The 52,145-nt window shown below is 73.5% G+C and carries 42 protein-coding genes; 16 read left to right on the top strand and 26 right to left on the bottom strand.

Going from position 1 to position 52,145, the window contains the following annotated elements; all coding sequences use genetic code 11:
• Positions 1-66 precede the first annotated feature (66 nt).
• Positions 67-1,749 (bottom strand): alkaline phosphatase family protein, encoded by a 1,683-nt coding sequence (locus ACPA54_RS00970; protein ID WP_423525761.1) that lies wholly within the window; start codon positions 1,747-1,749, stop codon positions 67-69.
• 362 nt (positions 1,750-2,111) lie between these two features.
• Here ACPA54_RS00970 and ACPA54_RS00965 point away from each other — a divergent pair, with 362 nt between their 5' ends.
• The gene (locus ACPA54_RS00965) at positions 2,112-2,999 is read left to right on the top strand and encodes a LysR family transcriptional regulator (RefSeq protein ID WP_345676349.1); all 888 of its coding nucleotides are present in this window, start codon (positions 2,112-2,114) and stop codon (positions 2,997-2,999) included.
• On the opposite strand, the gene ACPA54_RS00960 is transcribed toward ACPA54_RS00965, so the two are convergent.
• The 7 genes from ACPA54_RS00960 to ACPA54_RS00930 are packed head-to-tail and all read right to left on the bottom strand — an operon-like array spanning position 2,990 to position 21,330.
• Positions 2,990-4,039 carry a hypothetical protein gene (locus ACPA54_RS00960; protein WP_423525759.1) on the bottom strand — a complete coding sequence of 350 codons (1,050 nt, stop codon included), beginning with the start codon at positions 4,037-4,039 and terminating at the stop codon, positions 2,990-2,992. The two genes, ACPA54_RS00965 and ACPA54_RS00960, sit on opposite strands and share 10 nt — an antisense overlap.
• 49 nt (positions 4,040-4,088) lie before the next feature.
• Positions 4,089-5,963 carry a class I SAM-dependent methyltransferase gene (locus ACPA54_RS00955; protein ID WP_423525757.1) on the bottom strand — a complete coding sequence of 625 codons (1,875 nt, stop codon included), beginning with the start codon at positions 5,961-5,963 and terminating at the stop codon, positions 4,089-4,091.
• Positions 5,960-7,135 (bottom strand): glycosyltransferase, encoded by a 1,176-nt coding sequence (locus ACPA54_RS00950; protein WP_423525755.1) that lies wholly within the window; start codon positions 7,133-7,135, stop codon positions 5,960-5,962. The genes ACPA54_RS00955 and ACPA54_RS00950 overlap by 4 nt, the downstream gene beginning before the upstream one ends.
• Positions 7,132-7,983: an alpha/beta fold hydrolase gene (locus ACPA54_RS00945; RefSeq protein WP_423525754.1), complete on the bottom strand. Its 852-nt coding sequence runs from the start codon at positions 7,981-7,983 to the stop codon at positions 7,132-7,134. The genes ACPA54_RS00950 and ACPA54_RS00945 overlap by 4 nt, the downstream gene beginning before the upstream one ends.
• 5 nt (positions 7,984-7,988) lie before the next feature.
• Positions 7,989-8,390, bottom strand: coding sequence for an acyl carrier protein (locus tag ACPA54_RS00940; RefSeq protein WP_423525752.1), 402 nt, complete (start codon positions 8,388-8,390; stop codon positions 7,989-7,991).
• On the bottom strand, positions 8,387-13,453 hold the full coding sequence (locus tag ACPA54_RS00935) for a type I polyketide synthase (protein WP_423525750.1): 5,067 nt from the start codon (positions 13,451-13,453) through the stop codon (positions 8,387-8,389). The genes ACPA54_RS00940 and ACPA54_RS00935 overlap by 4 nt, the downstream gene beginning before the upstream one ends.
• Entirely contained in the window at positions 13,450-21,330 is a 7,881-nt protein-coding gene (locus ACPA54_RS00930; protein ID WP_423525748.1) for an SDR family NAD(P)-dependent oxidoreductase, read from the bottom strand. Before ACPA54_RS00930 ends, ACPA54_RS00935 begins: the two co-directional genes overlap by 4 nt.
• 654 nt (positions 21,331-21,984) lie before the next feature.
• On the opposite strand from ACPA54_RS00930, the gene ACPA54_RS00925 reads away from it, so the two are divergent.
• Positions 21,985-22,866, top strand: coding sequence for a LysR family transcriptional regulator (locus ACPA54_RS00925; protein WP_423525746.1), 882 nt, complete (start codon positions 21,985-21,987; stop codon positions 22,864-22,866).
• A 99-nt stretch (positions 22,867-22,965) separates the two neighbouring features.
• On the opposite strand, the gene ACPA54_RS00920 is transcribed toward ACPA54_RS00925, so the two are convergent.
• From ACPA54_RS00920 to ACPA54_RS00910, 3 genes are all read right to left on the bottom strand, one after another.
• Positions 22,966-23,805, bottom strand: a complete 840-nt coding sequence (locus ACPA54_RS00920; protein ID WP_423525744.1) for a hypothetical protein — start codon at positions 23,803-23,805, stop codon at positions 22,966-22,968.
• Entirely contained in the window at positions 23,805-25,097 is a 1,293-nt protein-coding gene (locus ACPA54_RS00915) for a VWA domain-containing protein (RefSeq protein ID WP_423525742.1), read from the bottom strand. The genes ACPA54_RS00920 and ACPA54_RS00915 overlap by 1 nt, the downstream gene beginning before the upstream one ends.
• Positions 25,098-25,217: 120 nt before the next feature.
• The gene (locus ACPA54_RS00910) at positions 25,218-25,718 is read right to left on the bottom strand and encodes a methyltransferase family protein (protein ID WP_423525741.1); all 501 of its coding nucleotides are present in this window, start codon (positions 25,716-25,718) and stop codon (positions 25,218-25,220) included.
• A 192-nt stretch (positions 25,719-25,910) separates the two neighbouring features.
• Between ACPA54_RS00910 and ACPA54_RS00905 the strand changes: the two genes are divergently transcribed.
• The 4 genes from ACPA54_RS00905 (at position 25,911) to ACPA54_RS00890 (ending at position 30,251) form a co-directional block, all read left to right on the top strand.
• On the top strand, positions 25,911-26,702 hold the full coding sequence (locus ACPA54_RS00905; protein ID WP_423525739.1) for a polysaccharide deacetylase family protein: 792 nt from the start codon (positions 25,911-25,913) through the stop codon (positions 26,700-26,702).
• Between the two features lie 200 nt (positions 26,703-26,902).
• Positions 26,903-28,276 carry a DUF6421 family protein gene (locus ACPA54_RS00900; RefSeq protein WP_423525737.1) on the top strand — a complete coding sequence of 458 codons (1,374 nt, stop codon included), beginning with the start codon at positions 26,903-26,905 and terminating at the stop codon, positions 28,274-28,276.
• A gap of 53 nt (positions 28,277-28,329) precedes the next feature.
• The gene (locus ACPA54_RS00895) at positions 28,330-29,115 is read left to right on the top strand and encodes an SDR family NAD(P)-dependent oxidoreductase (protein WP_423525735.1); all 786 of its coding nucleotides are present in this window, start codon (positions 28,330-28,332) and stop codon (positions 29,113-29,115) included.
• 74 nt (positions 29,116-29,189) lie between these two features.
• Positions 29,190-30,251: a threonine aldolase family protein gene (locus ACPA54_RS00890; RefSeq protein WP_423526859.1), complete on the top strand. Its 1,062-nt coding sequence runs from the start codon at positions 29,190-29,192 to the stop codon at positions 30,249-30,251.
• 44 nt (positions 30,252-30,295) lie between these two features.
• Here ACPA54_RS00890 and ACPA54_RS00885 read toward each other — a convergent pair whose 3' ends face one another.
• Positions 30,296-30,700 carry a PPOX class F420-dependent oxidoreductase gene (locus ACPA54_RS00885; RefSeq protein WP_345676364.1) on the bottom strand — a complete coding sequence of 135 codons (405 nt, stop codon included), beginning with the start codon at positions 30,698-30,700 and terminating at the stop codon, positions 30,296-30,298.
• 31 nt (positions 30,701-30,731) lie between these two features.
• On the opposite strand from ACPA54_RS00885, the gene ACPA54_RS00880 reads away from it, so the two are divergent.
• The 3 genes from ACPA54_RS00880 (at position 30,732) to ACPA54_RS00870 (ending at position 33,172) form a co-directional block, all read left to right on the top strand.
• Positions 30,732-31,112: a DUF952 domain-containing protein gene (locus ACPA54_RS00880; protein ID WP_423525734.1), complete on the top strand. Its 381-nt coding sequence runs from the start codon at positions 30,732-30,734 to the stop codon at positions 31,110-31,112.
• 230 nt (positions 31,113-31,342) lie between these two features.
• The gene (locus tag ACPA54_RS00875) at positions 31,343-32,308 is read left to right on the top strand and encodes a terpene synthase family protein (protein WP_423525732.1); all 966 of its coding nucleotides are present in this window, start codon (positions 31,343-31,345) and stop codon (positions 32,306-32,308) included.
• Between the two features lie 123 nt (positions 32,309-32,431).
• Positions 32,432-33,172, top strand: a complete 741-nt coding sequence (locus ACPA54_RS00870) for a hypothetical protein (RefSeq protein ID WP_423525730.1) — start codon at positions 32,432-32,434, stop codon at positions 33,170-33,172.
• A 95-nt stretch (positions 33,173-33,267) separates the two neighbouring features.
• Here the strand turns inward: ACPA54_RS00870 and ACPA54_RS00865 are convergent, their stop codons facing one another.
• The 4 genes from ACPA54_RS00865 to ACPA54_RS00850 form a co-directional block, all read right to left on the bottom strand.
• Positions 33,268-34,008 carry a TetR/AcrR family transcriptional regulator gene (locus ACPA54_RS00865; RefSeq protein WP_423525728.1) on the bottom strand — a complete coding sequence of 247 codons (741 nt, stop codon included), beginning with the start codon at positions 34,006-34,008 and terminating at the stop codon, positions 33,268-33,270.
• A gap of 118 nt (positions 34,009-34,126) precedes the next feature.
• A complete protein-coding gene (locus ACPA54_RS00860; protein WP_423525726.1) occupies positions 34,127-34,636 on the bottom strand; it encodes a carboxymuconolactone decarboxylase family protein in 510 nt (169 codons plus the stop codon).
• 139 nt (positions 34,637-34,775) lie between these two features.
• Entirely contained in the window at positions 34,776-35,540 is a 765-nt protein-coding gene (locus tag ACPA54_RS00855; RefSeq protein ID WP_345676370.1) for a bestrophin-like domain, read from the bottom strand.
• A 74-nt stretch (positions 35,541-35,614) separates the two neighbouring features.
• On the bottom strand, positions 35,615-37,030 hold the full coding sequence (locus ACPA54_RS00850) for a family 2B encapsulin nanocompartment shell protein (protein WP_423525724.1): 1,416 nt from the start codon (positions 37,028-37,030) through the stop codon (positions 35,615-35,617).
• Between the two features lie 248 nt (positions 37,031-37,278).
• On the opposite strand from ACPA54_RS00850, the gene ACPA54_RS00845 reads away from it, so the two are divergent.
• The gene (locus tag ACPA54_RS00845) at positions 37,279-37,917 is read left to right on the top strand and encodes a hypothetical protein (RefSeq protein WP_423525722.1); all 639 of its coding nucleotides are present in this window, start codon (positions 37,279-37,281) and stop codon (positions 37,915-37,917) included.
• 82 nt (positions 37,918-37,999) lie between these two features.
• Positions 38,000-38,758: a bestrophin-like domain gene (locus ACPA54_RS00840; protein ID WP_423525720.1), complete on the top strand. Its 759-nt coding sequence runs from the start codon at positions 38,000-38,002 to the stop codon at positions 38,756-38,758.
• A gap of 113 nt (positions 38,759-38,871) precedes the next feature.
• Here ACPA54_RS00840 and ACPA54_RS00835 read toward each other — a convergent pair whose 3' ends face one another.
• From ACPA54_RS00835 to ACPA54_RS00825, 3 genes are all read right to left on the bottom strand, one after another.
• Positions 38,872-39,369, bottom strand: a complete 498-nt coding sequence (locus ACPA54_RS00835) for an Asp23/Gls24 family envelope stress response protein (RefSeq protein ID WP_423525719.1) — start codon at positions 39,367-39,369, stop codon at positions 38,872-38,874.
• A gap of 131 nt (positions 39,370-39,500) precedes the next feature.
• Complete coding sequence (locus ACPA54_RS00830) at positions 39,501-40,067, bottom strand: hypothetical protein (RefSeq protein WP_423525717.1); 567 nt, start codon at positions 40,065-40,067, stop codon at positions 39,501-39,503.
• Positions 40,068-40,207: 140 nt separating this feature from the next.
• Positions 40,208-41,722, bottom strand: coding sequence for an MFS transporter (locus tag ACPA54_RS00825; protein WP_423525715.1), 1,515 nt, complete (start codon positions 41,720-41,722; stop codon positions 40,208-40,210).
• A gap of 153 nt (positions 41,723-41,875) precedes the next feature.
• Here ACPA54_RS00825 and ACPA54_RS00820 point away from each other — a divergent pair, with 153 nt between their 5' ends.
• Complete coding sequence (locus ACPA54_RS00820; RefSeq protein ID WP_423526857.1) at positions 41,876-42,523, top strand: TetR/AcrR family transcriptional regulator; 648 nt, start codon at positions 41,876-41,878, stop codon at positions 42,521-42,523.
• A gap of 84 nt (positions 42,524-42,607) precedes the next feature.
• Here the strand turns inward: ACPA54_RS00820 and ACPA54_RS00815 are convergent, their stop codons facing one another.
• Positions 42,608-43,594, bottom strand: a complete 987-nt coding sequence (locus tag ACPA54_RS00815; protein WP_423525713.1) for a GlxA family transcriptional regulator — start codon at positions 43,592-43,594, stop codon at positions 42,608-42,610.
• Between the two features lie 120 nt (positions 43,595-43,714).
• Here ACPA54_RS00815 and ACPA54_RS00810 point away from each other — a divergent pair, with 120 nt between their 5' ends.
• Positions 43,715-44,536 carry a dienelactone hydrolase family protein gene (locus ACPA54_RS00810; RefSeq protein ID WP_423525711.1) on the top strand — a complete coding sequence of 274 codons (822 nt, stop codon included), beginning with the start codon at positions 43,715-43,717 and terminating at the stop codon, positions 44,534-44,536.
• A 293-nt stretch (positions 44,537-44,829) separates the two neighbouring features.
• Positions 44,830-44,955, top strand: a complete 126-nt coding sequence (locus tag ACPA54_RS00805) for a hypothetical protein (RefSeq protein ID WP_423525710.1) — start codon at positions 44,830-44,832, stop codon at positions 44,953-44,955.
• A 21-nt stretch (positions 44,956-44,976) separates the two neighbouring features.
• Here the strand turns inward: ACPA54_RS00805 and ACPA54_RS00800 are convergent, their stop codons facing one another.
• Positions 44,977-45,693, bottom strand: a complete 717-nt coding sequence (locus ACPA54_RS00800) for a VIT1/CCC1 transporter family protein (RefSeq protein ID WP_423526856.1) — start codon at positions 45,691-45,693, stop codon at positions 44,977-44,979.
• Between the two features lie 237 nt (positions 45,694-45,930).
• Here ACPA54_RS00800 and ACPA54_RS00795 point away from each other — a divergent pair, with 237 nt between their 5' ends.
• Positions 45,931-46,491: an AAA family ATPase gene (locus ACPA54_RS00795; protein WP_423525708.1), complete on the top strand. Its 561-nt coding sequence runs from the start codon at positions 45,931-45,933 to the stop codon at positions 46,489-46,491.
• Positions 46,492-46,536: 45 nt separating this feature from the next.
• Here the strand turns inward: ACPA54_RS00795 and ACPA54_RS00790 are convergent, their stop codons facing one another.
• Complete coding sequence (locus tag ACPA54_RS00790; protein ID WP_423525706.1) at positions 46,537-47,175, bottom strand: TetR/AcrR family transcriptional regulator; 639 nt, start codon at positions 47,173-47,175, stop codon at positions 46,537-46,539.
• A 47-nt stretch (positions 47,176-47,222) separates the two neighbouring features.
• Here ACPA54_RS00790 and ACPA54_RS00785 point away from each other — a divergent pair, with 47 nt between their 5' ends.
• A complete protein-coding gene (locus tag ACPA54_RS00785; protein ID WP_423525704.1) occupies positions 47,223-47,753 on the top strand; it encodes a GNAT family N-acetyltransferase in 531 nt (176 codons plus the stop codon).
• Here ACPA54_RS00785 and ACPA54_RS00780 read toward each other — a convergent pair.
• The 4 genes from ACPA54_RS00780 to ACPA54_RS00765 all read right to left on the bottom strand — a co-directional run bounded on the left by ACPA54_RS00780 (position 47,683) and on the right by ACPA54_RS00765 (position 52,130).
• A complete protein-coding gene (locus ACPA54_RS00780; protein ID WP_479729419.1) occupies positions 47,683-48,318 on the bottom strand; it encodes a DUF4240 domain-containing protein in 636 nt (211 codons plus the stop codon). The genes ACPA54_RS00785 and ACPA54_RS00780 overlap by 71 nt on opposite strands.
• Positions 48,319-48,367: 49 nt before the next feature.
• Entirely contained in the window at positions 48,368-49,831 is a 1,464-nt protein-coding gene (locus ACPA54_RS00775; protein WP_423525702.1) for an SDR family NAD(P)-dependent oxidoreductase, read from the bottom strand.
• Positions 49,832-50,035: 204 nt separating this feature from the next.
• The gene (locus tag ACPA54_RS00770; RefSeq protein WP_423525700.1) at positions 50,036-50,851 is read right to left on the bottom strand and encodes a crotonase/enoyl-CoA hydratase family protein; all 816 of its coding nucleotides are present in this window, start codon (positions 50,849-50,851) and stop codon (positions 50,036-50,038) included.
• 76 nt (positions 50,852-50,927) lie between these two features.
• Positions 50,928-52,130, bottom strand: a complete 1,203-nt coding sequence (locus ACPA54_RS00765) for an acyl-CoA dehydrogenase family protein (protein WP_423525698.1) — start codon at positions 52,128-52,130, stop codon at positions 50,928-50,930.
• Between the last annotated feature and the right edge of the window lie 15 nt (positions 52,131-52,145).

The following is a 52,145-nucleotide window of genomic DNA, read 5'->3' as shown; positions in this document are numbered from 1 at the left end:
GGCCCCGGGGAGTGGGGCCCGCGCACCGACCGGTCATCGGGACGGTTGCCCGTCAGGGGCGGAGGGTCAGAACCACGCGACCGTCCACGTGAACGAGGTGCTTGCGGTGGCGCCGGCCGCGTCCTTCGCGGTGACGGACACGTTGGTGGTGCCGGTGCTCCACGCGCTGCCGCTGATCTGGCAGTTGGTCGGGTTCATCCACAGGCCGGTGGGCAGGCCGGTGGCGGAGCAGGTGTAGGGCGCGGTGCCGCCGGCGACTTGCAGGGTGAGGCTGACGCTCTTGTTGAACGTCGACTTCTGGTTGCCGGGGTTGGTGACGCGCAGGCCGCTCGCGGGCGGGGTGACCGTCCAGGTGAACGACGTGGCGGCGGTCCCGGCCGAGTTGGCGGCGGTGACGGTCACGTTGGACGTGCCCGCGGTGCTCGGGGTGCCGGTGACGAGGCAGCCGGAGTTGATCGACAGTCCGGCGGGCAGTCCGGTGGCCGTGCAGGTGGGCGCGGGCGAACCGGTGGTCTGCACTTGCAGGTTGACGGCGGTGCCGGTCTGGGTGCTCTGGTTTCCGGGGTTGGTGACGGCGGGTGCGGTTCCGCCTCCGCCGCTCGGGCTGACCGTCCAGGTGAAGGAAACGGCCGCGGAGGTCTGGTTGGTGCTGTCCTTGGCCGTTGCGGACACGTTGTAGGTGCCTTGTGCGGTCGGCGTGCCCTGCACCGCGCAGCCGTTCGACGGGTTGGACAGGCCGGCCGGGAGGCCGGTGAACGTGCAGGTGTACGGCGCGGTTCCGCCGCTCACCGACAGCGGCACGTTGACGGCTTGGCCGACGACGGATGCCTGCGGTCCGGGGTTGGCGACGGCGGGCGGCGAGCTGGTGCCGCCGTTCCACACTTCGCTGATCGCGGAGACGTTGGAGGCCTGGCCGGAGGTGCGCAGCCCGTACATGTCCTCGAGGGTGCGCATGGTGTTGTAGTGGTTGTAGTTGGTGCCGTAGGTCCCGGTTTTGACGTTCGCGCCGTAGTAGACCGTGGCGATCTGGTTCTGGGAGCGGAACGCGTCCTCGTCCCAGGTGACGATCAGCAGGCTGTTGTGCGTCTTGGCCCACTGGGCGTAGCCGTCGAGTTTGTTCTTGGTCCAGGTGTCGCCGGTGGCGGTGCACCCGGGGTCGTGCATGTCGTTGCACAGGTTCGGCACGACGAAGGACACGGTGGGCAGTTGGGTGTAGTCGGTGGGGAAGTCGCTCATCTTGTGGGCGGTGCTGGTGGGCACGTTGGAGAACGCGAACCACGGGTTGTGCTTGCGCGCGTACTTGGCGGTGGTGCAGGTGGCCGGGTTGCCGTCCCAGTCCTCGTTGTAGCTGCCGAAGGTCTTGCCGGCGTCGAGGAGTTGCTTGCCGAGGTTGTCGGCGCCGTACGGCTGGCCGGGTTCGGGGCAGGAGTCCGAGGTGGCGCCTTGGGTGGCGCCGGAGAACATCGCGAAGTAGTTGCCCTGGCTGGGGTGCGACTCGCCGTGGAAGTTCGTGAACGAGGCGCCGCCGCTGATGAGCGAGTTGATGTAGGGCATCTGCGCGTTGCCGACCACGTCTTCGTAGTTCGTGTTCTCGTGGACGACGATCACGACGTGGTCGAATTTCGGTAGTGCCGCGGCCGAGGCGGGTGTGGCGCTCAGCGCCATGATGCCTGCGGTCGCCGCGGCCGCGGCGCCGGCGCAGAGCGCGGCGACCGCCGCGGTCCACGGCCGGCGTGCGAGGTGCGGCACGATGGGGCCCTCCTTGGTCGGGAGATCCTGGTCGGGAGATCCGCTTTCGGGAGATCCGGGTCGTTCCGGTGGTGCCGGCCGAGTCGGCCGCGGGGCATCGTGCGGTGCCGCGCCGGAGGTCACAACGCGCGGAATCGGCACACGAGTCGGCGGTGCGCCGGTGGCCTGCGGCTTTTCCGGGGGCGGTGGCGCAATCCGACCGAGCCGACATGGACCGATGCCGAAACGGTCCGTGCCGCTTCCGGTTTGCTGTGGATTTTGCCTGGGGATGGCCAACCGATGACGCCCATTTGGCTGCTGCGGGAAGAGGAAACCACGCGGATAGGGTGACCCGGACCATACGCAGGGGTACGGTGCGGAATGTGACTCTCCAGCAACTGCGTTACCTCATCGCCGTTGTCGAGCACGGGAGCATGACCGCGGCTGCACAGGCCCTCTTCGTCGTCCAGCCGGCGCTGTCGCGATCCCTCCAATCCCTGGAACGCGAGCTGAAAGTCGAGCTGTTCGTCCGCTCCGGACGCGGTATGGCGCTCACGCCGGAAGGCGTCCGGGTCGCCGCGCTGGCCCGCCGGGTGCTGGACGGCGTCCGCGCCATCGAGGACTCCGTCGGCCCGGCCGACGCGGACACCGGCCGCAGCGCGCTGCGCCTGGCCACCACCCAGACCCTGGCGATCGACTTCATGAGCGGCCTGCTGCCCGGCTTCCGCGCCAAGCGCCCGGAGATCGACGTCGCCGTCGACTGCGAACCCACCCGGGACGCCCTGTTCACCGCCCTGCGCAAGGGCGACGCCGACCTGATCCTCGCCGACCTGCCGATGCCCGCCGACTTCCGGGTGCATCCCCTGCGCCGCCACGAAGTGGTGCTGGTGTCCCCGCCGGACACGCCGCTGCCCGACCCGGTGCCGTGGCGTGCCTTGGACGGCCTGCCGATGATCAAGCCGCCCGCGGATTCGCCGCGCGGCCGCGACTTCGCGATGCTGTTCGACTTCCACGGCATCCGCCCCCGGACGGCCATGGAGACCGACGACCGCGGCGCGTGGCTGGCCTGCGTGGCCGCCGGGGTCGGCTCCGCGCTGTGGTACGCGGACCTCGCGCAGCGGTTCACCGGCACGATCGGCGTCCGGTCGTTCTCCCCGCCGCTGACCCGCACCATGGGCCTGGCGTGGCTGCGCAAGCCCATGACGCCGCAGATCCGCGCGCTGTGCGCGTACGCCCGGATGCACGGGGTGCGGGAACTCGACTACGCGTGAGCGGGCCCGGCCACGGCCCCGCCCACCATCGTCAGGAACCGCGGCACCGGACGCCCCTGCCCGCGGAACACCGCGGCCACCGCCGTCCGCACCCGGGCCGCCGCGGCGACCGGCAGGAACGCGGCCACCGCCGTCCCGCCGCCCGCCGCCCGCGCGCCGAACGCGCCGGCCCGGCACGCCGCCGCGACCACCGGGTCGGTGTCCGCCCAACTGCCGCCGTAGCCCGGCACCCGGGCCCGCTGCGTCGCGGTCACCAGGGCGAGTGCCTCCGCCATGCGCCCGTCGCGCAGCAGCGCGGCCATCCGGCCCGCCCGCCGGACCTCGTCGCGAGCACCGCGCAGCGACGCCGCGACCGATGCCGCCGCGCCCCGCGCGGGCGGCTGTTCGCGCGGCACGATCAGCATCATCCGCAGCTCGGCCGCCGCCAGGTCGCACGGCTGCTCGCCGACCGGGCCGGCCGAGCCGACCAGCAGGGCGTGCCCGTCGCCGCCGCACAATGCGGCGCTGCGCAGGGCGTTGCCGTCCGCGGTGTCGTGCGGCGGGTCGACGGTGTTGCGGAGCAGCGCGTCGAGGGTGAGGGCGGTCAGCCGCGGCCCGTGGAGGGCGGTCCAGGCGAGTGCGGTGGCACCGGACAGCGGCACGGACGGGGCGAGGCCGGTGTCGTCGGGCAGGTCGGCGTGCAGGAGCAGGTCGGCGCCGGGCCCGGGGCCGCCGAGGCGGGCGAGGGCGTGTGCGGTCTCGACGATCGGGGCCGCCCAGCCGGGCACGTGGTGTCCGGTGCCGTGGACGGGGACTTCGACGGATTCGAGCGGCCGGTCGAGCGAGCCGATCCGCAGGATGCCGTCGGTGCGCGGTGCGGCCGCCATGACGACGTTCGCGCCCACCGGGACGATGATGCCTTCGCGGCCGGGCACGCCCGCCAGCCGGACGGCGTAGGGCGCGGTCCAGACGCCGGCGGGGGCGTGCCCGAAGGCCTGCGCGAACGAGAACGGCACGACGCGCAGGACGGGTGCCGCGTCCCGGCGGTCGACGAGAGCCATGGACGTCCTTTCGGGAACGGGCAAGAGGCGTGTGCGGCCCGGGCGGGCGTCACCCGGGTTCTTTGCGGGCCAGCACCCGGTAGGCGTCGCTGCCGCCCGCCGGGCCCAGCGTGCGCGCGGCGGCGGACCCGAGCAGGTCGAGCAGGGCGGCCGCGGCGAACACGGGCACGAACACAGCTGCGGCCGCCCCGCGCCACACGCGCCGGGCCGGTGCGAACCGGGGCACGGCCCACGGCTGCCGGGGATCCGGGGCGACGGCGGCCAGCGTCGCGGTGGCCGCGGCCATGAACAGCTGCCCTTGGTGCGCGGGTCCGCGTTCGACCTCGGCGACGGTGAAGCCGCGCGCCGTCAGCGCCTGGGTGAGGTTGCCGAGGGGGACGAAGTGCTGGTGCTGGGGCTGGAACCACGGGTGCCAGCGCCGGTGCAGCAGGCGCGCGTACCAGCACTGCGGGTCGGGCACTTCGATCAGCAGGTGTCCGCCGGGAGTGACGACCTTGGCGGCAGCGTCGAGTTCGGCGCCGGGGTCGCGGGTGTGCTCCAGGTAGTGGTGCATGCTGACCACGTCGTAGCGTCCCGCGAGGGAGTCGGCGTGGTCGGGGAACTGGCCGACGTAGGCGTGGTCGATCCAGCCGCGCCGGGCGGCTTCCTCGACGCCCGCGCCGAGGTCGAGCCCGTCGAAGGCGGTGTCCGGGAGTTCGGACTTCCCGACCAGGCACATGTGGGCGTGGCCGGTGCCGACGTCCAGCCACCGGGCGGGCTCCGCGTGCCGCCGGACGAGCCGGGCCCGGTTCCGGTAGTGGCGGGTCATGCCGGCGAACATCGACTCGGCCCCGTCGGCGCCGACGCCGTCGTAGAAGTCGCGGTAGTAGAAGGAGAGTCCGTCGAGGGAAAGGCGCGGGTTCTGGAAGGTGTGCCCGCAGCCCCGGCACCGGTCGAGGACGAACCGGCCGGGCTTGCCTTGCAGCCGGTCTTTGGTGCGCAGCCGCACCCGGAGGCGGTCCGATCCGCACCACGGGCAGGCAGTGGCGCGAGGTTCGAAGAACCGGTCGGTGCCGTCGGCGAGTTCCGCGGCGTAGGCGGAGCGGCGGGCGGCGTCCTCCGCGGGTGTCCACCGGGCGGGTGCGGCGGGTCCGGCGGCGGCCCGCAGCCAGCGGACGGCGGCCAGGAAGGGACGCCCGAGCGTCGACACGGCCGCGTCGCGCGGGCGTACCGGGGCGCTCCCCGCGACGACGGCGTACGGCTGCACCCACCAGGCGGCGAACGCGAGCAGGCCCCAGAACGGCGTGCCGTACCCGGCGCCGGCGAACGCGGCCGTCTCACCCAGCAGCCCGCCCAGCGAACCGACGGGCGACCCGCCGCGCGCCGCGGTCAGCGCCTTGTACGCGCGGGCGTCCGGCGGGTTACCGCGCAGGCCGGGCGCGATCGCATGTCCGGTGGAACGCGCCGCGTAGCGTTTCAACCGGGCTGTCACGTCGGCGAGTTCGGCCCGCGTGAGGTCGCGGGCGGGTGCGACGTCGGCACGCCGCAGCACGTCGGTGTGGACGAGCAGCGCGTGCTCGGCGCCGCGGCCGCGCGCCACCGGGTCGGTGCGGAACGCGATCGGGTCGAACTCGTGCAGCAGATCCAGCAGCGGCTCGACCGCCATGTCGCCGGGGACGAGGTCCAGAACCAGCAGCCCCTGCGCGGTCGCGAACTCGACGGCTGAGTGTTCGAGTTCCTTGTCGACGGTGACTCCCGCGACGGTCAGCCATGCGAAGTCCCGCGGGCCGGCTTCGCGGTCCGCCTGTTCGCCTGCCTGCGCCGGGCTTCGGGCCGTGAGGACGGGTATGCGCCGCAGCCGTCGCCGGGACCGCAGCGTGCCGAACAGCACGGCGGCGAGCAGCAGCAGGGCCAGCCACGGGAAGGGCGAGAAGCCCGTGTTCATCCGCACACCTCCGCGGGCAGCCGCTCCAGCAGGTCCGCCGCGGCCGGGGCGCCGCCCGCCTTCGCGAACGACGCACGGATCCGCAGCGCGGCCTCCCGGTGGCGCGGATCGTCGAGCACGGCCGCGAGCGCCGCCCGGATCTCCGGGACGTGCGCCCGCCCGAACCGCACCCGCACGCCCGCCCCCGCGTCCACGACCTGCCGGGCGACGAGGGGCTGGTCGTCGCGGATCGGCGCGACCACGAGCGGCAGGCCGAACGCCAGCGCCTCGCACACCGTGTTGTGGCCGCCGTGGGTGAGGACGGCGTCCATGTGCGGGAGGAGTTCGAGCTGCGGCACGTACTGCTGCCGGAGCACGTGCTCGTTCCCGGCGGCGGACAGCATCCCGTCGGGTGCGGCCATGACGATCTGGGCGCGGTCGGCGAGTGCGCGGGACGCTTCGGCGACCGCCGGATAGAACCGGGTGCCGGCGTCCCGGTTGAGGGTGCCGAGCGAGACCAGGACGCGGCGGCGGTCGGACACGAGACGTTCCCAGGGGAAGCCGACCGAGGTCGGGCGGGCGCCGAACGCCGGGCCCACGTAGTGGTGGTGCGGCGGGACGTCCGGTCCGGTGCCGGACAGTTCCGGCGTGGAGAAGACCAGCGCGGCGGGTGCGGCGAAGCGGGCGTCCCAGCCCGGGCCGAGTCCGGCGTCGTCGGCGACCCGGCAGACCTGGTCGCGCACCCACGCGTGGACCTTGGGGAACCCCTCGAAGGGCCGGGCGAATTCGACCGACGTGGTCGCCGACGTCACCCACGGCACGCCGCGCAGTTCGGCGGCGACGGCCCCGGCGAACGCCTGCTGGTCGGCGACCACGACGTCCGGCTTGACCGTGTCGATCGCGGCGAGCGCGGCCGGGAGCATCGCACGGGCGAGCGGGACCAGCACGTCGGCGACCAGGAAGCGCAAGGCGCCGACACCGCGTAGGCCTTGCCAGGCGCCGTGCAGGACGGCGTAGCCGTCCGGCGGGCCGCCGTCGGACGGGTGGAGTTCGGCGTCCGGCGGCAGCAGGTCGGCGGTCTCCGGCGGGCCGCACCAGGCGGTGCGGTGGCCGCGTGCGGCGAGTTCGGCGGCGACGGCGGCCGCCGGATTGACGTGTCCGGTGAACGGCGGCACGACGAAGAGGAATCTCATGCCGCGCTCCCGGCCGCCGCGGACAGCGCGTCGAGGCGGCGCAGGATCGTCGCGACCAAGGCGTCGGGTGCGTCGCGCAGCAGGGCGTGGGCGGCGTCCGGGAACACCTCCAGGTCGCAGTCGGGCAGCAGGGCGGCGAGCAGCGGGCCGGACGCGGCGAGGTCCGATTCGGCGCCGAAGAGGGCGAGCACGGGGCCGCGGACGGCGGCGAGTTGGCCGGGGGTGAGGAGGCGGGCGGTGCTGACGTCCTCGATGAGCGTCGTGTCGTTGAGCAGGGCGTCGGTGGCGGCGCGCACCCGGGCGGCTTTGCGGGCCTGCCGGTCGGCGGCGGCCGCGGAGGCGTCCCAGCGGTTGCGTTCGAGGCCGAGGGCGACGAGGTTGAGCGTGTTCGCCATCGACTCGACCCAGCCGCCCTTGTAGCCGTCCGGGCCGGGCAGGTCGCCGGTGTGCTGCGGATCGAGGGACTGGCCTTCGACGAGGACGACGCTCGCCACCGATTCGGGGTGCAGGTAGGCGGTGTGGAGGGCGACGAGGCCGCCGTAGCTGTTGCCGACCAGGTGCACGGGGCGGGTGATGCCGCAGGCTTTGACGACGGCGGCGAGGTCGTCGACGGCGGTGTCCAGGTCGTAGCCGGTCGGCGGACGGTCGGTGCGGCCGTGGCCGCGCTGGTCGTACAGCAGCACGTCGTAGCCGGCCCGGGCGATCGGCGGTGCGAGCGTGTAGTAGAGGCTGGACAGGTTGTCCAGGACGAGGCCGTGCAGCAGGACGACGGTCGGCCGCGCGGCGGCGGGCCGGTCGCCGCGCAGGTGCTGGACGTGGAAGCGGAGCCCGTTGGCGTCGACGTGCATCGCCGCTACACCCCCCGTCCGGCAGCCGCGCTCCGGTGCGCGTCGGGAGTGGACGGGGCGGACGGGCTGTCGGTTTGGGCGGCGATGTGGTCGACGAGGGTGCCGACGGTCATCCCGAGGATCTCGTCCATCTCCAGCTCGGCGAGGAAGGCCATGAAGTCGACGCGGTCGCCGTAGCGTTCCTCGAGCCGCTCGGCGAGGGCGACGAACTCGATGCTCTCGATGGCGAGATCGTCGTGGAACGAACTGCCGCGCTCGACTTCGCCCGCGATGAGGAGTTCGTCGCCGACGACCGCGACGAGCATCGCGGTGACCTCGGCGAGGATCACGTCGGCCCGGGACGGATCCGCGGCACGCGGGCGGGACGGGGGCGCGGTACGGGTGCCGGTGGCGGTTTCGCTGGTCACGGGGACTCCTGGGGGGTGGTCGGGGCGGGGGCGGCGGGCGGCACGGTCCACGCGACGACGTAGCGGTCCGCGCCGTCCGCGACGACCCGGGTGCGCACGGTGTGCCCGCCGGACGGGCCCGCCAGTACGAGCGTGTCGCCGCCCGCGCGCACGACCCGCCATGCGCGGGGACGGCCGGCCAGGCCGGTGCCGTCGGCCTTTCCGGCGGCTTCCTTCGCGCACCAGAACCGCACCAGCCACGCGGTGCGCGCGGCCGGGTCGCCGTCGGCGAGCTCGGCGAGCAGGGTCTGCTCGTCGTCGGTGAGCGCGGTGCGGACGACCGCGTCGGGCAGGTCGGCGAGTGTCTCGACGTCGATGCCGACGGGTCCGCGGCCGGCCAGCGCCACGGCGATGCGGTCCTTGTGCGCGAGGGAGATGTGCGGCAGTGCCGGGCTGTCGGCGGGCGGCAGGTCGGGAGCGTCGGGGACCGGGATGCGGCTCACCGCGGGCTGCCCGCCGTCGAGGTTCCGTACGTGGATCTCCGCCGGGTACATCGGCCCTTCGCCGCGTGCCCACAGATATCCGCGCGCGGCGTCCTTCGCGGCGATCCGGCCGAGCAGCCACCCGGCCCGGGCCCGCGGCGGCACGGCGGCGAACTCGGCACGTTCCGCGGCGTCGAGGTAGCGGCGCATCACCAGCTCCTGCGAGGCCGCGTCGGGCCACCGGGTGCGCACCAAGTACCAGCCCTCGGGCTGCGGTTCGCCGACACCGGTGGTGTGCGGCGTGAACTTCATCGGCCACACGCGTTCGTCGGCGGCGAACCGGCGGTACGTCCAGCCGGCCAACCGGGCGCGCAGCAACCCGTCGACGGGATCGCGGAGTTCGACGTCGCCGCGGACCGTGGTGGCGGTGACGTCGCGGATCCGCGCGGTGGCGGCGAGCCGGTCGCCGGGCGCGGGCGGCGGCCCGTACAGGTGGACGTGGTCGACGGAGATCGGGAAGACGAGCCGGTCGGTCGGCAGCTTCACCTGCATCCAGTGGCCGAGCAACTGCCCGGCGGCGTCGAGCAGTGCCCCGGGCGCGGGAAGGCAGCGCAGCACGCCGCGGATGCCGTCGTCGGCGATCGCGGTGATCTCGTCGACGCCCGCGAATTCGGGCCCGTGGAACATCCACCGGTCCGCGTACAAGTCGGCCGCCCGCACGGGCGCGGGGCCTTCGCCGGTCAGCGGGGTGTCGTCGGCCGGCTCGGGCGGGCGCGGCCGCGTGCCGAGGACGACGACGGTCGTGGTGTATCCGGAGATGGACACCTGCACGCGGTCGGCGTCCAGGCGCGCGGCGGTGACCTCGGCGTCGGTCGGCGGCGCCACGGGCAGCCAGCGCAGCGCCCGGACGTCCTGGTAGCCGGTGACGAGCCGCCCCGGCACGAGTGCCCGGGCGGCTTCCCCCGCGAGGTGCAGGAGCGTCGTCATCGGGACGACCGGGAAGCGGTCCGACGCGTCGGGCCAGCGGTCGTGCTGCTCGTAGATGCAGTGGTCGGCGACGTACGGGAGGGTGCGCAGGGAGAACTCCTGGCGTCGGGTGAGACGGGCGGGGGCGGGGGTGGGGCGGGGTGTGGGATGGGTGGGGGCAGAGCGGTGGGCCGGGGCGGCGGCGCTGGGCGTTGGCGTGGTCGGGCCCGTGGGAGGGGAGAGGGCTGGAGGCGCGGGGGTGTTCGGGCCGTGCGGGGCTGCGGCGGCCGGGCCCGAGGCGGGCGGGTGCATGGCCGGGGCTGTGGGGCGGGAGGCGCCTTGCCCGGATTGCGCGGCGAGCACGGGCGGCGGCCGGACGGCCTCGGTGGGCGGGACCGTCGCCGGGTGCGAGGGCTGAGCCGACGGGTGCGGCGGGGCAGGGGTCCGGTTTGCCCAGGCCTGGCGGGCGCGGGTGGCCGCGTCACCGGCCTCGTTGAGGATCGCGGCGAATGCGGCGAGGACCGGATTGCCGAGGTCGGTGGCGCCGGACGGAACGGCCGCGGAGAGGCCGGTGCGGGTCTGCGGGCTGGTCGGTGCCGACGCCGCGTCGACGAGGGGGCCCGGGGGAGTGCGCGTGCTGCCGGTGCCGGGATGCTCGGTGCCGCGGCGCGGCGAGGCGGGGTGCGGCCCTGCGGGGCCGGGAGCCGCCAGGGTCGGGACCGTCCCGGGCCGGGCCGCCGCGGACGGTCCGGGGGCCGCCGCGAGTGCGGTCGGATCGAGGCGGATCAAGGGCGATCCGAGGTTCAGCCGGACCTCCGGCACCGGACGGCGTCGGGAGGCGGCCGACCCGGGTTGTGCCGCCACCGCGGCGGCGATGCTCGAGACCGGGCCCGAGCCCGTGCCCGCGTCGACGCGCGACTTCCCCGCGGCGGTTGTCGCCGCCGAAGTCGGCGTCGCCACGTACCCCTCCGTCCACAGCGCCGCCTCCACGGCCGCTACTCCCGCGAGTCCCGGCCGTCGGGTTCCGTGCGCCGAAACGGTGAGGATGTCCGCGCCCGGCAGCGCGTCGTCGACGAAGCCGCCGAGGCTGCCCGCGCCGACCTGCACGAAGGCGCGGACTCCGGTGTCGTGTAGCCGTTCCGCGAGTGCCCCGAACCGGACCGGTTCCAGCAGGTGGCGGATCGTCAGCTCGCGTACCGCGCCCGGCTTTTCCGGGAACGGGGCGACGGTGGTCGCGGACCAGACCGGGACCCGGCCGGTGCGCAGCGGCAACTTGTCGAAGGCGGCCCGGACTTGTGCCACGTACGGTTCCCACATCGGGGTGTGGAAGCCGGACCGGAACGGCATCTCCTGACCGAGGACGCCTTCGCCGCGCAGCCGCTCCAGGACTCGGGCCACGGCGTCTTCGGGTCCGCAGACCACGCACTGGTGCGGGCAGTTCTCGTGGGACACGACGACCCCGCCGACCGCTGCGCAGGCCGCGGAGGCGCGGGGCGCGCCGCAGGCGACGGCCGCGTACACCAGGTCGGGGACAGCGACCGAGCCCGGGCCCAGCGAGCCGAGGAACACGTCGAGCGCGCTGTCCGGATACATGCCGGCGACGACCATCGCGGTCCATTCGCCGACGCTGTGTCCGGCGAGCACGTCGGGCCGGATGCCGAGCCGGCCGAGGGCGGCGGTCAGCAGCCGTCCGGCGCCGAGCGCGTCGAGTGCGCGTCCGACGATGTCGTCCGTTCCGAGGCCGGACGGCAGCGGCAGGCCGAACGCGTCGGCCACGTCGTCCAGCGGCGGCTGGAGGCCGGGTTCGAGACCCGGGAACAGGAAAGCCACCGTGCCCGGCCAGGCGGCGTGCGGGCCCAGGAGCGGGCGCGGGGTGAACCACAGGTCGCTGCGGCCGCGCCAGGGCTCGCCGCGGGCGAGGACGCGGCGGGCCAGGTCGATCCGCTTCGGCGTGGGGTTGAGCAGGGCGAGGCGGCACGGGCCCTGGCCGGGGTCCGGTGGCGCCTCGGGGTGGTCGCTGCGGGCCGCGTACTCGGCGTACTCGGCGAGGCGCAGCGCCAACCCCGTCGCGCTGTCGGCGGCCAGCCGCAGGACGGGCACGGCGGCGAGCGGCGCACCCGCGGCCTCGGACCCGTGCGCGGCAGCGGCTGCGGACGCGTTCCCGAGCCGCGCCTCCCCCGTCGGCAGTGCCACGGCCCCGCCTGTGGGCGGCTGTTCGACGACCACGTGGGCGTTGACCCCGCCGAAGCCGAACGCGTCGACCCCGGCACGGCGTACGGGCGCGTCCCAGGGTTCCGCCGCGTCGGTCACCCGCATGCGGGTGCGGGCGAGCGCGGGGTGGGGTGCGTCGACGTGCAGCGTGGGCGGCAGGACGGCGTGGTGGACCGCGTACACGGCCTTGAGCAGTCCGGCCATGCCGGCGGCTTGCATGGCGTGGCCGATGTTCGACTTCACCGAGCCGACGACCACGTCCGGTCGGCCCGCGGACGGGCCGAACACGCGGGCCAAGGTCTCCAGTTCGACGCCGTCGCCGACCGGTGTGCCGGTGCCGTGGGCTTCCAGCAGGCCGAGGGCGTCGGGGGCGCGCGGGTCGAGGCCGGCCGCGGTCCAGGCGCGGGCGAGGGCGCGGACCTGGCCGTCGGCGAGCGGGCTCATGAGGCTGGCGGCGCGGCCGTCGCTGGAGATGCCGACGCCGCGAACGACGGCATAGATGCGGTCGCCGTCGCGTTCCGCGTCGGCGAGGCGCTTGAGGACGACCGCGCCGGTGCCTTCGGAGATCAGCGTGCCGTCGGCGCTCCGGTCGAACGGCCGGATCCGCATCGCGGGGCTCAGTGCCCGCAGTTGCGTGAACACGCTCCACAGCGTCGCGATGTGGCAGTGGTGCACGGCCCCCGCGATCACCGCGTCGCAGCGGCCGGACGCGAGTTCCGCCACGGCGTGGTCGACCGCCAGCAGGGACGTGGCACAGGCCGCGTCGACGGTGTACGCGGGGCCGCCGAGGTCGAGCCGGTTCGCGATCCGCGACGCGGTGAAGCTCGGCACCAGGCCGATCGACGCGTCGGGCTGCTCCGGGCCGAGCGCGGCCTGGAAGGCGGCGCGTACCGCGGTCAGCCGTTCCTCGTCGAACTCCGGTGCCACGTCGCGGAGTACCGCGACGAGCTGGTGCGCGGTGCGGACGCGTTGGTCGAGGCGGGCGGTGGCGACGCCCATGTAGCCGCCGCGCCCGAAGACGACGCCGACCCGGGAACGGTCGGGCAGCCGGTCTTCGCCGCCCGCGTCGGCGAGGGCTTCGGCGGCGGTGCGCAGGGCGAGGAGCTGGTCGGGTTCGGCGCCGTCGACGGCCGACGGCATGATGCCGAAGCGGGTCGGCTCGAAGGCGGCGTACTCGTCGACGAATCCGCCTTTGCGGCAGTAGAACCGGTCGGCGTGCACGGGGCCGGTGGCGGCGCCGGGGGCGAAGTAGACGTCCGGGTCCCAGCGGTGCGGCGGGACGTCGGTGATGGCGTCCACGCCTTTGGCGATGTTCGCCCAGAACGCGGGGGCGTCGGGTGCGCCGGGGAACACCGCGCCGATGCCGACGATCGCCGCGTCGGTCGGCCGCGGCCCGCCGGTCCGGCGGGCGCGGGCGGCGGTCACCGGTGGTCTCCGGCGGGCGGCGGGCACAGGTAGGCGACATGCGGGGCGGTGGAGCCGGACGCGAGCTCGGCGAGCAGGGCCGCCACGCCGGCGTCGGGGTCGATGAGGGGCATGCCGAGGCGCTGGTAGTGGCGTTCGAGTTCGGCGGTGACCATGCCGCCGCCGGACGCGGCCCACGGTCCCCAGTCGACGGACACGACGCGTTCGGCGACGGCGTCGGGCGCACCGTCGGCGGCGGCGCGGTGCCAGCGGCAGGCGAGGGTGTCGAGGGCGTCGTTGGCGGCCGCGTAGTCGGCCTGCCCGCGGTTGCCGAACACACCGGCGACGCTGCCGAAGAGGGCGAGGAAAGCGGGGAGCCCGGTGCCGTCCGGGCGGCCGCGCACCGCGTCGGCGAGGGTATGCGCCGCGGCGACCTTGGTGGTGAAGACGCGGGCGAACGCGTCGTGCGACTTGTCGGCGAGGAGCCGGTCGTCGAGGACGCCCGCGCCGTGCACGATGCCGTCGATGCGGCCGTGCCGCGCGTACACGTCGGCGACGACGGCGTGCAGGGCGTCCGGGTCGCGGACGTCGGCGGTGTGCAGGCGGACGGACGCGGCGTGCGCGCCGAGTTCGGCGAGCGTCGCGGCGACCTCGCGCCCGGCGAGGATGCCGGATACGGCGGTTTCGATCGCGGCGGGCTTCCCGAACCGGGCGGCGGCGAGCGCGGCCCGCAGCGCGGCCCGGTCGGGCGCGGCGGCGGTGGCGGGGTCTTCCGGGCCTGGGGCGGGGGTGCGTCCGACGAGTTCGATGTGGCAGCCGTACATGCGGGCGAACCCGAGGGCGGCCTGCGCGGTGATGCCGCGTGCGCCGCCGGTCAGCAGGACGACGGAGTCGGGGCCGAGCGGCCGGGTGCCGGAGGGTTCGCCGGGGTCGGTGGCGGTGGGGCGTGCGTCGAGGACGCGGCGCAGCCCGGTGCCGGTGTCGAGCCCGACGACGACGTGGCCGTCGGCGCCGGCCGGGGGTTCGGCGAGCAGCGGCAGGAGCTGCTCGGCGAGGTGCGCGGGCTCGGCTTTCGGGTCGAGGTCGACGACGCGGACGGCGGTGTCCGGGTATTCGCGGGCCGCGGTCCGCGCGAACCCGGCCAGCCCGAGCCCCGCGGCCCCGGCCGCCCGCGCGGCGGCGTCCCGGCCGAACGCGCCGCCGAAGCCGGTGGCGGCGAGCAGGGTGCGGACCCCGCCGTGGAGCGCGTCGCGCAGGAGCGGGAAGTCGTCGAGGACGACCGGGACGTCCTCGGCACGCAGGGCGCCCAAGTGGACCAGGACGTCGGGGACGTCGGGGACGTCGCCGAGGGTGACCCCGGGCTCGGCGATCCGCACCCGGGCGCCGCGGCGCTCCAGGAGCGCGGCGAGTGCCAGCGCGACCCCGTGCGGGTCGGCGACGAGGAGCACGGACCGGCCGGTGAGCGCGGCGTCGACGTGGGCGGGGTCGGGGGCGGGGGAGGGGAAGGCGACGAGGTCGACGGTGTGGCGGGTGGGGGGTTGGGGGGCGAGGACGAGGGGTTCGGGGGTGCGGGCGGGGTTGCCGTCCGGGGCGGGGCCAGGGCCGGCGGCGCGCGCCGGGCCGGCGGTGAGCGCCGGGCTGGGGGCGGGGCCGGCGGTGAGCGCGGAGTCGGCGGCGAGAGCGGAGCCGGTGGCGAACCCGGAGCCGGTGGTATGCACGGAGCCGCCGGCGAGCGCGGCTGAAACGCCGGAGCCGTGGACGTCCGCCGACGACTGGTCGAGGCTGTGGACAACCGTTCGCGCCCCACCCCCTGCATCGGGTACTTGGTTGGAGTGGGGACCCCCATCAAAAGTCGGATCATCCGACCGGCTCGAAGAGCTCCCGCCCACCACCTCCCGGGCGTGCGCCACCAACCCCTCCACGATCCCGCTGATCGTCTTCACCCGGGCCAGCCGCTCGACGAGCGCCTCATCGAGCAGGTCCAGCCGCATCGCCAACTCGCCGATGATCTCCGTGCGTTTGATCGAGTCGACGGACAGGTCGGCTTCCAGGTCGAGGTCGGTGTCGAGCATCTCGCGCGGGTAGCCGGTGCGCGTGCCGACGATGTCCAGGACGGCTTCGAGCACGTCGTCCGCGCTCGGCAACGCACGGCTCGGCGCGGCAGCAGGTGCCGCAGGTGCGGCGGGCGCAGACACGGGCCCGGGCGCGACGACCGCCGATTCGGCCGGGACCTCCCAGACCGGCTCCCGTTCCGCCGCGTAAGCCGTCGGCGCCGTCGCCTCCGCATACGCCATCGGCGCCGTCGTCTCCGAATACACCGGCTGCACCGCCCCCACGGGCGTCATCGGCGCCACCCCGCCCCACACCGCGGGCTGAGGCCCAGGCGACGTCATCGGCGGCGCGCCCAGGAAGCCGAGCAGCACGTCCCGCTGCGCCGCGATCAACTCGCGCGTCCCGGCGAGGTAGGCGAGCACGGCGTTCTCACGGGGATCCGCGAACTCGGGGTATCGACCGGCCAAGACAGACTCCGAGGGAATCGGGAGGGACAGGGAAACAGGGGGGACGAGCGGCGAAGCCGGATGCGACCCGCCGGGGCCGAGGGGATTTGTGCCGCCGGAAGCCTCGGTCGCGGCGGTGACCGCAGGGCCGGGGGCGAGCCGCGGCGAACCCGGATACGGGGCGGTTCCGCCGGTCACTGGGTCGAACCGATCGCCGGGCCCACGCGAGTCCGGGCCGCCGCGCGGGTGAGCGCCGAGCTCCCGGCCGGGGCCTGCGGCGTGCCCGAGCGCCGGATCCGCCTCGCGCACGCCGCTGCCGGGCCCGGCGGCCCGGCCGTGCAGGTCACCGGGATCGGCCGCGCTCCCGCCCGGCGCGGCGGTGCCCAAGCCGTTCCCACCCGCCAGGCCGCCGCCGCGTACGCCGCCGTGCGCGGTCGCCCACGAGCGTGTGTTGCCCCCGTTCGCCGGGCTCCCGGCGGATGCCGTAGCGGCCGCGCCCCGCATCGGCACAGACTCCGCCGCGCTCCCGGCGGATGCCGTAGCGGCCGCGCCCCGCATCGGCGCGGACTCCCTCACCCGGCTCCCCGGCGCCGGCCGCAACCCGCCCGCGACCGGCTCGCCCTCCGCCGTCCGCACCAGCTGACCGTCGACGACCCAGCCCGGCCGCCGTCCCGGCTCGACGTCCGCGGGCGTGACCCGTCCCCGGGTCAGCTCCCGGACCGCGACCGGTACACCGCGTACCGCCAACTCCGCGCAGGCCGTCAGCAGCCGCCGGATCCCGGGCTCGCCCGCGACGTCGCACGCGACGGCCGTGTGCGGGCGGTCCCCGAGGATCGCCCCCACCATCCCGGTCAACGCCCGTCCCGGCCCCGCCTCGACGAACACCCGCGCCCCGGCCGCGTACATCGCCTCGATCTCGTCGACGAACCGCACCGGTGCGGCGACCTGGCGGGCCAGCAGCCGCCGCACCGCCTCCGCATCCGGGGGATACGGTTCCGCCGACGTGTTCGACCACACCGGGAACGACGCCGTCGCGAACTCCACCCCGTCGACCACCCGCGCCAGCGTCTCCGCCGCGCCCGCGATCAGCGGACTGTGGAACGCGCACGCGACCGGCAGCCGCCGCACCGAAATCCCGGCGTCCTCCAGCAGCGCCACCGCCGCATCGACGCTCGCGGTCGGCCCGGAAACCACCGTCTGCTTCGGCGTGTTGAGGTTCGCGACCACCAGACCCGGCAGCGCCAAAGCCCCGTTGGCACCCGCGCCGACCACCTCCGCGACCCGGTCCGCTCCGGCGGCCACCGCCGCCATCGCGCCGGGATCCTCGCCCGCTGCCGCCACGATCGCCTCGCCCCGGGCCGCGCTCAGCCGCAGCAGCGCCGCGCTGTCGTACACCCCGGCCGCCCAGAGCGCGACCAGTTCCCCGTAGCTGTGCCCGGCCGCCAACTCCGGCCGCACGCCGAGCCGGTCCAGCAACCGCGTCACCGCGACCGAAGCAACCCCCAACGCGGGCTGCGCCATCCGGGTGTCCGTGATCCGCCGGTGCGCCGCATCACGGTCCTCCGGGGTGAACGCCGCGGGCGGGAACATCGCCGCCAGGCACGACTCCGGCGCCTCGCCCAGCACGGCCCGCAGCGCGGGGAACGCGACGAACAAGTCCGCGGCCATCCCCGGCCGCTGACTGCCCTGCCCGGGATAGAGGAAGGCCACCTTCCCCGGCCCGTCCTCGTCCGCGCGGCGCCGGAAGATCTCCCCGCGCGGATCCTCGGCCCCGTCCCGGGCCCGCGCCAGCTTGACGCGCAGGTCGTCGACATCGGCCGCCACCAGCGCGATCCACACCGGCGCCCCGGCCGGCAGCTGATCCGCAGCGAACGCCGCCAGCCCCCGCAGGCTCCTCGGGGCGGCAGCATCCGCCAACCCCGCGACCTTCGCGAGCGCCGCCTCCGCGTCCTCCCGCGACGCGCCCGCGAAGCAGAACAGCTCTGCGGGCCACTCCGCAACGGCCGCGCTGCCCAGCAGGTCCGGCTCGTCCACCGGAACGGGCCCGGGATGCCCGGCCAGCACCGCATGGAAGTTCGTCCCGCCGAACCCGAACGCGCTCACCCCCGCCACCCGCCGCGACGGGTCCGCCTCGGTCCACGGCCGCGAGTGCGCGTCGAACGAGAACGGGCTGGTCTCCGCGTCCCACGCCGCGTTCGGACGCTTCACATGCAGCGTCGGCGGACGCACCCCGTAGTGCACGGCAAGCGACGCCTTGATCAACCCGGCCAGCCCGGCCGCGCACTTGGTGTGCCCGATCTGCGACTTCACCGACCCCAGCGCACAACTCCCGGGTGCGGCACCGGCCTCCGCGAACACCGCCGTCAACGTCTCCAGTTCGGTGCGGTCGCCGACCACCGTGCCCGTGCCGTGCGCCTCCACGAGGCCCACCGAGGCAGGCGACACGCCCGCGCTCGCGTACGCACGTTCCAGCGCCCGACGTTGCCCCTCCGGCCGCGGCGCGGTCAGCCCCAGGGACCGCCCGTCGCTCGCCCCGCCGACCGCCTTCACCACCGCGTAGACCCGGTCCCCGTCGCGCTCGGCATCCGCCAGGCGCTTGAGCACCAGGCACGCGGCGCCCTCGCCCAAGGCGATCCCGTCGGCCGCCGAATCGAACGTCGCACACCGGCCCGACGGCGAAAGGGCGTGCACCGACGCGAACATCAGGTAGTCGTTGATGCCGTTGTGCGTGTCGACGCCGCCGCACAGCACCATGTCGGCGCCGCCCTGCACGAGTTCCTTGCACGCCAGGTCCAGCGCGGCCAGCGAGGCCGCGCACGCGGCGTCGACGGTGTAGTTCACCCCGCCGAGGTCGAGGCGGTTCGCGATGCGGCCCGCGATGACGTTGGCGAGCACCCCGGGGAACGAGTCCTCCGTCGGCATCGGCAACTCGGCGTCCAGGTCGGGCGGCAGCGCGCCGAAGTAGGCCGGGTACAGGGAGCGGAAGCCGTACGCCCCCGCCAGATCCGTGCCCGCCTCCGCACCGAACACCACGGCCGTCCGGGAGCGGTCGAACTCGCGGCCGTCGCCGTACCCGGCGTCGTGCAGCGCCCGCGCCGCGACATGCAGCGCCAGCAACTGCGCCGGTTCGATCGACCCCAGCGACGCCGGCGGAATGCCGTACGCCGTCGGATCGAACGGGATCCGCGGCACGAACCCGCCCCACTTCGACGGCGTGCGACCGCGCGGATCACGCACCGCCTCCGGGTCGTAGTACAGATCGTGGTCCCAGCGCTCCCGCGGCACCTCGGACACGGCATCCGCGCCGCCCACGACGGTCCGCCAGAACCCGGCCACATCCGCCGCCCCCGGGAACACACACCCCATTCCGACGATCGCCACATCGAGCGGCTCGGCGGCATCCGGGACCGCCGCGCCCAGCCCCAGCCCGGCGGCCCGTGAGGTCAGGAACTCGACTGCCCCGTCCGTCACTTCCCGGTGCAGTGCGGCGATGTCCGTGGTGCCGCCGCGCAGTGCCGCCGTCTGCCCGAGCATGAACATCCCGTCGCGCCGCTGCGTCGCGTCGTCGACCCGGACGAGGTCGGAACCCGCGCGCCGCACGCCCTTGCTGGCGATACGCAGCCGCCCCAGGTTGAGCCCCTCCAGCTCGGCCCACATGTCGGTCGCCGGGACTCCCCGCGCCTCGAGATCCGCGCGGGCCGCCGCGAACGCCGTCACGAACGGCGTGTCCGCGCATCGCGTGGCGTGCCCCGGCGCGGTCTGCAGCAGCACGGTCTCGCCGCACTCGACCGCGGCATCCCGGAACCCGGGCAGGATCGCGCCGGCCGTCACCGCCTCGTCGGTGAACAAGTACGCCGTCCCCATCAACACCCCGACGCGGGCCCCGCGTTCGGTCAGCGGGGCGGACGCGGCGGCGACCATGGCCGCCGAGCGGGCGTCGTGGATGCCGCCGGCGAACAGCACGTCGAGGTCGGCCGCGCCGTGCTTGCGGGCGTGCCGGAGCAGCACGTCGATCTGGGTCTCCCACAACGGGAAACTTGCCCGCGGCCCGACGTGCCCGCCGCATTCCAGGCCCTCGAACACGAACCGCCGGGCCCCCGCCCGCAGGAACTGCTCCAGCAGCCCCGGCGAGGGCACATGCAAGTACGTGGCGATCCCCGCGGCTTCGAGCGGCGCCGCCTGGTCGGGGCGCCCGCCCGCGATGAGCGCGTACGGCGGCCGCACCTCGGCGACCGCGGCCAACTGGCGCTCCCGCAATTCCGGCGGCGCGAACCCGAGCAGCCCGACCCCCCACGGTTTGTCGCCCAGCCGTGCCGCGGTCTCGGCGAGCAGGGTGCGGACCGCGTCGCCGTCGAGCAATGCCAAAGCGAGGAATGGCAGTCCGTCGCCGGTGGCGACCGCCTCGGCGAACTCCGCCCGATCGCTCACCCGGGTCATCGGGCCCTGGACGACCGGCAGACGCGGGCGGCGCACCGCGGACGTGCCGCGTGGCTCGTCCCCCGCAGCAGGCGCCGGCGCCCGCAGCCGCACGGCGGCCTCGATCGACGCGGCGATCGCCGTCCGGACCGCGGCGACGGCCCGCCCGGTCGTCCCGTACCGTTCCGCGAACCGCCGGGCCAGCGCGCCGTCCTGTCCCACCGGCAGCAGCTGCCGGTCGAGCCCGCGCGCCCCGAAGGCGGTCGCGATACCGCCGGACGCGGCGGCGGCGTCGGCCAGTTCGCGCAGCGGCAAGCCCGGCCGGGTGAACACCCGGTGCCCGTCCAGCCGCACGGTCTCGGCGCCGTCCATGGCCCGTAGCGCGGCGGCCACCGGGCCCGGCAAGGCCGCGGCGCACTCCGCGAGGAGTGCGAGCTGCGTGTCGAGGACGACGCCCTCCGCGCCGCCGGCGACCGCGGCCGCCGCGGTGTGCGGGCCGATGCCGCCCTTCGCCCACACCGGCAGCCGCAGCCCGGGATCGGTGGTCAGCTGTTGGAGCAGCACGAACGTCGTGGTGCCGCCGACCCGGCCGCCGGCCTCGTGGCCGACCGCGATCAGGCCGTCCGCGCCGGCGTCGCGCGCGGCGCGGGCTTCGGCGAGCGAGCCGACCTCGGCCAGCACGCGGCGCCCCGGTCCGACGTCGGACACCGCCCACGGCGCGTCCGCGGCGAGCACCACCACGTCGGCGCCGTCCGGGAGTTCCGCCGGGACGAGCGGGCAGCCGCAGGGCACGCGGACGCCGAAGGCCCGGTCGCGGCGCCGCGCCAGGACCGCGAGCGCGGCTCGGGCCGCGGCGGCGTCCCGGCCGAGGTCGACGACCCCCTGCGCCCCCGCCCGGTGTGCGGCCGCGGCCAGTGCGGCGTTGGGCTCCTCGAACGGTCCGATCGCGAGGACGAGGTCGCGGCGGTCGGTCTGCGACGCCATGAATGTGGCTCCTTCCGGGGCGGGCGCGGCCGTCCGCCGAGCCCCCGGAATATTCCGGGAAACGCCGACGGAGACGCGGGCGGCGGGTCCTCGGAAAAGCGCCGGAATACTCGGCCCGAACACCCGGGAATCGACTGCGGAAGCGATGGTGCGCGATATCCGGAACGTCGCCTTCCCGGGGCCGGGGGGAAACCGGAATTACCTGTCCCGGGCGGGCTCGCAGTATCGTGCGGGTGCCGCCAAGGGGTGTCAAGGCGCATCCCGGGCCCGGGGAGACGCCGGCCGGCCGCGGGGCCGGCGGCCCGCCGACGCCGCGCCCCACCTGACCCGGCTCGCCGGTGACGAGGCCGTTAAGGTGCGGAAACGTGCGCTGAGCTGGCGGAACGCGGCCCGGACCATACGCATGCGTATGTAACCGTTCCGGTTGCGGGGCGCCGTACCGCACCGCCGCTGCCGCGTGCGGCCCGCGATCTATGCATTCCGGGCATCGTTCGTTGCCGAAAAGGACTGCCGTGCCCGCCGGGGTTTCCCCGCGGCGCACCGAATCCGCGCAGGTGGGACGGCTCGGCGAACCCGACCCGAGCATCCGGTAAAGGAGACGGGAATTCTCGGAAAACGGTTCTCCGCGGGCCCCGGCCGGTTAATCTGCCGGGCGTGACTCTGCAGCAGCTGCGCTATCTCGTCGCCATCGCCGACCACGGCACCATGACCGCCGCCGCCGAAGCCCTGTACGTCGCGCAGTCCGCGCTGTCCCGCGCGCTCAAGGCCCTGGAGCACGAACTCGGCGCCGAACTCCTGGTCCGCGACGGCCGCACCGTGCGGCTCAGCGGCGAAGGCAAGCGCGTCGTCCGCCTCGCCCGGACCGTCCTGGAGACCGTGGGCGCCATCGAGGACGTCGGCCGGGCCGCGGTCGCCGCCCGCACCCACGGCGTCCGCGTCGCCACCACCCCCACGCTCGCCGTCGACCTGACCGGCCGGGTCATCCCCGCCTTCGAGGACCTGGCCCCCGAGGTCGCCGTCGACGTCGCGCGCTGCGGCGACCGCGAGGGCGTATTCGACGCGGTCCGCACCGGCGACGCCGCCCTCGGCCTGGTCGATGTGCCGGTGCCCGACGACCTGCGCGCGCACCCCGTGGCCGACCACGAAGTCGTCCTGGTGTCACCGCCGTCCGAAGACCTGCCGGACCCGCTGCCGCTGGACGCCCTGGACGGGATCAGGCTCGCCTTGCCGACGCGCGGCAGCGGACGACGCTGCGAAATGGAGGCGATGTTCGCCGCGCTGTGGGTGCGGCCGGTGCCCGCCGTGGAGAGCGACGACCGGGTGCACTGGATCGCGTCCGTGCTCAACGGCGAAGGCTCGATGCTCTGGTACCGCACCATCGCCGAGGCGGTGTTCGGGGAGGCCGCCGTCATCCGGTCGTTCAGCCCGCCGCTGGTGCGCTCCGTCGCGCTCGTCCACGCCCCGGCCGAACCTTCCGGCGCGGCACGGACGTTCCTGGAGTTCGCGCGACTCGTGGGCATCGACGGCGACACATGACACCCGGAGGGGAAAGCACCGCGGGTGGGGAACCGGAATCGGTCCCCCACCCGCGGGTGTTGTGTGCATCGGCCCGGATCGGTGCCGATCAGTGCATGATCACCGGAACCAGCGGCGCGGATGCCGGGCGAACATGTAGCCGCCGACGCCCAGCAGCATCGCGGCGATGCCGGAGCCGACCGTCCAGACCCAGCGGCCGGTCGTGCCGGACAGCCAGCGGTCGTCGCCGTTGTCGAACCCGTCCATGGTCACCTTGCGGGTGTCCGCGACCTGGCCCGGCTGCAGCACCTGCCCGCCGCGCGTGATCGGCACCAGCGGTGCCTTGAGCGCGTCGTCCTGCCCGGCGTCGGGGCCGATGTCGCCGCCGCCCTCCGCGGAGAGTTCGAGCGTCACGTCGACCTTGAGGCCGACGTCCTTCTGCGACAGGTCCGTCGCGGCGACCCGCACGTAGTACGTGCCCGGCAGCGGGTCGGACGCCCACGCCTCGGACCACGGCCGGATCGTCCGCGGCCCGCAGTCCAGCTTCACCTCGGTCGCGGTCGGCGCCGCCGCGTTCTGCGGATGGCCGGCCGCGCACGGCTGGTGGCGGCGTATGCCGTCGAACACGTCGACCCGCCACGTCGACGCGGCGGCGCGCTGCGTCGGGAACTTCAGCGTCACCTTCGCGGTGACGTCCTGGCCGGACAGCGCCGGGAACGACCAGTACATGTACTCGCCGGTCGACGCGGTCGCGGTCGACGTCGAGTCCATCTCGGCCTTGCCCGCGGTGAGGAACGACGTCCCCGGAGCCGCGCCCTTGCCCGAACCGGACGAACCCGAAGAGGAGTCCGTCGGGCTCGACGACGGCGTCGAGGACGCCGCCATGGCCGGCGTCGCCGCCAGCGTCAGTGCCGCGGCCGCTACGGCGGCCCGTCGGAGCGTACGCGTGAACGAGCGCATCACACAGCCCTCCGCATGCCCGCGAAGAAGCGGACGATCCAGCCGAACAGCAGACCGCTGAGCAGGCCCACGCCCGCCAGCACGCCCAGGAAGATCCAGCCGCGCCCGAGCCCGTGCGTGTCCGACGCCTGCGCGTCCGACGCCGCCACCAGGTCGACCAGCAGCTCGACCGGCATACCCGGGGTCTTCGCGACCCCGCCCGCCGGGGCGTTGAACGCGGTGCTCACCATCAGGCAGGTGATCTTCGCGTCCTTCGCGTCCGGGGTGTCGTCGCCGTGCTTCGGCAGCGAATAGCGCAGACCCGCGGACTGGAGGTCCATCCGGCCGCTGCCCGCGTCCGTGTAGCGCGCCAGGTCGCGGCCGTCGTCGGTCACGGCGGTGATCGTCACGTCGTAGTCGCGGGCCACCGCGCGGTCGAGGCCGACCGTCGCCGACGCGCGCAGCTCCTGACCGGGCAACTGCGGCACCTTGTACCAAAGGTGCTGCTCGAACTCCTCGCGGTCGTTGTAGACGCCCGGGCCCAGCAGCGGCGCGTCCGCGCAGCCGTTCGGGCTGCCGTGCACCGGCGTCGGCGTCGTCACCTCGGCCGCGGTCACCACCGCGCGCTGAACCAACTGCTGGACGCGCTGCGAAAGTTCGGCCGCGTTGTTGGCCGACGTGTAGGTGCCGCCGGTCGCCCCCGCGATGCACGACAGCTGGTCGCGCGTCACGTCGTCCGGTACCAGGCCGAGCGTGTCGATGACCAGGTTCAGGCCCTGCGCGGCGAGTTCACGCGCGACCTGGCACGGGTCCGGCGGCGCGCACGAGTCCTCGCCGTCGGTGATGAGGATGATGCGGCGGCTGCCCTTGTCCTTGCCGAGGTCCTCGGCGGCCTTGCGCAGCGTCAGACCGATGGGCGTGTACCCGGTCGTCGGGCGCTGCGCCGCGACCGCGACCTTCATCGCGCCCTTGTCCGGCTTGCCGACCGGCGCGAGCTGCTGGGTCTCCTGGCAGCCGGCCTGCTGGTTGTTCCCCGGGTTGCCTTGGCCGAGCACCCGCAGACCGACCAGCGCCTCGTTCGGCAGCGCGTCCAGGATCTCGTTGAACGCCTTCTTGGCCGCGTCGATCCGCGTCTGCCCACCGGCGTCGTTCTTGTTCATGGACCCGCTGAGGTCCAGTACCAGGTCCACCTTCGGCGGCGGTGCGTCCCCGTTGTCGGGGTCGGCTATGGCCGGAGTGGCCCCGCCGAGCGCCGCGACCACGAGCAGAGTGCCCAGGCCCGCCGCGATCCGTCGTTTCCATGATGTCGTCACGGGGGAGGATCCTACGGATCATCACCACCCGCCCGCTGAGCGGCGGATGCCCCTGCGTCGGCCCGAACCGCCGTGCGGCGCCGGGTGCGTCGGCAAAACCTGGGCATCCGGGGGTAATTGTCATGGTTTCCGGGCGGGGCGCCGGGGTATCCACGCCGGTACGTCGGCCCGGTACTCGGCGTAATCCGCACCGAACTGACGGGACAGCGCGGGCTCTTCATAACCGCGTACGAACGCGGCGAAGAGCACGCACAACCCTGCGGCGTAGCCGATCAGCACCGGCCTCCACAGCAAAGCCGCTTGGCCGACGACTGCCGCGACGACGGCGAGGTACATCGGATTGCGGACGTACCGGTACAGTCCGCCGACGACGAGACGCGCGGTCGGCGCCACCGGCGCCGGGGTGCCCAACCCGTCGACGACGAACCGGCCGAACGCGTGCACGAGCACCGCCCCGGATGCCGCGAGCAGCACCGCGGCCGGTCCGCGCACCAGCCACCATGCCCCGTCCGCGTGACCGGTCCGCCAGCCGGTCAGCGCCCACGGCACCACGCCCGCCACCACGCCGGGTGCCAACGCGAAGAAGAGCGAACTTCCGGCCGCGGCAGTGATTTTCCTCATGAGGAGAGGGTGTCCGATCCCGACGCCTTGGGACAGATGCCCGGGGCGGCCCCGCCGCATGGCTCGACCCGCCTTACGGCTCGGCTGCGGGGGCGCCGGGTCGCCCGCCGCAGATGGTGGCCGCGGGTGGTTTCCCGGGCCACCACGCGTGTCTGCCCCGGCGGGTGCGCGCCCGCCCCATAGCGTCGGGGCATGGGGCTTGACCGACGCAGTGTCTTGAAGGGGGCCGCCGGGGTGGCGGCCGGAGTTGTGGCGACCGGGTGCGGGGACGGGGGTGACAAGAGCCCGGAGGCCGGCGGCGCGCCGACCGCGGGGAGTGCCCCGGCGCCGTCCAGTGCGGCACCGAGTGCGTCGGCGGCGGCGCCCGTGCGGCTGCCGGCGGAGGTGGGCCGGGCGGCGACCGGGCGTGCGGAGGTGGCGCTGACGTTCCACGGCCAGGGGGAGCCGGCGCAGATCGAGCGGCTGCTGGGAGCCGCCGAGCGGGGCGGCGCGAAGGTCACCGTGCTGGCGGTGGGGGCGTGGCTGGGGCAGCATCCGGCGATGGCACGGCGGGTGCTGGATGGCGGGCACGAGCTGGGGAACCACAGCGAGAACCACCTCGACATGCCGGCGATGGGCGAGGCGGAGGTCTACCGGGAGATCGAGGGGTGCGCGACCCGGCTGTCCGCGCTCACCGGGTCGATCGGGCGCTGGTTCCGGCCGTCCCAGACGCAGTACGCGAACGACGTCATCAAGGCCCAGGCTGCGCGCGCGGGGTACCCGACGGTGCTCTCGTACAGCCTGGACTCGCTCGACCACACCGACCCCGGCGCGGCGGCCGTGACCCGGAACGTGCTCGACCATGTACGGGCCGGGGACGTGGTGAGCCTGCACTGCGGACACGAGGGCACCATCGCCGCGCTGCCGGAGATCTTGGCGGGATTGCGCGCCCAGGGGCTGCGGCCGGTGACCGCGTCGGGGCTGTTCGCTCCGACGGGTGCGTAGCGCGGGCGCGCCGCCGCCGGGGGACGTTCACTGGGAGGAGCAGACCGCGCACGCTCCGGAAAGGCCGGAGCGTGTGGCGTGGTTTTGTCGGTCAACAGCCGATGAGACAACAAGAATCGTCGTCAAGCTCACTTGAAACCGAAGATTCTTCGGATTTATGATTCCCTAACGAGAATCTGTCGGTTTCCTTGCGAGGGGTCATGGTCACACCTACGACGCTGCGGCCCACGCGGGCGCACACCACCGAGTCGCCGTCGGCCGCCGCCCACCCGGCGTGGCCGAGGCTCAAAGCGGCCGTCGCCGAGCTGCGCACGATGCAGTCGGACGACGGTTCGCTCGACACCGCGGCGCAGGATCCGGACACCGCGCGCGCCTTGGTCGCGGACATCACCGCGGCGATCGGCGAGCTTGCCGAGTTGCTCCCGCACGACCGGGACTACCTCGACACCGTGGTGCGCGACTTCGGCGGGTGGGCCGACGGCGGGTTCGGCGTGCCGGACTTCCTCGACGCGCTGCTCGCGTTCCGCCCCGAGCGGGCCCGCCGCGACGGGCTGGAGCACCTGGTGGTGTTCCCGATGTACACGCAGAACGGCAACCCGGCGCGCAACGTCGAGGCCGTGCTGGTGCGCGTGGTCTGGCCCGAGTGGCTGGCCGCCCTGGAAGCCGAGCGGTACGACAACCCGATGTTCGTGCCGATCGCGTTCGAGGACTTCACCGACGGCTACGACACCGACTCGGCGGTGCTCTTCCCGGAGACCGTCGCGGTGCGCGAGGTGCCGCGGTTCACATGGGGCGGGATCTTCTGCGACCGCGAGGCCGCGCGCTTCCGCCGGGTCACCGCCGCCGCGGCGGACAGCCTGGGCCTGGAGCTGCCCGGCTACGCGCAGGAGCTGATCGGCGACCAGGCACGCGCGCAGGACGCGTTCGTCCTGTGGGACCTGATCCACGACCGCACGCACTCCCGCGGCCACCTGCCGTTCGACCCGTTCATGATCAAGCAGCGGCAGCCGTTCTGGATGTACGCGCTGGAAGAGCTGCGCTGCGACCTCACCGCGTTCCGCGAGGCCGTCGACCTGGAGAAGCAGGGCGTGGCCGCGGCCCGGCACGTGCAGTTCGCCGTGCTGGCCGACCGGCTGTTCCGCTTCCCGGTCACCGGCGGGCGGGTGCGCAACTACGACGGGCTCGGCGGGCAGCTGCTGTTCGCGTACCTGCACAAGGCGGGTGCGGTGGAGTGGCACGACAACAAGCTCACGGTGGACTGGCCGAAGGCCACCCAGGCGGTGATCGCACTCGGCGCCGAGGTCGACGAGCTGTACCGGCAGGGCGTGGACCGGTCGAAGGTGGCGCACTGGATCGCCGCGTACGACCTGGTCACCGCCTACGTGCCCGCGCATCCGGCGTCGGTGTGGGCCAAGGGCCCCGACGCGCTGCCGCTGGACGGCCCGCCCAAGGGCCTCGTCGACGCGGTGCTGCCCGACGAGTTCCCGCTGAGCATGTTCTACGAAGGCCTCAAGCGCCGGCTCGCGTCGGTGATCGCCTCGACCCGCGGCATCGTCGGCGACGCCGCGGCGTGACCCGGCACGCACCGCACTCAAGCCGTGCCGCACGAGAACCGAGAGAGAACGGTATGACTTCCGAATTCCCGGCCGCTCCCGACGTCCGTCTCCTCCCCGAAGGCTCGGTGATCGCCGTCGCCGGCGCGGGCGGCCCCGCCGGTCAGGCCGCCGTGGCGCGGCTGACGAAGGCGGGCGCGATCGTCGAGGCGGCGGACGCGAACCAGGACCGGCTCGACGCGTCCGTCGCGCTCGCCGCCGACGCCCGCGCCTACGGCAAACTCGTCGACCTGACCGACCCCGCGGACACCCGCCGGTGGGCCGAGGAGGTCGAACGGCGGCACGGCCGGATCGACGGCCTCGTGCACCTCGTCGGCGGCTGGCGCGGCGGCAAGGTCTTCGCCGACAACACGCTCGAAGACTGGGACTTCCTGCACAAGCTGCTCATCCGCACCGTGCAGAACACCTCGCTGGCCTTTCACGACGCGCTCGCCCGCGCCCCGCACGGCCGGTTCGTGCTGATCTCCGCGACCGCGGCCGGCAAGCCCACCGCGGGCAACGCCGGCTACGCGGCGGCGAAGGCCGCGGCCGAGGCGTGGACGCTCGCGATGGCCGATTCGTTCCGCAAGGCCCGCACCGTCGGTACGCCGCGCGAAGATGGAGACGCGGTGGCTTCCGACGGCCCCGCGGCCGCGATCCTGGTGGTCAAGGCCCTCGTGTGGGACGCGCTGCGTGCCGAGAAGCCCGACGCCAAATTCCCCGGCTACACCGACGTGGCCGACCTCGCCGAGGAAATCGCCGCCCTGTGGGACCGTCCCAACGACGACGTGAACGGAAAGCGCCTGTGCCTGACGCAGTAACCCCGGAGACCCCGGAAACCTCCCCCCGCACGGCCGCCGAGGAGGACCAGAACCGCGGCCCGGAGTACACCCCCATACCGGCGACGTCCGCGGTACGCCACCACGACCCGGGCGTCCGCGGCTTCGCCAGCGACAACTACGCCGGCGTGCACCCGGAGGTCCTCACCGCCGTCGCGCTGGCGAACGGCGGCCACCAGGTGTCCTACGGCGAGGACGCCTACACCGCCCACCTCCAGGACGTCTTCCGCGCGCACTTCGGCCCCACCGCGCACGTCTACCCGGTCTTCAACGGCACCGGCGCCAACGTCGTCGCCCTGCAGGCCGTCACCGACCGGTGGGAATCGGTGATCTGCGCGGACACCGCGCACATCCACGTCGACGAATGCGGCGCCCCCGAGAAGGTCGGCGGGCTCAAGCTGCTGCCCGTGCCGACCCCGGACGGCAAGCTCACCCCGGAACTGGTCGACCTCCAGGCGTGGGGCTGGGGCGACCAGCACCGCGCCCAACCGCGCGTCGTGTCCCTCGCGGAGAGCACCGAACTCGGCACCGTCTACACGCCCGAGGAGATCGCCGGGATCTGCCGGCACGCCCACGACCACGGCATGCTCGTGCACCTGGACGGCGCGCGGCTGGCCAACGCGGCGGCGACGCTCGGCGTGCCGCTGCGCGCGCTGACCACCGACGCGGGCGTGGACGTGCTGTCGTTCGGCGGCACCAAGAACGGCCTGATGTTCGGCGAAGCCGTCGTCGTGCTGAACCCCGACGCGGTCAAGGGCATCGACTACCTGCGCAAGCTGTCGATGCAGCTCACGTCGAAGATGCGGTTCCTGTCCGTGCAGTTCGAGGCGCTGCTGGCGGGCGACCTGTGGCTGCGCAACGCCGGGCACGCCAACGCGATGGCGACGCGGCTCGCGGACGCGGTGCGCGGCGTCCCGGGCCTGGAGATCACCCGGCCGGTGCAGTCGAACGCGGTCTTCGCGGTGCTGCCGCGCGAGGCGACCGAGCGGCTGCAGAAGCGGTTCCGGTTCTACACGTGGAACGAGCACACCGGCGAGGTCCGCTGGATGACGTCGTTCGACACCACCGAGGCGGACATCGACGCGTTCGCGGCCGGGATCCGCGAAGAACTCGGCTGACCCGGCCCAGCGGAGCGTGCCGCGGGACGGCCCCGGCCGGCGGGTCAGCCGGTCGGGGTCAGTTCCAGGCCGACGGTGCCCGTCCGGCCGCGGCGCAGCACGCTGGCCTGCACGGTCAGCCAGCCGGTCAGGCCGTACTTCTTCTTGATGAGGCGGCGCACGCGTTCGCCCCCCGCGTCGTCGAGGACCCGGCCGGTGCCCGCGACGCCGGACGACAGCGGGGCGCCCTTGAACGTGCATTCGGCGAGTTCGACCCGCGGGTCGTTGCGCAGCCGCCGCACCTTGGCCGTGCCGGTCACCGTCCACACGACGAGCGACGCACCGTCGCGGGCCACCCAGACGGGGGTGGGCACCGGGCTGCCGTCCTTGCGGTAGGTGGTCAGGAGCAGATACTTCGCCGCACCGAGCCGGGCCACGTGCCGCTCGATCTCCGCCGGGTCCAATGCCATGAGCGGAACCCTACGCCGTTAGGCTCCCCTCATGGACCCTGCCGCGATCTACAAGCTCCTGCCCGCGGAAGAGTGGGAATCCGCCCAAACCGCAGGCGTGTTCGCGGGTTCCGAGGTGGACGCGCGGGACGGGTTCATCCACTTCTCCACGGCCGCCCAGGTCGAGGAGACCGCACGCCGGCACTTCGCCGGACGGACCGGCCTCACCCTCCTCGCGGTCGACCCCGCGGCGCTCGGCCCGGCCCTGCGCTGGGAGGTGTCGCGCGGCGGCGCGGAGTTCCCCCATCTGTACGCCGGACTTCCGGTGGCCGCCGTCACCCGTGCGGTGGAACTCTCCGACGCGCTGCTCGGCCAGGACGGCGGCCCGGCGCGTGCCGTCGCCGCGGCCCTCGAGGCCCTACGACAGGGCTGACTCGGGACCGGGCCGACCGGGGGCCGGGCCGATCAGGCTGATCGGGCTGATCGGGCTGATCGAGCCGGTAGGGCTGATCGGGGCGGACGCTCGCACCCGGTGCCCCCGTTGCGCCGGCCGGGTGGATCCGGCCGCGCGCCCGTTTGGTTTCCCGGGCCGGGTGGGACAGCCTTGCGCATGACCTGGCCCAAGACCGTGCAGGCCGTGCCGCGCCGGGCGGGGTGCTAGCGGTGCCCCGCGGCGACATCGCCTCCCTCGTCGCCGAAGCCGTCGCCCACGCGGACGTGCGCTGCGGGCGGCCGCCCGCGCACCCGGACGCCGCGGCCGCGGCGATCGAGACCCGCCTGTGGGCGCAGCGCGTCGGCCTGCACCCGGCCGCCGAAGGCGGATCCGTGGACCGCACGTTCCCGATCGCACCCGTGGCCGACGCACTGCACGACGCCCCGCTCGGCGCGCTCCGCATCGCGAGCCTGTTCGCCGCGTGGCTCGGCGTGCTCACCGAACGCGCCGAGACGTCCGGCTGGGAACCCGCCTACACCGCCTCCCTCGTGGGGGTCCTGCGCGACGGCTACACCACCGGTGCCGACGCGCTGCACTTCGCGCTGACCGACCTGTACGAGCGGATCACCGTCGTGGACGGCGCCGCTCTGCTGCCCGAACTCGCCGACGCTCTCGACCGGCACGCGGCGGCCTGCCGGCGTGAGCAGGAGTGGCGGGCCGCCGACACCGTGCCGCCGCTCGCCGAGTTCCTCGACAACCTGGCCGATCGCACCCCGCTGCCGCTGTACGCGACGCTGCACCGCCTGGACCCGCGGCTCGGCGGACCGTCCGCGCCGCCCGCGCCCGGCGTCGCGCCCCTGCACGAACTCGCCGCACTGCTCAGCGGCGTCGACGCCGACCTGGCCGGCTACCGGCAGGCCGTCGAGACCGGGCGGCTGACGCTGGTCGCGGTGCTGATGCGGGAGTACGGCTATTCGGTGCCCGCCGCTTTCCAGAGCGGCATGGTGCTGTTCGGCGCCTGGAAGACCCAACTCGACCACGGCATCCGGGAGATCGAACACCTGACCGGTGTCCCGGCGAGCACCGTGCGGCAGGCCCACGCGGCCTGCGACTGGGCATGCGCGCTGCACCGCCGTACCGCGGCGCTGGCCCGCGGCGACGCCGCCGCGATGTCCGCGGCCGCGGCCGTGGGCTGAACCGGACGGCACCCGGCCTGCAGTCCGAGGCCACCCGTCCGGTCGCTCGACCGGTCACCCGGTCGGCGACCCGGCCGGCCGTCCGGTACCGAAATCCCGTGACCGTCCGCCGGGGAGACGCTCGTGAACGTGCACATCACCGCCGACGACGCCCGCATCACCCTGCTGTGGATGCTCGTCGCGTTCATCGCGACGTTCGCCATCACCCGGCTCGTCGTGCACCTGATCCGGTCGGGGCGCGGGCCGTTCGGCAACGTCGAGGTCGGCAGCGTGCACGTGCACCACCTGGTGCCCGGCATCTTCCTGATGATGATCTCCGCGACGATCGGCTTCACCCTCGACCCGCACGGCGCCGGCCACATCGTCACCGCCTGCGCGTTCGCCGTCGGCGCCGCGCTCACCCTCGACGAATTCGCGCTGTGGCTGCACCTCGACGACGTGTACTGGACCCAGGAGGGCCGCCAGTCCGTCGACGCCGTCGTCTACGCCGCGGGGCTCGGACTGTTCCTCTTCGTCGGCTCCAACCCCTTCTCGCCCGACAAGGGGGAGAGCCGCGGCGGGTGGGCGGTGTCGATCGTGATCACCCTGGTCTTCGCCCTCGTCGCGGTCTTCAAGGGACGGTACTTCCTCGGCGTCGCCGGAATCGTCGTGCCGTTCCTCGCCCTCGTCGGCGCGCTGCGCCTCGCCCGGCCCCACTCGCCGTGGGCCCGCCGGTTCTACAAGCCCGGCAGCGCCAAACTCGCCAAGGCGGAAGCCCGCGCGGCACGGCGCGCGGGGGACCGGGCGCAGCGGTGGATCAACGCCATCGCGGGACGCCCGGACCCGCCGTCGGAGCCGCCGAAGCCGCCCGCCGACGGCACCTGACCCCCGAGAGCACATGACCGCCGAGAGCACATGACCGGCGACAGCACATGACCGGCGGAATCGCGTGACCGGCGGGATGTCGCGGCCAGGGGAGTTCAGGACGCCGGCACCGCGTACGCGGCCAGGAACACCTTGATGCCGGACTCGACCATGCGCCGCACGGTCTCCTCGGGCAGCGGGACGTCCGGCTGGAACGTGCGGATCAGCTGCGGGACGCCCACGGTCAGCGCGGTGAGCTGCTGCGAGGCCAGGTCCGGGTCGTCCATCCGCAGGACGCCGCGCTCGATCAGGAACTCGAACGTGGCGGCCATCTCGGTGTTGAACCAGGACGGCCCGAGCCGGTGCCACAGGTGCCCCAGCTGCGGGAACCGGTCGACCTCGCCGATGACCAGGCGGCGTAGCCGCAGCACGGCGTCGTCGGTGACGGTGACGGCCATCGCCAGGCCGAGGCGGTGGAACCCGCCCGCCACGTCGTCGGTCGCCCGCAGCTCCGCGAGCGGCTCCACGAGCGGCGCGAAGGACGTGGGCAGGGTGCCCGCGATCACCGCGAGGAACAGGCGCTCCTTGTTGCCGAAGTGGTTGTAGATCGTCGGCTTGGACACGCCGGCCTTCGCGGCGATCGCGTCGACGGACGCCGCGGTGTAGCCCTCGTCGAGGAACACCGCGAGCGCCGCGGCGATGATCGCGGCCCGCTTGCGCTGCGACGCGTTCACGGGCTCGGCGAGCACCGGGATGCCGAACTCGTCGACGGCTCCGTGCGGAGACCGATCGGTGGAGCCGGAGCCGGAGCCGGAGCCGGTGGAGCCGGATGTGCCGGAGGGGGGAGTGGGCGCCATGCGCTCATCATAAACTGAACGGTGTGGTTCAGTTCCCTGCGGTTCGGTTCCGGGTAGCTCGTTTCCCGGGGGTTCGGTCCCGCCGGGCCCGGTTTCCGCCGGCCCGGTTCCGGCCCGTTCAGCTCTCCGCGCCGGTCACCACCAGGTCGCCGCTGCCGTCGAAGGTGATGTTGCACGCCTGGTCGAGGCCGAGGACCTGCATGAACCGGCCGAGCGCCAGGTACTTGCCGGCGACCAGGGTCAGGTCGACGATGCCCGGCGCGGTCAGATGCCCGGTCAGGCGCTCCAGCAGGTCGTCGTCGATCCGCGCGGAGTCGGTGGCGAAACGCTCGGCGAACTCCAGCGCGGCCTTCTCCGCCGGGGTGAACAGGTCGCTGTCGGCATAGTCGGCGACCGCGGCCAGCTGCTCCTCGCTCGCGCCCCAATCCGCGTTGCGCCAGTTGAGGCACACCACGCATTCGTTGATCACCGCGATGCGCATGCGGACCAGCTCGTGCAGGCGGCGGTCGAGACGGCTGCGCGCCACCGCGGTCTCGTACGCCATGACCGCGTCCGCGAAGTGCGGCACGAGGGTCAGCGCCCGCATCACCTCGGGCCCGTCGCCGTCCGGGATCTCGATCCGTGCCATCGGTGCCTCCAAGGTGCTTGCGCGTCTGTGCCGTTGTCCGGACGGTAAGTGACGGCTCGTCAGGTTGCAAGGCGGGTCGGCGCCCCGCCGGACGCGCGGCGAGGGCGCCCGGGGACACCGGGCGCCCTGCGTTTCGGCACTACATCGTCCGCGGTGGTGGCAGGCGGTCGAGGAACACTTCGAAGGCGGTGGGATCGATCTTGGTGACCCCCGCGAACGGGAAGTCCATCTCCTTGATGACCACCAGCGACACCACCACCAGTCCCGTGAGCATGAGGACCATGACGGTGTGCGAGAGCGTGTTCGACAAGCCGAAGAGGAAGGTGAAGCCGACGGTGAGCACGGCGCCGGCGATCAGGGCGACCCACAGGAGCGCGGGCACGTCCTCGTCGACTTGGTTGAGGCGTTCGCGGCGGGCGGAGGCGAGGTTCTCCAGGTGGTCCACCGCGTTGTGGTAGAGCACCGCCTCACGCTCGTTGCCCGGCGCGTAGGACATGACCCCGGCGCGCAGCTTGTACACCAACTGCGTCGCCGCGGGACTGGACTTGTGGTCCTTCATCAGCGGCCACTCCTGGTGCATGACCGTCTGCGCGTACTGCAGCGTCTGCTGCTCCAGCTCCGCACCGAGCGGCAGCGGGAGTTCCCGCGACACCCAGTACAGGCCGGCCAGCTCGTCCGCTTCCCGGAACGTCGTCTTGCGGGCCGCGTCGTGGTTCTCCCACACCGCGATCACCACGAACGCGAGCAGCACCGCATACAACACCCCCACCGCGGCGAAGATGAACCCCGCCACGTCGTTGTGCCGTTCACGCAGCGGATGCGGGACGAAACGTTGCACCACATAGATGCACGCGGCTACGCCGACCAGCGAGCCGACGATGATGAGGATGTCCGACCAACTCAAGGCAGCGCCCCCTGGCGGTACGGGGGTACGGCCGGGACACCCCGGCCGTACCCCGAATGTCGGCCGCTCGGCCGTTAGTCGCGCGGCCGCGCGATCTCGACGTTCTCCAGGACCCCGATCGCGTCCGGCACCAGCACCGCCGCCGAGTAGTACGCGCTCACGAGGTACGAGATAACGGCCTTCTCGTTGATCCCCATGAACCGCACCGACAGGCTCGGCTCCACCTCGTCCGGCAGGCCGGTCTGGTGCAGGCCGATCACGCCCTGGTTGTGCTCGCCGAGCCGCATCGCGATGATGCTCGACGTGTGCCCGTCGGTGATGGGGATCTTGTTGCACGGCAGCACCGGCACCCCGCGCCAGGCCGGCACCTGGCTGCCCTGCAGGTCGACGGTGGCCGGGTAGAGCCCGAGCCGGCTGCACTCGCGCCCGAACGCCGCGATGGTGCGCGGATGCGCCAGGAACAGCGACGTGTCGCGGCGGCGGCAGAGCAGCTCGTCCATGTCGTCCGGGGTCGGCGGACCATGGTGCGTGTGGATCCGCTGCTCGTGGTCCGCGTTGTGCAGGAGGCCGAACTCCGCGTTGTTGACCAGCTCGTGCTCCTGGCGTTCGCGCAACGCCTCGATGGTGAGCTTCAACTGCTGCTCGATCTGGTTCATCGGCTGGTTGTAGAGATCCGCGACCCGGCTGTGGATGCGCAGCACGGTCTGCGCGACGCTCAGCTCGTACTCGCGCGGCGACAGCTCGTAGTCCACGAACGTGCCGGGCAGGTCGATCTCGCCCTCGTGGCCCGCGGACATCTCGATCGCCGCTTCGCCGTGCTTGTTCGTGGACTGCTGGGCGCTGGCGAGGAACTGGGCGATCTGGACGAGGAGTTCGGGAGACTGGTCGACCAGTGACTGGAACTGTGCGCGCGGCAGGACCATGAGGGTGCCGGACGTGACCGCGGTCGCCGCGTACGCCCAGCGGGCGTCGTCGTCGACGAGGGCCTCGTCGCCGAAGTGGTCGCCGTCCGCGAAGACGCCCAGCACGGTCGTGTCGCCGTACTTGCCCTCGCCCATCTTGTTGATCTTGCCGTGCGCGACCAGGAACACCTGGTCGACCGGGCTGCCCGCCTCGGTCAGCACGTCGCCCGCGGCGAACTCGCGCTGGGTGAAGCGGGCGGCCAGCGCGGCGAGCACGCCTTCGTCCTCGAAGCCGCGCAGCAGCGGGAGTTCGCGCAGTGTCGGCGGCACCACCTGGACGTTGTCGGCGGTCTGCGCGAAACTCACCCGGCCGCGGCCGACGGCGTACGTCAGCCGGCGGTTGACCCGGTACGTGCCGCCCGCGACCTGCACCCACGGCAGCATCCGCAGCAGCCAGCGCGAGCTGATGCCCTGCATCTGCGGTGCGGACTTGGTTGTCGTCGCAAGGTTCCGCGCCGCGGCCGTGCCGAGACTCTGCTGCCCGTCGGCGCCGTCCGCCTCGATGTCGTAACCCGCATCGACCGTCATCAGTCATGCCTCCCCTGAACAGCCGGGCCCGGGAATTCGGGCCGGCGCCAACCATCCTGGGAGTGGGGACGAGGGTGATCAATTACTCGAAAGTGTGTGACTAGAACGCCGAAATCCGGTGAACGTGAGTCCCTGCTCTCCGTGTTGCCGGAGTCGGCGAACCGGGGTTCCGTTCCGCGTATGACACGAACGGGGTATCTTGCCGCGAACTCGTTCCCGCCACCCCGTTGGTCGCGCACGCTGAGGGCATGGTTCTCCCGCTCTTCGCCCTGCCGGTGCCGCCGCCGTGTGACGTCACGACCGTGGTCGTCCGCACCCTCGACGCGGCGCCCCTGCTCGGCGAAGCGCGGTGCTGCGCCTGCTCGGGCGCGGCCAACTCCCGCCCCAAGCCGCCGCCTTCGCCGGCCGCGAGGCCGACGGCGGTGCCCGGCCCCGGCATCACGATCATCCAGCAGAGCAACACCGGCAACGGCTCCGGTGCCGTCAACCAGAACAACACCGTCAACCTCGCCCCGACGCGCGCTCCGGCCAAACCGCCGCCGCCGACTCCGCGGGCCGCCACGACACCCCCGCCGAAGCCGAAGCCGACCCCGGCGCCCAGCCGCACCCCGGCCCCGCCCCCGGCGACGAAGGCCCCGACCCGCGCGCCCGCGTCGCCGACTCCCGAAGCGACCACGCCCGCGGTCGAGTTGCCGATCGTGCCGGTCCAAGAGGTCCTCCCACCGGGGCGCGTTGCCAAGCGCCCGGAGCCCGAGGAAACCGCCGGCCCGTGGGACCTCATGTCGTGGCTCGGCTTCACCCTGCTCCTCGCCATCGTCCCCGCCGCGCTCGCCGCAATGGGCCGCGGCGGCGACAGCCGCGGCCGCGGAACGCACCGCCAGGGCTGACGAACCCGCCCCACCACCACCGTCGGCCGGTCGGCCGTCCGGTCATCCCGCCCTGCCCTGCACGACCCTTTCGGAGGCCTCAGTGCTCATCGCCCTGCTCTGGATCGCCTGCACCCTGTTCGGTGCCGCGCTGGCGGTCGGCGCCGCCTTGTGGCTCGGGCGCAGCGAGCGCAGCCGCGACGGGTCGTTCAACCCGCAGGCGGTGGGCTTTGCGGGCAGCGTCGTGCTGTCGGCGTTCATCCTGGTCACCGGCTTCCTCATCGTCGGCGGCTGGTCGCTCCAGTCCACGGTGCGGGGGCATGCGCACGACGAGGCCCGCGTCCTGGCGAAGGTCTACTCGCGGGCGGGCGACCTCGCCCCGCAGGACCGGGACGTGATCCGGGCGCGCATCACCGACTACACCCGCACCGTCATCGACGTCGAGTGGCCCGACCTGGCCCGGCACCAGGCGTCGCCCACCGCGTGGCGGCGGCTCGACGCCGTGCAGGCGGCGTTCAACAGCATCCCGAAGGAACGCCGCGGCGAAGCCTACGACGCCACCGCCGCGGCCCTCGACGACCTCTATGTCAAGCGCTACGCCCGCCTCGCCGACGTCGACTCGGTCGCGCCCGACGTGCTCCTCGTTGCCATGGTCGTGGCGGGCATCCTGGTGCTCGTCTACCCGCCGCTGGTCGGCATGACCGTCAACCCGCGCAACGTCGCCCTGCTCGGATTCGCGGGCGCCGTGGTCGGGTTCGGCATCCTCTTCGTCTTCCAGCTCCGCGATCCGTTCACCGCACCGCTCAACGTCGGCCCGTCCGCCTTCAAGGACGCGCTGGCGCGCTACACCCAGCTCGCCTAGGCCGGGTGCACCTCGGCACGGGCGCGGCTGTCGGCCGGCCCCGGAACGCGCGGAACGCTCGGCCGGTTTCCCGGCCGAGCGTCCCTGCCGCCGAGCGGCCCGACTCACCGTGGCTACTGGAGCTGTCGGGCCGATGCGTTGTCGTCGTGCTCGATGTGGACGTCGTCCACGGCGATGTTCACCTCGACGACCTCGAGGCCCGTCATGCGCTCCAGGGACTCGATGACGTTTCCGCGCACCTCGTTCGCCAAGTGGGCGATCTCCACGCCGTATTCCACGACCAGGTCCAGGTCGACCGCGCACTGCTTCTCGCCGACCTCGACGTTGACGCCCTGGGCGACGTTGCGCTTGGCGCCCGGGATGCGCTGGCGCACCGCGCCCAGCGCCCGGGACGCCCCGGCGCCCATGTCGTGGACGCCGTGCACCTCTCGCGCCGCGATGCCCGAGATCTTCGCCACCACGCTGTCCGCGACGGTCGTGCGGCCGCGGTCCGAGGCGAGCGCGAACGGTTCGGTGGTGCCGGCCTCGCGACGCTGCAGTGCGTTGCCCGCCGCCCGTTCCGCGGGGCGCCCCTGCTCTTTGGCCTTGCCGGTGGTGCTTCCGTCGTCCATCAACGTTTCTCCTCCCGGAGGGGCATCTTGATTCACCGCTGCCCGGGTCCTCGGCACTTATGCAGGGCCGGACAGCATCGGCCGCCCGTGGATATCCCTGCGCAACGCCACCTGGGGACAAGAGAGTTCATTTACCCACCAGGGGTGACAAGTCCCTCGGCTGTGCCGCCGCCGAGCAGCCGGACGGCGAGGCGGCGCTGCGCCGCGACGAGCAGCGCGACCAGCGGCAGCACCACGGCACCGGTGAGCAGACCGACCCCGAAGTGTGCCGCCCACGCTCCGGCCATCGTCGGCCCGCCCCAGGACCCGGAGACGTCGTTGCCCCATTCGGCCAGCGGATAGCAGACTCCGCGGGCCAGGAAGAGCGCCCAGAACACCCCCGCGAGCACCGCCGACAGGATCTGCAGCGGCAGCGCCGCCACGCTGTGGGCGGTGCCGTGGACGAAGCGTCCCCTGCCGGACGCCTCGGGGATCTCCGCATCGAGCAGCCGCACCGCCAAGCGGCGCTGCCATCGGTAGCCGACGGAACGACCGACCAAAAGCAGGGGCAGCGCGGCCAAGCCGACCGCCGGCGCAGTGAGTGCGTAGGCCGAAGTGCGCCAGCTGTAGGCGCCCCGCAGCCGGGCGAAGCCGTGCGGGCGAGTGTCGGCACCCGGCGGGGTCACGTGTGCGGGATTGGTGGTGGGAAGCGCGGTCATGGGGGACTCCCGTCGGCGGCAACCGGTCGTTCCGGTCTGCCACCAACGACAGTAGGAATCGGGCGTACGACGGCACGTCACACTGCGGAGCCGTTCTCCACCCCCTACCGCGGTAGGGGGTGGCCCGCTGCCGCCGTCACTCAGGCAGGCTCCCTGGCCGCCATGTGCTCGGCCGCCCCTTCCTCGGTCTCCTCTTCCTCGGCCGCCGGTTCTTCGACCGTGTGGGAGTTGGTGAGGCTCAGGGCGCCGCCGGCCGCTATCAGGCCGACGACGGCGGCGAGCAGGGCGTAGGCGATGCGCTCGCCGTGGAAGAACGAGTCGACGAGGTCGCTGCTCCACACGCCTGCCGGGAGCTGGGTGGTGACGAGTGCGGCGATCAAGGTGCCCACCATCGCGGTGCCGACGCTGGAGCCGACCTCCTGGGCGGTGTCGTTGAGCGCGGTGCCGATGGACGTGCGGTTGCTCGGCATGGCTTCGACGAGGGCGACGGCGCAGATGGTCATCACGGTGCGCAGCCCCACGGTCATGAGCACCATGCACGCCGCGATGACGGCGTACCCGTGCTCGACGCCCCAGGCCAGGCCCGCCAGTGCCCCGGCCAGGCAGGCCGCGCCGACCAGGCAGGCGATGCGGTGGCCGAAGCGGCGGGCGAGCCACTCGGACAGCGGGGTCGCGAGGAGCATCGTCACGATGATCGGGAGATTGGCGAGGCCGGCCCGCACCGGGCTCCACCCGTAGGCGTACTGGAAGTGGAGGATGAGCCCGAACATCACGCCGGCCATCGCGATGGACGTGCCCATCTGCGCGATGGTCGCGCCGCGCACGGTGCCGTTGCGGAAGAGGCTCAGATCCAGCATGGGGGCGGCGCTGCGGCGTTCGTGCCCGATGAAGGCGAGAGCGGCCACGAGGGCGCCCGCGACCGAGGCAAGGGTGGGGGCGGAGAGCCAGCCGTGCTCGACGCCGCTGGTCAGCGCGTAGCAGGCGAGTCCGATGGCGGCGACGCTCAGGACCGCGCCGGGCACGTCGAGCTTGTCCCGGGTCAGGTCCTCCGGCCGGTCGGCCGAGACTCCGAGCCGGACGCCGATGAAGGCGATGAGCGCGATCGGGGCGTTGACGACGAGCAGCCACTCCCACCGCACGTGGGCCAGCGCGGTGCCGCCGAGCAGCGGCCCGAGGACGAAGCCGGACATGCCGACGACGATCATCACCGTCATGGCGCGCATCCGCAGGGCCTTGTCGTCGAACAGGCGGAACACCAGCGAGTTCGTGATGGGGGCCATTGCGGCCGCGGCTATGCCGAGGGCTGCCCGCAAGGCGATGAGCTGGCCGGCGGTGGTGACCCACACGACGCACAGGCTCAGGGCGCCGAACACGACCAGCCCGGTGAGCAGCACCCGGCGGCGGCCGAGCCGGTCGGCCATCGACCCCGCCGTGAGCAGCAGACCGCCGAAGGTCAGCGAGTACGCGCCGGTGACCCACTGCAGCGCGGTGGTGCCGCTGCCGAGGTCGCGGCCGATGGTGGGCAGGGCGATCGACAGCAGCGTGTTGTCGACCATCTCGACGAAGAACGCCAGGCAGAGCGCTGCCAGGGGTATCCACGCCGCGCGTAGGGACGGGTAGGTGCGTGGTGGAGCCGAGAGCGTGGTTGTGGCCATGGCTGCCCTCCGATCGAACGTGGTACGAATATCGAACACTGTACGATCAGGTACAGTAGAACAACGTTCGATATGACGCAAACACGAGAGGCCGGAGCCATGCCACGCCCCCAGACCCGCGCCGGCGAGGGACGCCGCCGGGCTTCGCACTCGATGGAATCCGTCCTCGCCGAGGCGGCGGCCCTGCTCGACGAGGCCGGTCCGTCGGCGCTCACGTTCCGGGCGCTCGCCGCGCGTCTCGGCGGCGGCGCCGCCAGCATCTACTGGTACGTCGCGAACAAGGACGAGCTGCTCGACCGCACCACCGACTACGTGATCGGCGACGTCCTCGCCGCCATCGAAAAGCTGCCGCCCACCGGCGACCCGATCGAGGACCTGCGCGCGATGGGCTTGACGCTGTTCGACGCCATCGTCGAACGGTCCTGGCTGGCCGCCTACTTCATGCGGAATTCCGACGTCCAGGGCAACGCGCTGCGCCTGTACGAGAAGCTCGGTCAGCCGACCCTCCGCCTGGACCTGACCGCGAGGCAGAGGTTCCACGCGGTGTCGGCCGTCGTGGGGGTCGTCGTCGGCTCCGCCATCGACCTGGGCCGCGAGCTGCCGGAGGGCTTCCTCGACAGCGGAGTGAAACGGGACGACTTCCTCGGGCACTATGCCGGAGCCTGGCGGGAACTCGACCCCGAGGAATACCCGTTCGTCCACGAGATCGTCGACGAGTTCGACGGCCACGACGACGTCGAGCAGTTCCGCGCCGCGCTGGAGCTGACGCTGACGGGCCTCCGCCGGCAAGCCGGCGCCTGAACCCGAGCCTGAACCAGAGCCTGAAGCAGAGCCTGAACCGGCGCCCCCGGAGCCTGGGCAGGAGCCTGAACCGGCGCTATCCCGTCACCCGGGTCCGCCCCCGCGCCGGAACCTCGCCCGGTACTCCCCGGGCCCCCGCCCGGTATGCCGCGCGAACACCCGGCCGAAGCTCCCCGGCGTCCGGTACCCGACCTCGGCCGCGATCGCCGCGACCGTGCGGTCGGTCGTCTCCAGCAACTGCCGGGCCCGGCGCACCCGCGCCGTATGCAGGTAGGTCAGCGGCGTCTCGCCCGTCTCGGCCCCGAAACGCCGCAGCATCGTCCGGGTGCTCACATGGAACGCCGCGGCGAGCGCCGGCAGGTCGTACCGGTCGGCCAGCCGGCGGTCGAGCCACCGCCGCACCTCGTGCGCGAAGTCCCCGCCCGCCGGGGGCAGCAGCGCCGTGTCGACGTACGGCGTCTGCCGCGACCGCGCGTCGTCGAGGAGCGCGACCCGGGCGGTGCCGCGCGCGACCCGCGGACCGGCGTAGGTGCCGACCAGCCCCAACGCGAAGTCGTACATCGCGCTGAACGCCCCGGTCGTCGTCACGCCGCCGTCCGTCACCACCAACTCGTCCGCACACACCCGCACATCCGGGTACCGCCCGGCCAGCCGGTCCGCGAACAGCCACGACGTCGTGGCCCCCCGGCCCGCCAGCAATCCCGCCTCGGCGACCAGGAACGCACCCACGCAGATCGCCGCGACCGCACCCCCCGATTCGGCCTGCGCGCGGATTCCCGCGATCTCCGGGGCGAGCCCGCCGAGGAACGCCCCGATGTCGAGCCCCGGCGCCCACGCGAACCCCGGCACGACCAGCACGTCGACCGGCCGCATCGCGGCCACGTCCAGCGCGGCACCGCCGGATGCCGCGACCCGCCGCCGCGGCGACACGACGTGGACCTCGTACGACCGCCGCGCATCGCCGTACCCGGACGCCACATGCCCCGCCATCGTCAGCAGGTCCGGCACGCCGAACACCTCGGACGCGAAGCACTCGGGATAGGCCAGGACACCCACCCGCACGAGATCCACAGGCCACCCTCCCGGCCGCCGTCGCACGGCGCGATCGCCACGCTGCGTGGCGAGATCGACGTACTGCATGGCGATACCGCCACTCCCGCCCGAGCGTAGCAACCGGCCACGATCGCTCCCATGACCCGCTCTCACACCGACCTCGACGACCCGCTGGCCGACTTCACCCGCACCACCGTGACCGTCGACGGCGTCGCCAAGACCGTCCATGTCACCGGATCCGGTCCCGCCGTCGTCCTCATGCCGGAGATGCCGGGGATCAGCCCCGACGTCGCCCGGTTCGCCCGCTGGATCCGCGACGCGGGCCTCTCGGTGTACGTGCCGTCGCTGTTCGGCACCGACGGCGCCTACCCCGCCGCCGACGCCGGCGCGGCCGTGCTGCGCCGCGCCTGCGTGAGCGCCGAGTTCCGGGTGCTCGCCGGAAGCGGCACCAGTCCCGTGGCCGCCTGGCTCCGCGGCCTCGCCCGCTTCGCCCATGCGGAACGCGGCGGCCCCGGGGTCGGCGCGATCGGCATGTGCTTCACCGGCAACTTCGCACTGACCATGGTCCTGGAACCCGCGGTGATCGCCCCGGTCGTCAACCACCCGTCACTCCCGCGCGACGACCCCGCGGCCTTGGAGATCGGCGACGACGACGCCGCGGCCGTGGCCGCGCGGGTCGCGCGCGACGGCCTGAAGGTGCTCGCCTACCGTTTCGAGAACGACGCGTTCTGCACCGGGCAGCGGTTCGCCGCCTACCGGGCGCTGCTGGGCGACGCGTTCGACGGCCGCGTGCTCCCCGAGGACGCGGCGAACCCGGAGCCGCCGCCGTTCTTCCGCGACGTCGTCGGCTGCGCGCACAGCGTGGTCACCGCGCACTTCGTCGACGAAGCGGGCCACCCGACGGTGCGGGCCCGCGACGAGATCCTGGCGTTCCTGGCCGAGCGGCTCAAGGCGGAGTGACGGTACGGCGCGGTGGGCTGCCGACAGCGGGGTGGGGGGGCCCCGCCCGGGGGGCGGGGGGGGGGGTGGGGTGCGGGGGGCCGGGCGCCCGGGCGGGGGCGTTGGCCCTGGGGGGGGTTTTCTTCCGGGGGGGGGGGGGGGGGCGCCCCCCGGGGGGGGGGCCCCCCCGGGCGGGGCTGCGGTCGGCCCACCGGCTCGGGAGCGCGTCCCGGGTTCCGGTCGTCGGCGGACCGGAACCCGGGGCTTGGTCACGTCAGGTGCTGCACCGCGCGGTAGGCGGCGTCGAACGCGGCGTGCGTGTAGCCGAAAGCCTCGGCGTCCGAGTTCGCGGTGTCCGCGCCGTCGAAGGCGTGGTCTCCACCGGCGCGACCGCGATCGTCGAGACCACGAAATGGGTGTACGCCCCGGACTTCGCGTAGGCCGCGTCCGCAGGGGCTCGGCTACACGCCGGAGACGTGCAGCAGCGCGCCCGTCGCGTACGTCACGGCCATGGCCAAGCCGCCGCCCGCCACGTTCCGGACCACCGCGACCCCGGGCGGCGATCCGCCCATCCGCGCGCTCGACCACCCGCAGAGCAGCAGCGCGGTGAGCGACGACACGACCGTCACCGGCACCCGCCAGTCGTGCGGCGGCAGCAGGATCGCCAGGAGTGGCAGGAGCGCGCCGACGGCGAACGACCCGAAGCTGGCCAGAGCGGCTTCCCAGGGGTTGGTCAACTCGTCCGGGTCGAGCCGCAGTTCGGTTTCCGCGTGGGCGGCGAGGGCGTCGTGGTGGGTGAGGGCGACGGCGACCTCGCGCGCCAGGTCGTCGGGCAGGCCCTTGGCGATGTAGGCGTCGGTGAGTTCGGTGAGTTCGGCGTCCGGGTCCTCGGCGAGTTCGCGCCGTTCGCGTTCGATGGCGGCGCGTTCGGCATCGCGTTGCGTGCTGACCGACACGTACTCGCCCGCGGCCATCGACAGCGCGCCCGCGAGCAGCCCGGCGAGGCCCGCGGTGAGGATCGCCGACTGGGATCCTTCGGCGCCCGCGACACCGAGGACGAGGCCGGCCGTCGACACCACGCCGTCGTTGGCGCCGAGGACGGCGGCGCGCAGCCAGTTGAGCCGGGACGCGAGGCCTTCCGGGGGGTTCCCCGCGGTCGGGACGAGCTGTTCGGCCATTCGGGTCACGCCCGATCCGCGGCCGGGCGCGTCGCTGCCGGACACGGCCGTTCCGCCACCGCGCCACCTCCGTACCGCGCTCGCGCCCCAGGAGAATTGTCACGTACCACGGCTCTCACTGGATCACAGAAAGCGCTTGCGCACCACCGGGGGGTTGGGGCGATGGTGGCCGCGACTACGCTGCGACGCGCAGTACCGCGCGGTGTCGCGTCCCCCGACCCGGAACGGAGCATCTTCATGTCCGAGCCTGCCGAGAATCCGCCCGGCCGCGTCGTCGTCCTCACCGGACCGCCCGGGGCCGGCAAGAGCACGGTGGCGCCGCGGCTGGCCGACGCCTTTCCGGCGAGTGTCCATCTGCATGCCGACGACTTCTGGGCGTTCCTGCGCCGCGGCGCGATTCCTCCGTACCTGCCGGCGGCGCAGCGGCAGAACGAAGTCGTCGTCCAGGTGCTGGCTGATGCCGCGTTCGGTTATGCGGCGGGCGCCTACACGGTGATCCTCGACGGCATCGTGGGCCCGTGGTTCCTCGACCCGTTCCGGGAGTGCGCGAAGGCCACCGGGATCGAACTGCATTACACGGTGCTGCGGCCCGACGAGGAGACCACCGTCACCCGGGCCACCGGGCGCACGGCGGCGACTGCGCTGACGGATGCGGCGTCGGTGCGGCACATGCACGAGCAGTTCGCGGACCTGGGCGCGTTCGAGAAGCACGTGCTGGATTCGAGCGCGATGTCGGCCGCGGACACCGCGGCGTGGGTGCTGGACCGGGTGCGGGACGGCCGGCTGGTGCTTGCCTGACGGGGTTCGAATCCCGGCCCGGAAACCGGAAGGCCCGGCACCGCGTCACGCGGTGCCGGGCCTTGCCGCATCCGGCCGGGGCCGGCCACTCCCGGTGCGGCGGTCTCCGGCGGCGGGTGCGGTGCCGAACGCGCCGTCCAGGAACCGGTGCCAGGCCGCGTCGATGCGCGGCTGGGACGCCCCGGCGCCGGCGGGCTCTTGGGCGATGACGTCGAGCAGGAGTCCGCGCAGCACCGCGAGGGCGAGGGTGGCGGGGATGTCGGTGTCGGCGAAGAGTCGCTCGAACGGGGGGAGCCAGTCGTCCAGGGAGGCGGTGGCGAAGCCGTGCCAGGGGCCGTCGTCGCCGGGGGAGCGGACGTAGCCCTCGAAGAACAGGCGGAGGGTGGAGCGGCGGTGCGGCGCTGTGCACCACTCCCACAGCAGTTCGAGTGCCGCGCGCGGGTCGGCCGCTTCGGCGTACGCGCGTTCGACGAGCGCGAGTTGCTCTTCACGGCCGGCCGCGAGGACTTCGCGCATGAGCCCGTCCTTCGACCCGAACAGGTAGAGCAGGACGCGCGGGCTCGACCCGATTGCGGCGGCGAGCGGACGCAGCGACAGATCGGACAGGTTGTGCTCGGCGGCGTAGGCGAGGGCGGCCGCGAGGAGCTCACGGCGGCGCGGCGAGGCTTCCGCAGGTTCGGGCACCGGGGTTATCCTCCACTGAAACGAGTGTTTCAGTGAAGGGTAGCGCGATGGAGGACTCCGGGAACACCGGCCGGCCCGCGGTGGGCGAGGTCGTGGTGCGGGACGGCACGCGTCCGGGCGACCTGGGCGCGGTCGCCGCCCTGCACGGCACGCTGTACGCCGCCGAGTACGGCATGGACACGACGATGGAGGCCTACGTCGCCGTGGGCCTCGCCGAACTCGTCATGGCCTGGCACGACGAGGGCTCGTACGCCGCGGGCCGCCTGTGGGTCGCCGAACTCGACGGCCGCATCGTCGGCGCGACGGGCCTGACCCGCGCCGAGGACGACTGGGGCCAGCTCCGCTGGGTGGTGCTCGCTGCGGAAGCCCGCGGCCGCGGCGTCGGCCGTGCCCTGTTCGAACGCGCCATGACCGAGGCCCGCGCCCGCGCGTACCGCGGCGTCTACCTGTGGACCGTCGCCGGCCTCGACGCCGCCCACCACCTTTACAAGTCCGCCGGCTTCCGCCTCACGGACTCCAGCCCGACCCGTAAATGGGGCGTGGATGCGGTGGAACAGCGGATGGAGCTGGAGTTCTGACGGGCTGCGCCTCCGGCGGGTAGAGCGCCGCCAATCGCGGCAGCCGCCGGGCCATTTCGGCGCAGTCGTCGAAATCGAAGGACCAGGCGGGGTCGAGATCGGGATAGTCGATGGTGAACGCGTCGTCGGGGAGCGGTCGGCCCGTTGCCGCGGGATAGGCGTCGAAAGCGATCGCCAGTGCCGCTTCTCCCTCGAAAGAGTCGAACTCGCTCGCCGCGGCCCGCACGACGGGCACGTCCGCGAGCGTGTCCGGGTCGGCCACCGCGCGCTCGAAGACGTCGCGTCCTTGCAGGATCAGCCAGCCGCGGAAGTAGTCGAACCCGTCGTCCGAGCAGCCGCCGTTGATGACGTAGGCGGCGGCCCACAGAGGGTTCGTGAACGACTCGGCCATCAGGTTCCACAGCGTCTGCTGCGCGGCGACGATCACCTCGGGCGGCCGGGTCGCGAGCAGTGCCGTGGCGTGCCGGGCGACATCGTCGGCGTTGTCAGGGTCGGTCGCCCGGTCGCGGGCGGCCGCCACGAGCTGCCAGAACTGCGCGGCCTCCATGGCGGCGGAGCTTGCCACCCGGCGCCGACACCGCCGTCCGGGCAAACGGACCGCCGGCGCGGACTCGTCACCAGTTGGACGGGTGGTAGTCCTTCAGGAAGCAGCCGTACAGGTCGTCGCCGGCTTCGCCGCGGATGACGGGGTCGTAGACGCGGGCCGCGCCGTCCACGAGGTCGAGGGGAGCGTGGAAGCCCTCGTCGTGGAGGCGCATCTTGGTGGGGTGGGGCCGCTCGTCGGTGATCCAGCCGGTGTCGACGGCGGTCATGAGGATGCCGTCGGCGTAGAGGTCGTCGGCGCTGGTGCGGGTGAGCATGTTGAGGGCGGCCTTGGCCATGTTGGTGTGCGGGTGGCCGGCGCCCTTGTAGCCGCGCTGGAAGACGCCTTCCATCGCGGAGACGTTGACCACGTACTTGCGTCGTGCGGGAGCCGCCTTCATCGCCGGGCGCAGGCGGCTCACCAGCAGGAACGGCGCCGTCACGTTGCAGAGTTGGACTTCGAGGAGTTCCAGCGGGTCGACCTCGTGGACGCGCTGGATCCAGCTGTTGGACGCGTCGAGGTCCGGGATCAGTCCGCCCGCGTCGATGGCCGTGCCCGCCTCGATGCGGGCGAGCGTCGCCGAGCCGCTGGTGAGGGCGAGGGCGGTGAGCGCCTGCGGGTCGAGGTCGTCGGGCGCCGGGGACGCGGAGGGGAGGGCGACGTGGCCGGACCCGGCGATGTGGCCGAAGGTGACCGACTCGGGGAGTTCGCCGGCCGGCAGCGGGCCGTCCTCCGCGGCGATCAGCGCGGCGTAGGACTGCGGGGTGCGGCGCACGGTCTGCGCGGCGTTGTTGATGAGGATGTCGAGCGTGCCCGCCTCGGCCACCGAATCGGCCAGGGCGATCACCTGCGCCGGGTCGCGCAGGTCGATGCCGACGATGCGCAGGCGGTGGATCCACTCGTCGCTGTCCGGCATCGCCTTGAAGCGGCGGATCGCGTCGTTGGGGAAGCGCGTGGTGATGGTGGTGTGCGCGCCGTCGCGGAGCAGCCGGAGCGCGATGTACATGCCGATCTTGGCGCGTCCGCCGGTCAGCAGCGCCCGGCGGCCGGTCAGGTCGGTGCGGGCGTCCCGGCGCTCCCGGTTCTCCTTCGCGCAGCGTGGGCAGAGCTGGTGGTAGAACGCGTCGACTTCGACGTAGCGCTGCTTGCAGATGTAGCAGCCGCGGGAGCGCCGCAATATGCCCGCGAGAGCGCCGACGGTCGACGTGCTGATCGGGATGCCCTGCGTTTCGTCGTCGATGCGGTCCGGCGATCCGGTCGCGGTCGCGGCGGTGACGGCGTCGTCGTTGGCGCGCACGGCGGCCTTGCGGTCGGCGCGGCGGCGTTCCTTGAGGCTCTTCCAGATGTGCGAGGTCGCGTTGCGGACGGCTATCGCGTCGGGGTGCTCGGTCGGCAGCCCGTCGAGTTCGCGCAGCACCGCAAGGCAGGTGGCGAGGCGCTCGGGGTCGATGCCGGGGACGTCAGGGGCGAGCAGTTCTTCGTTACGCGCTGTCATCCCTGCTGCCGTTTCCCTGGTCGTGTCCGTGGCCCGCGCGGTGCGCCGACCAGGGAACTGTACGTAGCACGGCCGGGGAGCGCCAAACCCCCGCCCGGCCGACGCCCTCCGCCCCGACCGGTCCGTGCCGGCAGCGGCCGCCGGCGGCGGGCCGGAACCTCGGGGGTTCCGGCCCGCCGGTGGTCTGCCGTCGTGTGCGCCGGGTCAGCGGCCCTTGAACTCCGGCGTCTTCTTCTCCGCGAACGCGCGCGGCCCGGTCTTGGCGTCCTCGCTGAGGAAGACCCGCATGCCGATCTCCGACTCGATCTTGAACGCCTCGTCTTCGGGCAGTTCGTCGGTCTCGCGCAGCACGCGCAGGACCGCCTGCACCGCGATCGGGCCGTTCGCGGCGATCGTGTGCGCGATCTCCTTGGCCTTCTCCAACGCGGTGCCGTCCGGCACCAGGTGGGAGATCAGGCCGAGGTCCTTCGCCTCCGGCGCGTGGAAGTGGCGGCCGGTCAGCAGGATGTCCGCGGCGGCGGTGTACGGGATCTGGCGGCGCAGCCGCACCGCCGAACCGCCCAGCGGGAACAGGCCCCACTTGACCTCGGACACCCCGAACCGGGCCGACTCGCCCGCGACGCGGATGTCGGTCGACTGGAGGATCTCGGTGCCACCCGCGATCGCCGGGCCTTCGACGGCGGCGATCAGCGGCTTCTTGAGCGTGAAGCCCTTGAGGATCCACTTCATCACCGACATGTCGAGCGCCAGCTTCGTGCCGTCGCCGTCGCCCTTGAAGGCATCGCCCGGCGCGCTGCGGCTCATGTTCTTCAGGTCCGCGCCCGCGCAGAACGCCCCGCCGGCACCGGTGAGGATCGCGACCCGGATCCCGTCGTCCTCGTTGACCAGGTCCCACGCTTCTTCCAGGAGGTTCATCATCTCCGTGGTGAGGGCGTTGCGGGCCTCGGGGCGGTTGAGGGTGACGACCAGGACGTGGCCGTCGCGCTCGATCAGCACCGGGGGAGCGGGGGATTCCGACATCGGTGGTTCCTTTCCTGGGTGGATGAGGCCTTGGCGGAGAGGGTGGCGTGCCGCGGGCCCGTGAGGGTGCGTCCGGTCAGCGGGGCGGCCGGGGCAGCCCGAGTCCCAGCATGGCGATCATGTCCCGCTGGATCTCGTTGGTGCCGCCGCCGAAGGTGAGCATCAGGCAGATGCGGTACATCTGCTCGACCTTGGCGCGGATCCGCCCGCCCAGGTCGTCCTCGGCCGCCGGCATGCGCAGGTAGGCCTCTTCGCCGAAGATCTCCATGAGCAGCCGGTACGCCTCGACGTACAGCTCGGTGCCGAACACCTTCGTCGTCGACGCCTGCGCGGGCCCGAACTTCGCGCCGTGGTCGGCACCCCACGCGGCCTTCCAGTTGAGCAGCTTCAGGTACTCGGTGCGGGCGTGCAGGCGGCCGAGGTTGAGTTGCACCGCCTCGCGGTCGATGACGCGGGAGCCGTCGGGGAGTTCGGTCTCCGACGCCCAGCGGTGGGTCTGGTTGACGAGGAGCTGCAGGCCGTACGCCGAGCACAGGGCCACGCGCTCGTGGTTGAGCTGCCCGGTGATGAGTTTCCACCCGTCGCCGGGCTCGCCGACGAGTGCCGATGCGGGGACCCGGACGTTGTCGTACACCGTGGCCGTCGTGACCTGCCCGGTCAGCGTCGGCACGGGGCTCCACGAGAAGCCGGGGGTGTCCGTCGGAACGCAGAACACCGACAGGCCCTTGTGCCGCGGCTGGTCGGGGTCGGTGCGGACGGCCAGCCAGACGTAGTCCGCGACGCTCGCCAGCGACGTCCACATTTTCTGGCCGTTGATCACCCAGTGGTCGCCGTCGCGGACCGCGCTGGTGCGCAGGGCGGCCAGGTCGGTGCCCGCGTCGGGCTCGGAGTAGCCGATGGCGAAGTGCAGTTCGCCGGCCAGGATCCGGGGGAGGAAGAACGCCTTCTGCTCTTGGCTGCCGAACTCCATGATCGCGGGGCCGACGCTGTTGAGGGTCAGCAGCGGGATGGCGGCGCCCGCGCCCATCGCCTCGTCGTGGAAGATCAGCTGCTCGATGTTGGTGCGGTCCTGGCCGCCGTATTCCTTCGGCCAGCCGATGCCGAGCCACCCGTCCTGGCCCATGCGGCGGATCACCCGGCAGTACGCGCTGTCCCGGTCCAGCGCGGCGCCTTCGCCGCGGTTCACTTCCTCGCGGATCTCCGGCGTCATGATCCCGGCGAAGTACGCGCGCAACTCGCGGCGGAGTTGCTCCTGCTCCGGGGTGTAGGCGATGTGCATACGACCTCCGTCGGT

This window comes from Uniformispora flossi (assembly GCF_049534875.1).
Classification (GTDB): domain Bacteria; phylum Actinomycetota; class Actinomycetes; order Streptomycetales; family Streptomycetaceae; genus Yinghuangia; species Yinghuangia aomiensis.
Note: the sequence above shows the minus strand (reverse complement) of the source record. Positions and strands in the feature narration are given on the sequence as shown.

What these genes read in the sequence shown, in the direction of transcription:
- ACPA54_RS00910 (WP_423525741.1), bottom strand. Translation starts at nt 25,718, where the DNA reads ATGAGGAAAATCACTGCCGCGGCCGGAAGTTCGCTCTTCTTCGCGTTG.
- ACPA54_RS00845 (WP_423525722.1), top strand. Translation starts at nt 37,279, where the DNA reads ATGGTTCTCCCGCTCTTCGCCCTGCCGGTGCCGCCGCCGTGTGACGTC.
- ACPA54_RS00785 (WP_423525704.1), top strand. Translation starts at nt 47,223, where the DNA reads ATGGAGGACTCCGGGAACACCGGCCGGCCCGCGGTGGGCGAGGTCGTG.
- ACPA54_RS00830 (WP_423525717.1), bottom strand. Translation starts at nt 40,067, where the DNA reads ATGACCGCGCTTCCCACCACCAATCCCGCACACGTGACCCCGCCGGGT.
- ACPA54_RS00770 (WP_423525700.1), bottom strand. Translation starts at nt 50,851, where the DNA reads ATGTCGGAATCCCCCGCTCCCCCGGTGCTGATCGAGCGCGACGGCCAC.
- ACPA54_RS00825 (WP_423525715.1), bottom strand. Translation starts at nt 41,722, where the DNA reads ATGGCCACAACCACGCTCTCGGCTCCACCACGCACCTACCCGTCCCTA.
- ACPA54_RS00945 (WP_423525754.1), bottom strand. Translation starts at nt 7,983, where the DNA reads ATGCACGTCGACGCCAACGGGCTCCGCTTCCACGTCCAGCACCTGCGC.
- ACPA54_RS00885 (WP_345676364.1), bottom strand. Translation starts at nt 30,700, where the DNA reads ATGGCATTGGACCCGGCGGAGATCGAGCGGCACGTGGCCCGGCTCGGT.
- ACPA54_RS00930 (WP_423525748.1), bottom strand. Translation starts at nt 21,330, where the DNA reads ATGGCGTCGCAGACCGACCGCCGCGACCTCGTCCTCGCGATCGGACCG.
- ACPA54_RS00800 (WP_423526856.1), bottom strand. Translation starts at nt 45,693, where the DNA reads ATGGCCGAACAGCTCGTCCCGACCGCGGGGAACCCCCCGGAAGGCCTC.
- ACPA54_RS00835 (WP_423525719.1), bottom strand. Translation starts at nt 39,369, where the DNA reads ATGGACGACGGAAGCACCACCGGCAAGGCCAAAGAGCAGGGGCGCCCC.
- ACPA54_RS00820 (WP_423526857.1), top strand. Translation starts at nt 41,876, where the DNA reads ATGGAATCCGTCCTCGCCGAGGCGGCGGCCCTGCTCGACGAGGCCGGT.
- ACPA54_RS00880 (WP_423525734.1), top strand. Translation starts at nt 30,732, where the DNA reads ATGGACCCTGCCGCGATCTACAAGCTCCTGCCCGCGGAAGAGTGGGAA.
- ACPA54_RS00905 (WP_423525739.1), top strand. Translation starts at nt 25,911, where the DNA reads ATGGGGCTTGACCGACGCAGTGTCTTGAAGGGGGCCGCCGGGGTGGCG.
- ACPA54_RS00795 (WP_423525708.1), top strand. Translation starts at nt 45,931, where the DNA reads ATGTCCGAGCCTGCCGAGAATCCGCCCGGCCGCGTCGTCGTCCTCACC.
- ACPA54_RS00860 (WP_423525726.1), bottom strand. Translation starts at nt 34,636, where the DNA reads ATGGCACGGATCGAGATCCCGGACGGCGACGGGCCCGAGGTGATGCGG.
- ACPA54_RS00960 (WP_423525759.1), bottom strand. Translation starts at nt 4,039, where the DNA reads ATGGCTCTCGTCGACCGCCGGGACGCGGCACCCGTCCTGCGCGTCGTG.
- ACPA54_RS00810 (WP_423525711.1), top strand. Translation starts at nt 43,715, where the DNA reads ATGACCCGCTCTCACACCGACCTCGACGACCCGCTGGCCGACTTCACC.
- ACPA54_RS00920 (WP_423525744.1), bottom strand. Translation starts at nt 23,805, where the DNA reads ATGCGCTCGTTCACGCGTACGCTCCGACGGGCCGCCGTAGCGGCCGCG.
- ACPA54_RS00765 (WP_423525698.1), bottom strand. Translation starts at nt 52,130, where the DNA reads ATGCACATCGCCTACACCCCGGAGCAGGAGCAACTCCGCCGCGAGTTG.
- ACPA54_RS00895 (WP_423525735.1), top strand. Translation starts at nt 28,330, where the DNA reads ATGACTTCCGAATTCCCGGCCGCTCCCGACGTCCGTCTCCTCCCCGAA.
- ACPA54_RS00775 (WP_423525702.1), bottom strand. Translation starts at nt 49,831, where the DNA reads ATGACAGCGCGTAACGAAGAACTGCTCGCCCCTGACGTCCCCGGCATC.
- ACPA54_RS00950 (WP_423525755.1), bottom strand. Translation starts at nt 7,135, where the DNA reads ATGAGATTCCTCTTCGTCGTGCCGCCGTTCACCGGACACGTCAATCCG.
- ACPA54_RS00900 (WP_423525737.1), top strand. Translation starts at nt 26,903, where the DNA reads ATGGTCACACCTACGACGCTGCGGCCCACGCGGGCGCACACCACCGAG.
- ACPA54_RS00850 (WP_423525724.1), bottom strand. Translation starts at nt 37,030, where the DNA reads ATGACGGTCGATGCGGGTTACGACATCGAGGCGGACGGCGCCGACGGG.
- ACPA54_RS00955 (WP_423525757.1), bottom strand. Translation starts at nt 5,963, where the DNA reads ATGAACACGGGCTTCTCGCCCTTCCCGTGGCTGGCCCTGCTGCTGCTC.
- ACPA54_RS00865 (WP_423525728.1), bottom strand. Translation starts at nt 34,008, where the DNA reads ATGGCGCCCACTCCCCCCTCCGGCACATCCGGCTCCACCGGCTCCGGC.